Genomic DNA, 47722 nt, shown 5'->3' on the forward strand with positions numbered 1-47722 from the left:
GTGCAGGGGCGGGTGCCGGAGGACGCGGGAAGATCGAGGGCGCCGGTGCCGGTGCCGGTGCGGGCGTCGAGGTCACGGTCTCGCCGGGGGTTTGCGCCGATGCGGTACCACCACCGCCACCGCCACCACAACCCGAGATGGCCGCCATCATGAAAAGCACGGAGAGCCACTTGGCGTCGCGGATGGCGGGGGTCTTGGAAGGGTTCATGGCGATGCCGGTGAGAGGTGTGCTGGCGGGAACGAACGGTCGAAAATGTCGGTGGCTTGTGACCACGTTCACGAAAAAAGTGCGTCGGTTGACTTTACGGGCGGCATTTCAGCGGTTGGAGCGTTGACCGACAGGCACACCGTCCAGAACGACATGCGGGAGCATGGACCCACCTCGTGAAATGCCGATGGCACAAAAAACCCGACCTGACCGAGCGCCCAAGCGCTTTGGAGTCGTGGCCGGGAAACCAGGGAATGGCTGGCACGCCAAATGCCCCGCAGCCCTTATTGTCGTAGGACTCGCCCTACAACCCTGTTGCCACGTGTTACGAGTTGCACTTCTTGCCGTCAGAGTGACCGCTCGGGCGGCGTGGCGTCAATTCGCGGAGACCGGTGCGGGTTTCCCTGGGAAATCCTGCTCCAGCGCGCCCGGCAGCGTGGCGTCCCGCCTCGCGAGGCCCCGGAAATCATTGGTTACAAAGGTCCGCGAAGGTATTGTTTCCGGCGGCTCGAACCATTGGAGAAGTAAGGCATCCGGGTTCACGAAAACCTGCGCCATCGGCGCTTGGGTGTTCCATTCGAGGCCCAAAGCCGCGCCATCCCGCTCCGAAATGTTTCCTTCGAACAGGTTGCTGAGCAGGCGGGCCTGTGTCGGGGCCCGTCGGGCGGAGACGCCCGCCGTGTTGATCAGGGTGTTGTGGGCCAGCACGATGTCGCTGGCGCGGTTGATGTCGAGCCCGGCGTCGTTGCAGTGCGCCACGATGTTGTTGGCGGCCAGCCCGTGGCGGTGCTCGAAGGTCGCGCAGCCGTCCGAGCGGCACACCGCCGCCGGTTGGGTGCCACCCCCGCCGAACGAGATGCCCACCCGCTCGCCCGGGCGCGACACGTCCGTGGGCGAGCAGATCACGAGGTTGCGTTCGATGCGCCCACCTTCGCTGGCGCCCTTCATGAACAGCCCATACGCGACCCGGTTGCCCTGGCCTTTGGCGAAGTTCGTGACCAGGTTGTCCTGCACTTTCCAATGGCTGGCGCCGACGAGGTCGAGCATCACGACCGGCCTGTCGGTTTGCCGGGTGGCGCGGTTGGTCAGGGTGTTGAAGGCCACCAGGCCGTGGTCGGGCCACTCGCCGTCCAGGCCGTTGACCTTGATGTGCGCATTGAAGTCCTGCACGTGGTTGTTGCGCAGCGTGGCGAAGGCACCGCGACCCACCACATGGAAGGCGTGCTCGCAGTCGTGTTCGCGCGCGCAGGCGCCGCGGATGTTGAGGTTTTCGAAGGCCCAGTAGGGCCGGTCGATCTGGATGCCTGCCACCTGGGTGAAGTCCAGCTGGACGCTGCCAGGCACCAGGGCGCTCACCAGGATGGGGGCCTGTGCGCGGCCGTCCTGCCCGAGCCGCAGGGTCTTGTTGACGCTGTATCGGCCAGGGGCGATGACGATGTGGGTGCCGGGGCCGGCCTCCCGGAGAGCCTGTGCCAGGCCGGTGGCCGTGTCCACGCGGATCACCGTGCCGGCTTCGGGCACCGCGGGCGCCATGGAGACCATCTGCTGGCCTTTGCCGAGCGTGGGCAAAGGTCCCGGTGGCGGTGTCCTTTCCCAGCGCCGCTGCAGGGCATGCAGTCCTGGAAGCAGCAAGCCCTCCAGGACGCGGTGGCCTTCCAGCCGGTGCTGTGCATGGCGGATCAGCTCCTGCGGACTCCGGGAACTGGCCTCGGCGTACAGGCGCCGCCCCCGGTCGCTCACCAGAAAGGCTGTGGCGGCCATGAGGAAAACCAGCAGGCCTGACGCAGCGAACCACAACCATCTGCGCCTCGGTTTCAATGGAGTTCCCCGTTTCTGTGTCCGGGTCATGATAGCCGCGAGCGTGTCGAATGCAACGTTATGACTGCATTTCAATGCTGAAAACGACTTGTTCGGTCGCTATGATGAGCGCTTTGTGAATCTATCGGCCTGAGAAAAATCATCATGAAAATCACTGTGGTAGGGACGGGTTATGTGGGTCTGGTCAGCGGGGCCTGCCTGGCGGAGGTGGGCAACGATGTGCTTTGTCTGGATCTGAATCCCGACAAGATCCGCATCCTCGAGGAGGGCGGCATTCCCATCTACGAGCCCGGGCTGCAGGAGATGGTCAAACGCAACGTGGCGGCGGGGCGGCTGCACTTCACCACCGACGTCGACCGCGCCGTGCACCACGGCACCATCCAGTTCATCGCGGTGGGCACGCCACCCGATGAGGACGGTTCGGCCGACATGCGCTACGTGCTGGCCGCGGCGCGCAGCATCGGCCAGCGCATGACCGACTACAAGGTGGTGGTGGACAAGAGCACGGTGCCCGTGGGCACGGCCGACCGCGTGAAGGAAGCGATTGCCGAGGAGCTGCAGAAGCGCGGCGTCGACACGCCTTACGCCGTGGTGTCCAACCCCGAGTTCCTCAAGGAAGGCGCGGCGGTCGAGGACTTCATGCGGCCCGATCGCATCATCGTGGGCGCCGACGACGAGCAGGCGGTGCACCTCATGCGCGCGCTGTACGCGCCGTTCCAGCGCAACCGCGAGCGCCTGATCGTCACCGATGTGCGCAGCGCCGAACTCACCAAGTACGCGGCCAACGCCATGCTGGCCACGCGCATCAGCTTCATGAACGAGCTGGCCAACCTGGCGGAGAAGCTGGGCGCCGACATCGAGAGCGTTCGCCAGGGCATCGGCTCCGATCCGCGCATCGGCTACCACTTCCTGTACCCGGGCGCTGGTTACGGCGGTTCCTGCTTCCCGAAAGACGTCAAGGCCCTGATCAAGACGGCGGCGGACGAAGGCGGCCTGGACCTGAAGGTGCTGACCGCGGTGGAGGCGGCCAACGATGCGCAGAAGCATGTGCTGGGTGACAAGATCAAGCGCAAGCTGGGCGCGGACCTGAAGGGGCGCCACTTCGCCGTGTGGGGCCTGGCCTTCAAGCCCAACACCGACGACATGCGCGAAGCGCCGAGCCTGGAGGTGCTGGCCGATCTGCTGGCCGCCGGCGCCACCGCCACGGCCTACGACCCGGTTGCGATGCACGAAGCCCAGCGCGTGCTGGGCGACGAATCCCGCGTGCGCTACGCCCAGAACCCCAACGAGGCCCTGGAAGGGGCGGACGCGCTGATCATCGTGACCGAGTGGAAGGAGTTCCGCAGTCCCGATTTCGACCTGATCAAGGCCAAGCTCAAACAGCCCCTGATCGTGGACGGGCGCAACCTGTACGACCCGGCCTGGGTGCGCAGCCAGGGCTTCGACTACCTGCCCATCGGGCGCTGAGCCATGGCGCGCCCGCGATCAGGCGCGCTGATCCTGGGCGCCCTCGCGGCACTGACCTGCCTGGGTCTGGCCGTTCAACATCCCCTGGCCCCCGCGCTTCTGGTGGGCGCCTTGTGCCTGTGCATGGGTGCCGCCGCCTGGCGGCCCTGGACCATCGGGGGACTGCTGGCCATGCTCCTGCCCGTGGCCAGCCTGGCGCCCTCCACGGGCTGGTGGCTGATCGACGAATTCGACCTGCTGGTGCTCGCGGTGCTGGCCGGCGCGCATGCGCGGTCCGGGTTCGAGGCCTTCTCTGGCCGTGCGGCCTCCTCTTCATCCAGCGAGACCCAGGTCCAGGCCGACCGGGTGTGGGTCTGGCTGCTCGTCGCGCTGGGTGCCTCCACGCTGTTGAGCCTGTTCATCGGGCTGCGGGACGCCGGTGTCAGCGCGCGGGCGGTGGCGGCCGGCTGGGCCTCGGGCGACGGCTGGTTGCAGGCGCTGCACGCGGACTACGCCAGCGCCTTCAACCCGCTGCGCGTGTCCAAAAGCCTGCTCTGGGCACTGCTGCTGTATCCCGTGCTGCGGCGGGTGCCGGTCGAGCGGCAGCGGGAGATGGCGCGCTTCACCCTCGCGGGCCTGCTCTGCGGGCTGGCCTGGGTCTGCGTGCTCGTGCTGTGGGAGCGCGGGCGGTACGTCGGTGTGCTGAATTTCTCCGACTCCTACCGCACGGTGGCGAACTTCTGGGAAATGCACGTGGGCGGCGGCGCCATCGACGCCTACCTGGCGATGGCCGTGCCCCTGGCGTTCTGGGCGGTCTGGCTGGCGCCGGGCGGCTGGCGCTGGGCCTGCGCGGCGGTCCTGGCCGTCCTGGGCACCTACGCGGTGCTGACCACGTATTCCCGAGGGCTGTACCTCGCGGTCACCGTCTCGCTGATGGTGATGGCCATCGTGGCCAGGCGCTGCCAGATCCAGCCGGCGTCCGGCGGGCGGCGGCGCGGCTGGGCGCTGCGGGTGTTGGTGTTCGCGCTGCTGGCGGAGGCGGTGTGGGTGCTCGGTGGGCACTCGTTCATGACAGGCCGGCTTGCGCAGTCGGAAACCGATCTGGTGGACCGCGTGGCGCACTGGCAGAGCGGGCTGGGCCTGCTGCGCACGCCCGCCGACTGGGTGCTGGGCCTGGGCGCGGGGCGCCTGCCCGCGCACTACGGCGCGCGCGTGCCGGATGGCGAGTTTCCCGGGCAGGCGCGTTGGCGGCGCGACGCCGCAGGCGCCGGGCAGGTGGTGCTCTCGGGGCCGCCGACGCGCCAGGAGGCCGCCTACGACTTCGGTCTCACCCAGCGCATCCCGCTGGCCCCACAAGGGCACTACCGCGTGCGGGTCCGCTACGAGACCGACGCCCCGGTGGTGCTGCTGCTCAGCGTGTGCGAACGGCACCTGCTGTACGACTTCCGATGCCAGTGGAAGCACGTGAGGCCCGAAGCCGCCGTCACGGATGCGGCCCAGTGGCACGACATCCCGCTGTCGGGCCAGGTCTTTTCGGACGCGAGCCGTGCCGTGTCCTGGCGCGACGGCATGTTCGCGCTGACGGTGCTGAGCACCGGGCACGCGGCCCGCATTCATGCGGTGGAGTTGCTGGACCCGCAAGGCGTGCAGATCCTGAAAAACACGGACTTCTCGGCCGGGTTGCGCTACTGGTTCCCCGCCGCGCAGAGCAGCTTCAAGCCCTGGCACATGGACAACCTGTACCTGGAAATCCTCATCGAGCGCGGCCTGCTGGGCTGGCTGGTGCTGGGCCTGCTGGCCGCGTGGGCGTGGCGCTGCGTGGCTCAAGGCCTCCAGGCGGGGGATCCGCTGGCCCTGGCGCTGGCCGGCTCGCTCTCGGCCATGGGCGTGCTCGGCCTGGTCATCAGCGTCACCGAATTGCCGCGCATCGCTTTTATGCTGCTGCTGATCCTGTTGACAACATCACACTTCCGCCGAATTCCGCAATATTCACGTTATGTAACAGAACGTCAGAAGGGGGTGTCGGCGGTATTCTCGGACGGGCGCCCGAGCCGTGCACAGCCCCCGGGGCCATTACAGGAAAAAGAAGTTTGATCAAGCTATTCAACCACTACTTCGATCGCCGCACGCTGCTGCAGATGTTCATGGACCTGCTCCTGATCAGCGCGGCGTTCATGGCGACCCTGGTGTTTCTTTCCGACGCGGAAGACCTGACCGCCGTGCAGATCGGACAAGGCCTGTTCCGTGCCTTGCTCATGAGCATGGGTTTCCTGGCGGTCAACTCGGCCCTGGGTCTGTACGAACGGGGCAGCGTGTTCAACAACACGCAGTTGCGCGCCCGCGTGCTGGTCTCGTTCATGATGATGGGCCTGATCGTGGTGGGCGTGCTGCTGCTGCTGCCCATGAAGGCGTTCTACGGGCACACCTGGGCCGTGGTGATCGTGATGATGGCCACCGGCCTGCTGCTGGTCATCCAGGTGCTCACCGGCGAGTTCCTGCCCAAGTCGCTCACGCGCCGCAAGGTGCTGGTGTACGGCACCGGCGCGAAAGCGCAGGCGGTCGGGCAAAGCCTGCTCAAGGCCTCATCGAGCGCCGAGCTCTGCGGCTATTTCGCCAGCCCCAACGAGCGCGAGCACCTCGTGACGAACTGGGGCACGCTGCAGCCAGGCCAGTCGCTCACCGAAGTGGTGGCCGAGAAGGGCGTCCACGAGATCGTGATCGCGCTTTCCGAACGCCGCGGCGGCAGCATGCCCATGCGCGAACTGCTCGATTGCAAGCTCGCGGGCGTGCGCGTGACCGACATCGCCACCTATTTCGAGCAGAACCTCGGCCAGATCCGCCTCGATGCGGTGTCCGCCGGCTGGCTCATCTTCGGCGAAGGCTTCGACCAGGGCTTCCTGCGCACCACCATCAAGCGCCTGTTCGACATGGCGGGCGCGGTCGTGTTGATCCTGCTCGCCCTGCCCATCATGTTGGTGGCGGCGCTCGTCATCAAGCTGGAGAGCTCCGGCCCCATTCTGTACAAGCAGGAGCGCGTGGGCCTGAACAACAAGCCCTTCAACGTCGTGAAGTTCCGCAGCATGCGCACCGACGCGGAGAAGGACGGCATTCCCCGCTGGGCGACGGCGGGCGACAGCCGCGTCACGCGCGTGGGCAAGGTGATCCGCAAGCTGCGCATCGACGAACTGCCGCAACTCTTCAGCGTGCTCAACGGCGACATGAGCCTGGTCGGCCCGCGCCCCGAGCGCGCCTTCTTCGTCGAGAAGCTCACGCAGGAGATTCCGTTCTACGCGGTGCGCCACAGCGTCAAGCCCGGCGTGACCGGCTGGGCGCAGGTGCGCTACCAGTACGGCTCCACCGTGGAAGACACGGCGGAGAAGCTGCAGTACGACCTCTACTACGTGAAGAACCACTCGCTGTTTCTCGACCTCGTGGTCATCTTCGAAACCGTCGGCGTGGTGCTGACGGGCAAGGGCGCGCAGTAAGCGCCTGGGCGTTCCGCTCGCTGGCCGGGGTCAGGCCAGCGTGTGCAGCGGAATGTCCTTCTCCACCGCCAGCCGGTCCAGCTGCTTTCGCGTGCGGCCCTGAAGGAAGGCCGCGATCGCGGCGTGCGTCTCCGGCTTGAACAGCGAGCGCAGGTCCGACGCCGGCAGACCCGCCGCGGCGCACAGCGCGGCAGCGAAATGCGCCTCCAGGGCCGCCACGGCCACGCGGCCGTCCTTGCAGGGGTAGACGCGGTAGCCCGCATGGGCGCCGCCCACCGCGCCGGCGGGCTGGGTGAGGCCCCAGGTGCGGGGCAGGGCGAGCCACTCGGCCGCGTCCGACAGCGCGACCTCCTGGAAGCTGGATTTGCCCTGGGTCTTTTGCACCAGCGCGGCCTTGAGCACGGCTTCGCTGGCCATGAGCGCGCCCCCCATGTCGGCGAACAGGGTGGCCGGCAGGTCCAGGCCGGTGACGAGGCCCGCGTCCGCGAGGTAGGTGAGGTCGTGGCCGGGCTCTTCCGCCCGGGCACCGGGCGCCCCCACGATCGCCACCACCGAGAGCCCGGGGTGGCGCTTGTGCAGTCCCTTCCAGCCGAGCTGCAGCTTCTCCAGCGCCGAAGGGCGGAAGGAGGTGAGCAGCACGTCGGTGCGCGCCAGTTCCTTGTGCAGCGCCGCCTGGCCCTTCTCGGACTTCAGGTCGATCGAGATCACGCGGATGCCATCGTGCAGGGTCGCGTAGGCCCGGGCGTTGTACTGCCCCATGGGGTCGCCCGAGGTACCCGCAGGAGCCCCCTTGGGGGCCGGCGGCTCGGCCTTGACGCAGCGCGCGCCCATGGCCTTGAGGCGCATGAAGGCGGCCGGGCCGGGCAGGTTCAGCGCGAGGCTGAGCACGCGAACGCCGCGCAGCGGCTGGAGGGCGGGGGCAGGGCGGGGGGATGAACTCATGGCGGCGGGTCTGTGGAAAGGGTGTCGCCGCAATGTACCCGCAAGTGCGGCCGCAGAAGCGCCAACGGGCGACACCGTCGCCCGCCGTTTTCCTTGTGCGCGGTTCAGCGTTCGCCGAAGTTCAGCGGCAGGCCCACGTAGTTCTCGGCCAGCGAGCGCGACATCGACACCGAGTTCACGACGTAGTCGAGCTCGGCCTCCTGGATCTTCTGGCCGAAGCCTGCGGTGTCGGGGAAGCGGTGCATCAGCGAGGTCAGCCACCACGAGAAACGTTCGGCCTTCCAGACGCGGCGCAGGCAGCGCTCGGAGTAGGTGTCGATGCCGGCGGAGGTCTTGTCCTTGTAGTACTCGATGAACGCGCCCGAGAGGTACTTGACGTCGCTGGCGGCCAGGTTCAGACCCTTGGCGCCGGTGGGCGGCACGATGTGCGCCGCGTCGCCCGCGAGGAACATGCGGCCGAAGCGCATCGGCTCGGCGACGAAACTGCGCAGCGGCGCGATGCTCTTCTCGATGGTGGGGCCGGTGATCACGCGCGACGCCATCTCGGGGTCGAGCCGCAGGCGCAGCTCGTCCCAGAAGCGCTGGTCGCTCCAGTCCTCGACCTTGTCGTCCAGCGGGCACTGCACGTAGTAGCGGCTGCGCGTGAGGCTGCGCATGGAACACAGGGCGAAGCCGCGTTCGCTGTTGGCGTAGACGATGGCGTGGGGCGAGACCGGTGGCACATCGGCCAGCACGCCGAGCCAACCGAAAGGGTAGACCTTCTCGAACTCGGTGATGGCGCCCTTGGGCACGCTGGCGCGGCACACGCCGTGAAAGCCATCGCAGCCGGCGATGAAGTCGCACTCGATCTCGTGCGTCTGGCCATCCTTCTGGTAGCGCACCTTGGGGTGGTCGCTGTCGTAGTCCAGCACCTCCACGTTCGCGGCCTCGTACACGGTGGGCAGCGCGGCGGCGCTGCGCGCCTCCATGAGATCGCGCGTGAGTTCGGTCTGGCCGTAGGCGGTCACGACCTTGCCGTCGGTCAGGCCGTGCACGTCGATGGCATGGCGGGTGCCGGCAAACACCAATTCGATGCTGTGGTGCACCGTGCCTTCGGCGTCCAGGCGCTCGCCCACGCCCACCTCGCGCAGCAGGTCGGTGGTGATCTGCTCGAGGATGCCGGCGCGGATGCGGCCGAGCACGTATTCACCGCTCTGGCGTTCGACGATGATGTTGTCGATGCCGGCCTTGTGCAGCAGCTGTCCGAGCAGCAGGCCGGAGGGGCCGGCGCCGATGATGGCGACCTGGGTTCGCATGGGTGTCTCCTGGAATGGCGTGAAGTGCAACGGACGCAGCTTAAAAACGGGGCCCCGCCAGCGCAACGGTGCGCAGACGCCTTTGCGCGATGATCGAATGTCTTGCGCGATCACCGCGCAAATTCGGATGCCCCTGGGCATAATCGACCCATGAGCACAGCCCCCCCTCCCATGGCGAAAGCCGATTTCATCGAAGGCATGGCCAAGGGCATGGCGGTGCTGGAGAGCTTCGACACCGAGCGCCAGCGCCTCAACGCCACCCAGGCCGCCGAGCGCGCGGGTCTCACGCGCGCCGCGGCCCGCCGGCACCTGCTGACCCTGGCGCACCTCGGTTACCTGGAGTCCGACGGCAGCCACTACTGGCTCTCGCCCAAGGTGCTGCGCTTCTCGGGCAGCTACCTGGCTTCGGCGCGCCTGCCGCGCCTGCTGCAGCCCACCTTGAACCGGCTCGCGGCGCAGACGCGCGAGTCCTACTCGGCCGCCGTGCTCGACGGCGACCAGGTCGTGATCGTGGCGCGCAATGTTTCGCTGGGTGGCCAGCGGCTCATGGCCCATGGCTTGCACCTCGGTGCGCGCCTGCCCGCGCACGCCACCTCCACCGGCCGCGTGCTGCTCGCGGGCCTGCCGCGCGCCGAGTTCGCCACCTGGCTCAAGGGCCGCGAGCTGCCCCGGCTGACGCCGCACACCACCGTGGAACACAAGGCCTTCCGCGCCGTCATCGCGCAAGTGCGCAGCGATGACATGGCCATTGCGCGAGAGGAGCACGAGCTGGGTGTGTTCGCGCTGGCCGTGCCGCTGCGCAACATGCAGGGCCGCACGGTCGCGGCACTCAACGTGGTGGCCGCGCCCGATCGTTTCGAGGGACCGGTGTTCCAGAAGGACTTGCTGCCGCTGTTGCTGGACGCGGCGCGCGAACTGCGGCCCTTGCTCTGAGCGCGCCCCCCATGCCCCTGTCCGGGTGGGACTTCACGCGCGGCTCGAGCCGCTGAGGTCCAGGTCCCACAGCATGTCCTCGCCCAGCGGCAGTGTGCGCGTGGGCGGGCGGGGGCAGTCGGCCATCACGTCGTGCGCGGGCGCGCGCAGGCCGCGCCGGCCCTGGCCGATCAGCACGGGCGCGATGATGAGGTGCAGGCGGCTGAGTACACCGGCGGTGAAGAAGCGCGACACCGTCATGCCGCCGCCTTCGACGAACAGCACGCGCTGGCCGCGCGCGGCCAGCGCCCGCGCGACGAGCGCGGGGTGGTAGCCCTCACCGCTGTCGTCGAGCAGGCCGTCCACCGCCAGCACCTCGGCGGGGGCGCTGCCCAGGCGCTCGCGGGCCAGCGCGGCGTGCCGCGCATCGCAGACCCAGAGGGACGGGGCCTGCCCATCGCGGAACACGCGTGACTGGCCGTCCAGCCGCACGGCCGGGTCCACCACCACGCGCACCGGCTGCGGGCCGGGCACGCGCCGCGTGGTGAGCTGCGGGTTGTCGATGGCGACCGTGCCGGCACCGACCAGCACCGCGTCGCACAGCGCGCGCAGGCGGTGCAGGTGCAGCAGGCAGTGCGGGCCGTTCACGTAGTAGGAGTCGCCGGTGACGGTGGCCACGAAACCGTCCAGGCTCTGGCCGAGCTGGGCCACGGCCCAGGGCGCGCCGCCCCCGGCCTGGCGCGCATCGAGCAAGGGCTTGTAGAGCGTGAACAGCTCGGCGCTGCGCGCGTCGCCCACCGGCGCCAGTTGCCAGCCTTGCTGCGCGCACCAGCGCAGCGGCGGCGCGGCCTGGCCCGTGGTGCGGGCCTGCAGCATCTGTTGCCAGAGCGCGGGCCAGTCGGCGGGGATGTCCTGGGCGGTCGTGGCGTCCGTGGGTGATGGCATGGCGGCCATCATCGCATTGAGCGCGGGGTCCCGGGCCGTGGGGTCATTTCCACTGCGGGGTGTAGTAGAGGTCGTCGGTGGCGGTGTCGGCGGCCCCGGCGTTCCACGGCGCCATGGGCAGGGCGGCCGCGATCCACAGCGCGGCCAGCAACTGGGGCAGCAGGGCGGCCGGTGCCATCCACAGCCCGGACGAGGGCCGCCACCACGACCACAGGCCCGGCACGGCGGTGGCCACCGCCACCATCAGCGCCAGCTGGGCCAGCAGCAGCGATCCCCCGAGCCCCGCCGCCGCGGCCAGCCCCAGGCAGGCCACGGTGAGCACGGCGGCCAGGGCGATGCCGCGCCACCAGGGGCGCGGGGTGGGCAGACCCCGGGCCGCTCGCCACAGGAGCAGCGCCGCGATCACCGTGCCCGCGAGCGCGACCCAGGGCAGCTTCTGCGCGCGCGCGGTGGCCGGCCAGTCGAAACCGGGAAACCAGGCCAGCGCCACCAGCAGGCCCAGGGCGGCGCCGAGCGCGGCCCGGTTCGGGCCGGTGGTGCGCAGCAGGGCCGCCACGCCGCCGATGCACAGCAGCAGGGGCAGCACAAGACTTTGAAAGGCGGGGTGGTTCAGGAGGTCCATGGCGGTATGGCAGTGGTCAGGGCTGCCCCAGGTAGAAGTAGGCCGCGTGGCGGCGGTGGTCGCCGCGCCCCAGGGCCAGGTAAACCGGGCCCAGGGGCGTGTCCATGGCGAGGTAGACGGCGAAGCCGTAGCGGCTCTTCTCGCGTTGCGGGCCGAAGGCCGTGTCGCCGATGCGCGCGGCTTCCAGCGAGACGCCGGCATAGGCTCCTTCGAGGAAGCCCACGTTGGTGAGCCGGTGGCTGTAGTTCACGCGGCCGAGCACGAATTCGTTGCCGAAGACCTCGTTGGTCTTGTAGCCCGAGAGGCGCTGGAAGCCGCCCAGGAAGGAGGTCTCGTAGGCGGGCAGGGTGCCGCCGCTGGCTTTCACGCCCTGCGCGGAGAACTCCAGCGCGTGCCGGCCGAAGCCCACCGCCGTGCGGAACGCGGCGGAGAGTTTGCGGTAGTCGTCGCTCGCGCCCCAGCGCGGTTGCGACTGGTGCAGCTTCACGTCCAGCGCGTAGCCCGCGCGCGGAAAGCGCACGTTGTCCAGCGTGTCCAGTTGCAGGCGCAGCACCAGGGCGGCGGTGTCGGCGTCGGCCTCGAACAGGCCGGGCGGCAGCAGGCTGGTGTCGTTCTGCAGGCGCACGCGGCCGCGCTGCACACCGAGGCGCAGTTGCCCCTGCGTGCCGAGCTGCAGGCCCAGGTCGGCGCCGTAGCCGTAGTGCTCCAGCCGGAAGCGCGCCACGCGCACGCCCTCGTCGCTGAACAGCTCGAAGGGGCTGCGCTCGCCGCCCAGGTGGGCCGCCGCGAAAAACCGTTGCGTGGGATGCAGGGGTTGGAACCACTCGGTGCGCAGGCGGTCGGTCTGGCCGATCTGGATGTCGTTGCGCCATTCGGCGCCCAGGCGGTTGAGCCAGGTGGCGCGGTGGGTGGCCAGCAGGTTGAAGAAGGAGCCGCCGGCGAAGTCGGACGACAGGCCCAGGCCGAAGCGCAGGTAGTGCGGGCCCCAGGACTTTTCGGTGACGCGGGCGGTGAGCACGCGGCCCTGGCCGGGTTCTTCGCTGAAGGTGTAGCTCACCGCCTCGAAGTCGCCCCAGCCGTACAGGCGTTGCAGGTCCTGGTCCACGCGGCTCGCGTCGAACGCCTCGCCGGCCTGGGTCTGCATGCCGTCGAGCACGGCCTGCGGGTTCACGCGCTGCGTGCCGCTGACCTGGATGGCGTCGATGCGCTGCCCGCCGGGATCCTGCGCCGCCTCGCGCGCTGCCAGCAGCGCGCTGAATTCGGCCGGGCTCAGGCCGTGGGCGGCCAGGGTCGCGCTGGCCGCGCGCGCGGCGGCCTCGCCGGCCCGGGCGGCGTCGGAGAGGTGGTCGAAGTCGCTGCTGCTCACGCGGCTGAGGTCGGGCGTGATGAGCACGTCGCGCGGGCCCAACTCCTTGAGCGACTGCGCGACGTTGGTCGTGGTGAGGATGCGCAGCATCTGCTCGGAGGCCGAGAGCAGGGAGGTGATGTCCTCCCGGCGCAGCAGCGGCGTGCCGATGTTGACCGCGATCACGATGTCCGCGCCCATGCGGCGCGCCACGTCCACCGGCAGGTTGCGCGTGACGCCACCGTCCACCAGCAGGCGGCCGTCGAGCTCCACCGGGCTGATGACGGCCGGGATGGCCATGCTCGCGCGCACGGCCTGGGTGAGGCTGCCGTGGTCGAGCTCCACCATCTCGGAGGTGGCGAGGTCGGTGGCGATGGCCCGGAAGGGCACCGGGAAGTGGTTGAAGTTCACGCTGCGCTGGCGCGCCGTGAGGCGGCGCAGCACGGCCTCCAGCGCCACGCCGGCCACCGCGCCCTTGGGCAGCGAGAGGCCATGCGGGCCCAGGCCCATCTCGGGGCCGACGTAGTTGGCCGCGTCGTCGGCCTTGCGCCGCATCGGCAGGTTGTCGCGCACCACGTCGTGGAACAGCGTGGCCGTGCTCAGGCCCTTCATTTCTTCTTCGATGGTGGCCAGCGGCAGCCCGGTGGCGTAGGCCGCGCCCACGATGGCGCCGGCGCTGGTGCCCACGACCATGTCGACCGGCACCCGCAGTTCTTCCAGCACCTTGAGCACCCCGATGTGCGCGCCGCCCCGGGCGCCGCCGCCCGAGAGCACCAGGGCGATGCGGGGGCGCTGCGCGGCCGGGCCGCTGCCCGGGGCCACGGGGCTGCCGGTCTGGGCCGTGGCGTTCAGACAGGCGAGGGACCACACCAGTGCGAAGGCGATGCGCAGGGTCATGCACGGATGATAGGAGCGAGCGTGGCGAAAGCGAACCGGCGTTACAGTGATCTGTTCCCACAAGAGGCCGCCCCATGTACCTGCCCCCCCAGTTCGCTGCCAAGGACCCCGCCATCGCCCTGGAGCTGATGCGCGCGCACCCGTTCGCCAGCCTGATCTCCACCGACGACGAGGGCCTGCCCTTCGTCACCCACCTGCCGCTGCACCTGCTGGAGGAAGACGGTGGCCTCACGCTGCTGGGCCACTGCGCCAAGCCGAACCCGCACGGGCGCTACCTGGCGGCGCGCCCGCAGGCGGTGGTGACTTTTCTCGGGCCGCATGCCTACATGACGCCGCGCGTCTACCCGGATCTGGCCCGCGTGCCGACCTGGAACTACCTGGCGGTGCACGCCACGGTGCAGGCGCGTGTGCTGGACGGCTTCGACCACAAGGACCGCCTGCTCAAGCACCTGATCCACGACCACGACCCGGCCTACGCGGACCAGTGGCGCGGGCTGGAAGAGGACTTCCAGCACAAGCTGATGCAGGGCATCACCGCTTTCGAACTGCGGGTGACGAAGCTTCAGTGCAAGGTCAAGCTCAACCAGCACCGGCCCGAGTCGCACGCCGCCATGCTGGCGGCCTACCAGGCCGGCAATGCCGACGAGCAGGCGCTGGCCGGCTGGATGCGCCGGCTGGGCATGGCGGCCTGAGCCGTCAGCGCCGCGCGGCGGTCTGGCGCAGCGCGGTGCTGGCCGCCGCGAACTGCTGGGTCGCCTGGCGCAGCAGCGACTGGTCGGACGAGACCACGAAGCAGTCGATGCCGCGCGCGCGGAACGCGAGGGCCTCGGCCTCGTTGGGCACGAACATGGCCGCGCTCACGCCGGCCGCCTTCGCCGCCCCGATGATGCGATCGCAGGCCTCGGACACGGCTGGCGCGCGGTTGTCGTCCAGGCCCATCGACAGCGCGAGGTCGGCACGGCCGATGAAGAGGCCGTCCACGCCCGGGGTGGAGGCGATGTCGAAGGCCTCGGTGACGCCGTCGGGGCTTTCGATCTGGCACAGGATCAGCGTCTGGTCGCCCGCGTCCAGCGCATCGGCCATGCGCATCGTGCCGTAGCCGGCGCAACGCGGCGAGATGGAAAAGCCCCGGCTGCCCTGGCGGTAGCGGGCGCGCGAGACCACTTCGCGGGCCTGCGCCGCGCTGTCCACGCGCGGCACCAGCAGGCCGGCGGCGCCCAGGTCGAGCACGGACTGGATGGTGGCGGGCGCGGTGTCGGGAATGCGCACCAGCACCGGGATGCCGCCGGCGCGCCCGGCCATCATGTGGCGGTCCAGCGCGAGGCGGTCGAAGGGCGCGTGCTCGGCGTCCACCACGACGAAGTCGAGGTCGGTGGTGCCCAGGATCTCGGTGATCTGGGGGGAGTCGGTTTTCACGAACGTGCCCAGTGTGAGTTCGCGCTGGCGGATGTGGCCCCGTGTTTTCATCGAGCGGTGTTTCCTGTGGATGGCGGGCGTTGTTGCCCAAGCCGCCATGGTCATGGTGCCGGTCCGGCGCGGCAAGCGCCGCGGCGCGACTTTCCGCAGGTCAGAAAGGCGCGCCGGTGTCCGGGCTGGGCGGCAGCCGCGTGGCGTAGGCCTCGCTCACGGCGGCGGCGGCCGCCTGCAGTTGCGGCGCGTACTGCGTCACCGTGGCCGGTGTCATGAGGTTGCCGAAGGTGGTCATGCCCATGAGGCCCACGACTTCGGTGCGGTGCATCACCGGCGTGGCCAGGGTGGCGGTGCGCCGCTGCGGATTGGGCTGGCGCACGGCGTAGCCCTGTTGCCGGATGGCCGCGAGTTCCTGCAGCAGCAGTTCCTCGTGGCCGAGCTGGCTGCCGCCGGGCGCGGCGCGCAGCATGTCGAACAGGATCTCGCGCTCCACTTCCGGGCAGAACGCCAGGTAGGCGCGGCCCATGGCGGTGTCGGCCAGGCCCAGGCGCCGGCCGATGGTGGTGGAGTGCGCGGCGATCGGGCTGTAGGGCATGCCGCTGTAGCGCACCACGATGGCGTCGCCGTCGAGCACGCCCAGCGCCACCGGCCACTTGATGGCCTTGGTCAGGCGCAGCGCCAGCGGCGAGCCGACCTCGACCAGCAGCGACTTCTCGGTGAAGCCGCCGCTCATCTCCAGGATCTTCTCGGTGAGCCGGTAGACGCCCACGCCGCCCTCCAGCCGCACATAGCCTTCGAGCTGCAGCGTGTGCAGGATGCGGAAGATGGTGGACTTGGGCAGCGCGGTCTGCAGGTGCAGGCTGTGCAGGCTCCAGGTCGGCTGCGTGTTCATGATCCGCAGGATCTGCAGCGCGCGCGAGATGGCCCGGATCGATCCGCTGGGGTGGTCGTCGGAGGCGTCGGGGTCGTCGGCCATGGGCATCGTCGTCGTTCCGCTCCCGCAGGGGCGGGAGGGGGAGCGGATCATACCCTTGAGCTCCATGGCGCGGCCCCGGCTCAGTACCACAGCGCCTTGTCGACGCGGTTGACGAGCGCCTGCCCGGCGAGGAAGCGTTCGCAGTTGTCGCGCAGGATCTCGTAGCGGCGCTCGTTGTAATAGGGCCCCCACATGGCCACGTGCGGCGTGATGAACACGCCGGGCTGCGTCCACAGCGGGTGGCCGGCAGGCAGGGGTTCCTGCTCGAACACGTCCAGCCCGGCGCCGCCCACCTCGCCGGCCTGCAGCGCGGCGAGCAGGTCGTCCAGCCGCGTGGTCATGCCGCGCCCGATGTTGATGAAGAAGGCGCCGCGCTTCATGCGCTGCAAGCGCGCGCGGTCGAACAGGCCTTCGGTCTCGGGCGTGTGCGGCACGGTGACGATGACGAAATCGGCGCGCGGCAGCAACCCGTCCAGCGCCTGCGCCGGGTGCAGCTCGGCCATGCCCTCGGGCGGTGAGGTGCGCTGCGCGTCGGTGCCGATCACGCGCACGCCGAAGGCCGCGAGCAGGCGCGCGGTTTCCGCGCCGATCCCGCCCACGCCCACGATCAGCGCGGTGGCCTCGGGCAGGTAGACCGTGCCCTCGTAGCGCGGCGGCTGCAGCCATTCGCCGCGCTGCTGCTGCGGGATGAAGCGGTGCAGCGCGCGCGAGAAAGCCAGCACGAAGGACAGGATGTGCGCGCTGATGTGGTCGTTGAAGATGCCGCGCACGTTGGTCACGGTCAGGCTGTGGTCGACCAGCTCGGGGAAGAAATAGCCGGTGGGCGGTGCAGCCAGCGGCGAGTGCAGCCAGCGCAGGCGCGGCGCGGCCGCCAGCAGCGCGGGCGTGAGCGTGCCCACGGCCGCGTCGGCCTGGGCGATGGCCGCCAGGGCCTCGTCGTGGGTCTCGGCGACGACGATCTTCAGCTCGGGCAAAGCCGCGCCCAGCCGCTGGGCCCAGTCGCGGGTGGCGGGGATCTGGGGCGGAAGCATCAACAGGGTGGTCGGCATGGCGGCTTACTCCAGCTTGATGCCGGCCTGCTTGATCACCTTGCCCCACTTGTCGTTCTCCTGGCGCAGGAAGGCGGCGTAGCCGTCGGGCGTGCCGCCCACGGGCGAGACGCCGCTGGCGGCCATGCGGTCCAGCAGTTCCTTGCTCTTGAGCGCGGTGTTCATCGCGGCGTTGAGCTTGTCGATGCGCGCCTGCGGCGTGCCCTTGGCGACGTGCAGGCCGACCTGCGTGGTGGCTTCGTAGCCGGGGTAGCCGGACTCGGCGATGGTGGGCACGTCGGGGTAGGCGGAGACGCGCTTGGGGCCGGTGAGCGCGAGGATGCGCAGCTTGCCCGACTTGACCTGTGGGTCGGCGAAGGAGACCGAGGCCACCATGAAGTCGATCTGACCGGTGAGCAGGTCCAGCACGGCGGCGGACTCGCCCTTGTAGTGCACGGTCCCGATGTCCAGCCCGGCCGCGATCTTGAACAGCTCGCCGGCCAGGTGGTTGGAGGTGCCGTTGCCCGGCGTGCCGTAGAACATGCCGCCCGGCTTGCCCTTGGCCTTGCCGACCAGCGCGGCCAGGTTGGGCGCGCCTTTTTCGGCGTTGACGAGGATGGTCTGCTCGATGCGCAGCACGTGGCCCACGGGCGGCAGGTCGGTGGCGACCTTGTAGGGCAGCTTGGCGTCCATCAGCGGCAGGATCACGGTGCTGCCGGTGGCGCAGAAGCAGATCGAATAACCGTCGGGCGCGGAGCGCGCCACGTTGCCGGTGGCGATGGAGCCGCCGGCGCCGGGCATGTTTTCCACCACCACCGTCTGGCCCAGGGCCTTGGCCATTTCACCGCCCACGAGGCGGCCGAACAGGTCCATGGTGCCGCCCGCGGCGAAGGGCACCACGAGGCGCACGGGCTTGTTGGGGAAGTCGTCCGCCTGGGCGTGCGCGGTGGCGGTGCCCAGCGCGAGGGCGGCGCCGGCCAGCGCGCCGAGCAGGGAACGTTGAACTGATGTCATGAATGTCTCCGGGTCTCGATGGAAGAAAGGGGAATGGATCGATGATTCCCGAGTGGCTCCAGAGGTGTCAACGAAACTCGGCCCGCTTTCCGGCAGGCAGAAAACGGCCGCGTTCGCATTGCCTCGCGGGTGCGGACCGGGTGATGATCACCGCATTCCCGATCCATTCCACGCACCCTTCATGCCATCCACGCCCGCTCCTTCGTCCCCCGGTGTCCGTCCGCGCAGCTTCGCGGCCTTTCTCGACCATCCCGCGCTCACTGTCGCGGGCAACCGCCACCGGCGCATGCGCGCGCAGAACCTCATCGTGGAGTGGATCGAGGCAGGCACCGAGCCCTTCGACGTCGAGAGCACGGCCGAGATGCTGCTGGTCTTTCCCGATGCGGGCGCGGTCATCTCGCCAGCCGGGCAGGGGCCCAGCGTGGTGGTGCCCAACGCGGGCAGCGTGTGCGTGCTGGCCGCCGGCCGCTCCAGCGTGCGGCTCGCCGCGCCCGGCACCTGCGCGGTGATCGCCTCGAACCGTCCCGACATCGAGCCCGCCACGGTGCTCAACGAGGCTGCGTATGCCGAGCCGGACGCGCGCATCAAGCCCACCGGCCGCCCCTTCCGCCGCAAGCCCGGCGCGCCGCTGGTGCAGGTGTTCGACATGGCCCAGGTGCCAGCACCGGCCGACAACCCGCGCCTGAAGATGCTGCAGACCGACACGCTGAGCATCAACTGGGTGTCGTACCACGGCGTGCGCGACCGCAAGGCCTTGAGCCCGCACAGCCACGGCGACCTGGAGCAAGGCTCGCTCGCGCTGGCGGGGAATTTCGTCCACCACCTGCGGGTGAACTGGGGCAAGGACGCCAACCTCTGGCGCGACGACGAGCACCTGGCTGCGCCATCGCCCTCGCTGGTGGTGGTGCCGGTGGACCTGGTGCACACCACCGAGGGCGTGGGCGACGGCCACCACCTGCTGCTCGACCTGTTCAGCCCGCCGCGCGAGGACTTCATCGCGCGCGGCTGGGTGCACAACGCCGGCGACTACAGCGCCAGCGCGGCGTCCGCGTGAACGCGCACCACGGTTGGCGGCGCGACACGCGCGAGCCGGCGGTGGCGCTGCCGCCGCTGTCGTGCGACTGCGCGGTCCATGTCTTCGACCCCGCGCGCGTGGACCTGCTGCTGCCCGGCCGCCGCTACGAGCCACCGGTGGCCTGGCTCGACGAGCTGCGCACACTGCACGAGCGGCTGGGCGTGCAGCGCGCGGTGCTGGTGCAGCCCTCGGTGTACGGCAACGACCACGCGGTGCTGCTCACCGCCTTGCGCGCGGACCCGGCGCGCTACCGGGGCGTGGCCCTGCTCGACGACAGCGTGTCCGACGCCGCCTGCGAAGAGCTGCATGCGGCGGGTGTGCGCAGCGCGCGCTTCAACATCCTCTCGCGCTTCGGCGCGGCCTTCGACACCACGGCCTTCCGCCGCCAGGTGCGCCGGGCCGAGGCCCTGGGCTGGAGCATCTCGCTGCACGCCACCGCCGACGAACTGGCGGCGCACGCGCGCCTGCTGCTGGACATCCGCGCCGAGGTGGTGGTGGACCATCTTGCCTACCTGAACCCGGGCGACCTCGACGGCGAGGGCTTCCGCTTCCTGCGCGAGGCCGTCACGCGCGGCCACTGGTGGGTGAAGGTTTCGCGCGTGGACCACCGGTTCGCACCGCCTTACGACGACGCGGTCGAGTTGATCCGCCGGGTGGTCGCCCTCAACCCCTGGCGCATGCTGTGGGCCACCGACTGGCCGCACCCGCTGTACGACGTGGCCACGACCACCATGCCCAACGACGCCGACCTGGTCGAGCTGCTCGCGCGCGCCGTGCCCGACGCGGCCCTGCGCGAGCAGATCCTGGTCCACAACCCCGCCCGCGTGTTCGGTTTCTCCGACGCCTGATCCCCCTTCCCGAGAAGACCCCGCCTGATGAACGCCCAACGAAACGAACCCGTCCTGATCTGGGAACGCGTGATGCCCGACGACCCCAGCATTCCCTGGCTGCGCGAGCAAGGCTTCGACGTGCGCCTGGGCAAGCCCAACCACGACCCCGGCTACCGCCGCCACCTGGAGGCCGACTTCATCGCCGACGCCCAGGGGTGCCGGGGCGTGCTGATTTCCGGCGGCATCCGCGTCACGCGCGAGGTGATGGCCGCCTTGCCCGGCCTCAGGGTGATCAGCAAGATCGGCGTCGGTGTGGACACGGTGGACGTGGCGGCCGCGAGCGACCTGGGCATTGCCGTCTGCAACACGCCCGGCGGCAACGACTCCGTGGCGGTGGCCGAGCACGCCATGACCCTGCTGCTGGCGCTGCGCAAGCAGCTGCATGTGTGGACCCGCGGCTACCTGCAGGGCGGCGGCTGGCGCAGCCCCCAGGTGTTCGCCGGCGGGCTGGACGGCAGCACGCTGGGCATCGTGGGCTTTGGCCGCATCGGCCGCGCGCTGGCGCAGCGCGTGGTGGGCTGGAACGTGCGCGTGCTGGTGCACGACCCGCTGGCCCGCGACCTGCCCGCGGGCGTGCAAGCCGTGGGCATGGACGAGCTGCTGGCGCAGAGCGACGCGGTGTCGCTGCATTGCCCGGCCTTGCCCGGCGACCGCCCGCTGCTCGATGCGGCGGCGCTGGCGCGCCTGAAGCCCGGCGCCGTGCTGATCAACACGGCGCGCGCCACGCTGGTGGATGCGCTGGCGCTGATCGCCGCGCTGGACGCCGGCACGCTGGCCGGCGCGGCCTTCGACGTGTTCGACCCCGAACCCCCGGCGCGCGACGACCCCTTGCTCGCCCACCCGCGCGTGCTGAGCACGCCGCACGTGGCCTCGTGGACCTGGGAGGGCTTCTTCGGCCGCCGCCAGCAGGCTGCCGACAACCTCGCGAAGGTGGTGCGCGGTGAAGCGGGCGCCGCCATCGTCAACGCCACGCCCTGACTCTTTTCCCGGAATTCTTCTGACATGTACATCGACCTCGACACCGCGACCGACTTCAAGCGCTCCCTCTTCAACGCCATCGTCGCGCCCCGGCCCATCGGCTGGATCAGCACCGTGAGCGCGGACGGCCGCGTCAACCTCGCGCCGTTCTCGCACTTCAACCTGGTGTCCACCGCGCCACCGGTGGTCATGTTCTCGTGCAACGCGCCCGACGACCGCGAGGTGAAGGACACCATCGCCAACGTGCGCGCCACGGGCGAGTTCGTCACCAACCTCGTGACCTGGGACCTGCGCGAGCAGATGAACCTGTCCTCGTTCAACGCGCCTCACGGCACCGACGAGTTCGAGATAGCCGGCCTCGAGAAGGCCGCCAGCCACAAGGTGCGGCCACCGCGCGTGGCGGCCTCGCCCGCCTGCATGGAATGCCAGCTGCTGCAGATCGTGAACATCGAGCCCGTCGGCCCCGGCGACACCTTCAGCAACGTGGTGTTCGGCCGCGTGGTGGCGCTGCACCTGGACGACCAGTTCATCGAGCCCAGCGGGCGCTTCGACGTGGTGCGCACCCGCCCGCTCACGCGCCTGGGCGGCAACCAGTACGCCTCCACCGGGCCCATCGTCGAGCTGGGCCGGCCCAACCCGCCCCGGGCCTGAGGCCTCAGCGCACCGCCACGCGGTGCACCGCGACGCGGGTGGCCGGCAGGGGCCGCGTGGGCACGATGTCGGCCAGCGTGACGCCGTCGAGCCGCGCCAGGAAATCCTGCAGGGCGCTGTGCAACACGCCGGTCAGGGCGCAATCGCCCGTGCGCACGCAGGTGTTGCCGCTGGAGAAACACTCGACGAGGTGGAAGTCGGGCTCCATGTCGCGCACCACCTCGCCCAGACCGATCTCGTGCGGGGCGCGGGCCAGCCGCATGCCGCCGCCCTTGCCGCGCACGGTCTCGATCCAGCCCAGCAGACCGAGGTGGTGCGTGACCTTCATGAGGTGGGCTTCGGAGATGCCATGGGCCTGCGCGGCCTCGGCGATGGTGCACAGGCGATCCGGCTGCTGCGCGAGGTACATCAGCAGCCGCAGGGCGTAGTCGGTCATGGTGGTCAGGCGCACGGCGGGCCTCCGTCGAGCACGAGGTCGGCGGGCACCTCGTCCGGGCTGTTGCTCAGCTGGTAGCCGTACCAGAGGCTTTGCGCGATGCGCTGCGCCATGGCGAAGGCCTGCTCGCCCATGGCGCGGTTGGGCAGGGCGCCGGTGGTCTCGTGAAAGAGGGCCAGCCAGCGCTGGAACAGGGCCGGGGTGAGGCCGGGCAGGGCCGCGTGGCGCGGCATGGGCGCGCCGGTGAAGCGGCCGGTGCGGCGCAGGATGGAGGACCAGAAGTCCACCAGCTGCGCGAGGTGGTTGTCCCAGTCGTGGATGTGGGCGTTGAAGATGGGGCCGAGCACCTCGTCGCGCCGCACCCGCGCGTAGAACGCATGGACCATGCTCGAAACCTCTTCCTCGGTGCAGACCGCCATGACGCCCATGATGTTTCCCGTGCACGGACCCCGCACCCTCGGCGCGCAAAAAGATCCACCTAGAATCAATCTTATGGGAGATCGGGCACCCCCGCGTGCGCCAGGGCCGCCAAAGCGGCGCTTCCTTGATCCATCTCAAGACTTCCGGAGACCCGATTGAACCCCGATGGCCAGCCTCCCGTCGCGCGCTTCGAAGGCGCCATCCGTTTCCTCGCGGCGTTCTGGCCGGCGCCGGTGCGCGTCGATGCCCACGAGCGCTGGCGCAGCGTGGCAGGGGCGGGCCTGGGCATCCTGTTCACGGCCCTGGTGAGCCGCTGGTGGGCGGGGGCGAATGCCATGGGTCCCTGGCTGGTCGCGCCGCTGGGCGCGAGTGCCGTGCTGGTGTTCGCGCTGCCCGCGAGCCCGATGGCGCAGCCCTGGTCGGTGGTGGGCGGCAACACGCTCTCGGCACTGGTGGGCGCGGCCTGCGCCATGCTGGTGCCCGACCCGGCCTGGGCGGCGGCGCTGGCCGTGGCGGCGGCGATCGCGCTCATGTTCGCGCTGCGCTGCCTGCACCCGCCGGGCGGCGCGACCGCGCTGCTGACCTCCTTGGGCGCGGTGGGTTTCCATTTCGCGGCTTTCCCGATGTTCGTGAACTCGCTGCTGCTGGTGGTGGCGGGTGTGGTCTACAACAGCCTGAGCGGGCGGCGCTACCCGCACGCCCAGGTGCGGGCCACGCACGAGCCGACCGCCGCGCCGGCCCGCTTCAGCGCGGCCGACCTGGACGCGGCCCTGGCGCACTACAACCAGGTGCTGGACGTGAGCCGCGACGACCTGGAGGAGCTGCTGCACCACGCCGAGTCGGCGGCCTACCAGCGCAACTTCGGCAGCCTGCGCTGCGGCGACATCATGACGCCCGAGCCGATCGCGGTGTCCTTCGGCACCCCGTTGCGCGAGGCCTGGGGCCTGATGCGCCAGCACCGCATCAAGGCGCTGCCGGTGGTGGATCGGGCGCGGCGCATCGTGGGCATCGTGACGGTGTCGGACTTCATGCGGCACGCCGAGCTGGACCGGCACGAGGGCATCGGCGACCGCTTCCGCGCGCTGATGCGGCGCAGCGGCACGGTGCATTCGGACAAACCGGAGGTGGTGGGCCAGTTGATGACGCGCGAGGTGCGTGTGGCCAGCATCCACCGGCACGTGAGCGAGCTGGTGCCGCTGTTCTCGGAAGGCGGGCACCACCACATTCCCATCATCGACACCGAGCGCCGGCTGGCCGGCATCATCACCGAGTCGGACCTGGTCAGGGCGCTGCACCAGGTGGCGCGGCCGGCGGACTGAGCATCAGCGCGGCGGCGTGCCGCGCGGCGATCCATTCCTCGTTGGTCGGCTCGACGGCCACCGCCACCGCGCTGCCGGGTGCGGAGATGAGCGCGGCGTTGGCTTCGTTGGCCGCCTCGTCCAGGGCCAGACCCAGGAAGCCCAGGTCGCGGCAGATGCGGCGGCGCATCTCGGCGCTGTGCTCGCCCACGCCGGCCGTGAACACCAGCAGATCCAAGCCGCCGAGCACGGCCACCAGCGCGCCGATCTCGCGCACGATGCGCCGCACGTAGAGCGCCAGCGCGGCGCGCACGCGTTCGCCGGTGAGGTCGTCGCGGTCCTCCTCGGCGAACAGCCGGCGCGGTTCGGACGACACGCCCGACACACCCAGCAGGCCCGACTCGTGGTACAGCACGCGGCCCACGTCTTCCAGACTGAGCTTCTCGATCTCCATCAGGTAGATCACCGCGCCGGGATCGAGCGAGCCGGTGCGCGTGCCCATCATCAGGCCGTCCAGCGCCGAGAAGCCCATGGTGGTGGCCAGGCTGCGCAGGCCTTGCAGCCCGCACAGGCTCGCGCCGCTGCCCAGGTGCGCGGCGATCACCCGGCCCTTCGCCAGCTCGCCATACCGCTCGGGCAGCGCCACCGAGAGGTACTCGTAGGACAGGCCGTGAAAGCCATAGCGCCGCAGACCCCGTTCCCAGGCCGCGTAGGGCAGGGGCAGCATCTGCTCGACCTGGGGCAGGGTGTGGTGGAAGGCGGTGTCGAAGCAGGCCACCTGCGGCAGCCGCGGGTCGCTGGCCAGCAGCACCTGGATCGCGTCGAGCGCGAAGGGCTGGTGCAGCGGCGCCAGCGGGATGTAGCTTTGAAGATCGGCCAGCACGGCCGCGTCCACGCGCACCGGGTCGAAGTACTGGCGGCCGCCGTGCACCACGCGGTGCGCCACCGCGCGCAGTGGCGTGGCGCCCAGGTGGGCGCGCACGCGGCGCAGGATGTGCGCCAGGGCCTCGTGGTAGGGCTGTGCGGGGTCCAGTGCCAGCGCGGTCTCGGGGGTGTCGGTGTCGGCGGTGGTGGGCTGCGGCGCGCCGATGCCGCGCACCTGGCCTTTCCAGGCCGGCTCGCGCGGCACGGTGGGGCCGCTGGCGTCGAAGAGGGCGAACTTGATGCTGGACGAACCCGCGTTGAGCACGAGCACCATGCCGCTCATGGTCGGCTGACCCGGTAGCGGTGCGCCAGCAGCACGGCGATGGCGCACGAGGCCAGGCGCGTGGCGCGCGAATCCGCGCGGCTGGTGAGCACGATGGGCACGCGCGCGCCGATGGCGATGCCCGCACTGGCCGCATGGCCCATGAACTCGAGCTGCTTGGCGAGCATGTTGCCGCTTTCCAGGTCGGGCACGACCAGCACGTCGGCACGGCCGGCCACGGGCGAATCGATGCCTTTGACGCGCGCGGCCTCGGGCGAGATGGCGTTGTCGAAGGCCAGCGGGCCATCGAGCAGGGCGCCGGTGATCTGGCGGCGGTCGGCCATCTTGCACAGGGCGGCGGCGTCCAGCGTGGCGGGCATGCGCGGGTTGATGGTCTCCACCGCGGCGAGGATGGCCACGCGTGGCAGGTCGATGCCGATGGTGTGGGCGAGTTCGATCGCGTTGCGCACTATGTCGGCCTTTTCCTCCAGGGTGGGCGCGATGTGGATGGCCGCGTCGGTGATGATGAAGGGCCGGGGGTAGGCGGGCGTCTGCATCAGGTAGCAGTGGCTCAGGCGGCGCTTGGTGCGCAGGCCGGCCGAGGCGGGCAGCACGGCACCGAGCAGTTCGTCGGTGTGCAGACTGCCCTTCATGAGCGCCTCGACCTCGCCGCGCCCGGCCAGTTCGGCGGCGCGCGCGGCCGCCGCGTGGCTGTGCGGCACGTCCTCGATGCCCAGGCCCGAGAGGTCCAGGCCGGCTTGCGCGGCCAGTTCTTCCAGCCGCGCTCGCGGCGCGACCAGCACCGGCTCGATCAGGCCGGCGTCTCGCGCATCGAGCGCGCCTCGCAGGCTGAGTTCGTCGCAGGGGTGCACCACCGCGACGCGGATGGCACCGAGCGCGCCGGCCTGTGCCAGCAGGCGGGGCAGGCCTTCGGGGGTGAGTTGCACGCCGTGGGCTGGCGGGGTGTCGGGGAGCTTCATGTCAGGCGGGTCCTGGTGCGGGAAGGCGGGGCCATGGAGATGATGGCATGCGCTCCCGCCATGGAGGCACCTCCCTAATGCCACCCGAGGGCATCGAGGCCGCCAGCGGGGTGGCTGTGGTATGTTCGTTTCGCCGCCTGGGTGGGGTGTTCTCGCAGGGAACAACGGGCGGCACCGGTACTTTCTACAGCCAGTCCAACATGCCTTCATCGCTGCGAAATGTCCCGATGACCAAGCCTTTTTCACGCCACTGGCGAAGCCTTGTTTCCGTGGCCGCTCTGCTCGCGCTGAGCGCACCGGCCTTGGCGCAGGGGCTGGACTATGCGCAGGCCCTGCAACAGGCGCAAGAGGCGTCCGGCCAGGTGCGCAACGCGCGCATGGACGTGCAGGCCAAAGACCTCAAGGCCGAGGCCCTGGCCCACCTGGGGGGCCCGGCCCTGTCGCTCTCGGGCTTTTCGGGCCGGGTCGCCACCACCTTCAACCTCGACACCTCGCCGCTGGCCAATGCCGCGGGCTCGCTGGGGTCGGTCGTGCCCGGCGGCCTGTCCATTCCGCCCATTCCCAACGCGGTGTCGGTGAACCGCACCTTCAACCTGCATTCCCTGGGCCTGAGCGCCAACTGGCCGATCTACACCGGCGGCCGGCTCGAAGCCATCCATGGGCTGGAAGCGGGCAAGGCCGACGAGGCCCGGGCCGAGGCCCGGGACGTCGAAGACAAGATGTCGACCACCGTCGCCCAGCGGTATTTCTCGCTGCAGCTCGCCACGCACGCGGTGCAGTTGCGCAGCGCGGCGGCCAAGGGCATCGCCGACCACCAGCGCGCCGCGCAGCGCCTGGAGGCGACCGGCCTGATCGCGACCGCCGAGCGGCTCAAAGCCGACGTGGCGCTCGACGGCGCGCGGCGCGACCTGGCCAGGTCGCAGAGCGACCTCGAGATCGCGCAGGTGGCGTTGACGCGCCTGCTGGGCGCGGCCTCGCCCGCGCCGCTGACCACGCCGCTGTTCGTCAACTCGGCATCGGTGGGCACGCTGCAGTCCTTCATCGACGCGGGGCTCGCCCACAACCCCGCCTGGGACAAGATCGCGAGCAAGCGGACTCAGGCCGACCAGGCCCTGAAGCTGCAGACCGGCGGCCAGCTGCCGACGGTGCTGGCGATCGGCAACTACAACTTCAACCGCAGCAGCGACAAGCTGGTGCAGCCCAACTGGGCGGTGGGCATCCTGGTGTCGGTGCCACTGATCGACCGCATCGACCGGGGCAAGATGAAAGAGGCCGCCATCCTTGATCAACAGCGCGTGAGCGCCCTGGAGGAGCAGGCGCAGCGCGACGTACCGACCCTGATCGAGAGCCAGTGGCGGGCCTTGCAGAATGCCCGCGCGCAGTTCTTGTCGATGGATTCGACCATCCGCCTGGCCCGCGAGAACCTGCGCCTGCAGACGGTGTCGTTCCAGCAGAGCCAGAGCACCTCGCTGGACCTGACCGATGCGCGCCTGAACCTGCTCAAGGTGGACACCGAGCGCGTGCAGGCCGCCTACGACTACGTCATGGCCCTGGCCCGCCTGCTGGAGGCCAGCGGCCAACCCCAGCGCCTGGCCGAATTCGCGCAGAACGCCGACATCAAGATCGCTCCCCCAGCCGAGTAAGCCCATGCCCATGCCCTCCCAAGTCCAGCGCGTCCTTCTCGCCATCCTCGGTGTGGCCGTCGTCGCCTTCCTCGCGTGGGGGCTGTGGAAGGCCTTCACGCCGCAGCCGCTGCCGCTGCAGGGCCAGATCGAGGCGCAGGAGATCAATGTGTCGTCCAAGGTGCCTGGCCGCGTCGGCACGGTGCATGTGCACCTGGGGCAGACCGTGAAGGCCGGCGATCTGCTGTTCGAACTCGACAGCCCGGAAGTGGCCGCCAAGATCGCCCAGGCGCGCGCCGCCGAGGCGGCGGCCTCGGCCGTGGCCGCCAAGGCCAATGCCGGTGCGCGGCCGGAGGAGGTCGAGGCCGCGCGCCTGAACTGGGAGCGCGCCAAGACCGGCGCGCAACTGGCCAAGACCACCCACGACCGGGTGCAGACCATGTTCGCCGAGGGCATCCTGTCCGGGCAGAAGCGCGACGAAGCCCTGGCCCAGTGGCGGGCGGCCCAGCAGCAGGCCGATGCGGCGCGGGCGCAGTACGAGATGGCGCGCAAGGGCGCGCGCCCGGAAGACAAGGCGGCCGCCCAGTACCAGGCCCAGCAGGTCGGCGGCGTGCTGTCGGAAGCGGAGGTGGCGCTGGCCGAGACGCGCATCACGGCGCCCGCCGCCGGTGACGTGAGCAAGATCCAGATCCAGCCCGGCGAGATCGCACCGCAGGGCTTCCCGGTGATCACCCTGGTCAACCTGCAGGACGTGTGGGCGGTGCTGCAGGTGCGCGAGGACGCGATGGCGGACTATGCGGTGGGCAGCCGGCACACCGCCGAGGTGCCGGCGCTGCGGCGCAGCATCGAACTGGTGGTGTCGTCGGTGGGCGTGCTGCCCGACTTCGCCACCTGGCGCGCCGCGCGACCGGGTGGGACCGATCTGCGCACCTTCGAGATCCGGCTGCGCCCAGCCAGTCCGGTGGCGCAGCTGCGACCGGGCATGAGCGTGGTCTTCCCCGCACCCTGAGCCCGCCCGTGGAGACCACCGCCAACGCGACCGGCTTCGGCCCCGTGGTCCGGCGCGAGTGGCAACGCTTGCGGCGCGATGCCTGGGACCTGGGCATGCTCACCTGGATACCGCTGGGCGTGTGCCTGCTCATCTGGTGGATGTTCGCCGCCGGCATCGCGCGCGACCTGCCGATCGTCGTGATCGACCGGGACCAGTCGAGCCTGTCGCGCTCGCTGCTGCGCCTGGTGGACGGGTCGCCGGGGGTGCGTGTGGCGGCGGCGGTCGGGAGCGAAGCCGAGGCCACGGCCTGGCTGCGCGAGCGCCACGCCTATGGGCTGCTGGTCGTTCCGGCCTCGTTCCAGCACGACATCGGGGCCGGGCGCTCGGCCACCGTGTCCTGGTTCTACAACGGGCAGTTCTCGGTGCACGCGGGCGGCCTGACCCGCGACGTGCGCACCGCCGTCTCCACGCTGAGCGCCGGCATCGAGATCACGGCGCGCGGCAAGCGCGGCGCCTCGGCGGCGCAGGCCGCGGAGCAGTTCGAGCCGATCCGCCTGCGGCTGGGCACGCTGTACAACGAGAACGCGAACTACGAGTCCTTCCTGGTGCTCGCGCTGATCCCGTCCATGCTGCAGATCTTCGTGGCGCTCGCGGCCATCACCGCGGTCGGCCGCGAGCTGCGCGCGGGCAGCGTGCCGCAGTGGCTGGAGAGCGCGGGAGGCCGCTGGGGCACGGCGGTGGCCGGCAAGCTGGTGATCCCCGCGCTGGCTTTTGCCGTGCAGGCGGTGTTGTTCGTGGTGTTCTTCGGCTTCGTGCGCGGGTGGGCGATCGAAGGCAGCGGCGCGATGATCGTCGTCGGCCTGTGGCTGTTGATCGCCGCCTACCTCGGTCTCGGCCTGCTCATGATCGCGGTCACCCTCACGCTGCGCAACGCCTTGTCGGCGGCGGCCTTCGTCACCGCGCCGGCCTTTGCCTTTTCGGGCCAGGGCTATCCCCTGAGCGCCATGCCGCCGCTGGCGCGCGCCTGGGCCGAAGCGCTGCCCTTGACCCACTACCTGCAGCTGCAGGGCAAACACTGGCTGGCCGGCGCGCCCTGGACCTATGGCGTGGGCGATGCCCTGGTCCTGCTCGGCTTTGCGGTGGTGGCCGGCGGCGCCGGGCTGCTGATCCTGAAGCAGCGGGCGGGCCAACCCTCGGCCTGGGGGCGCACATGAGCGGCCGTCCATCGCCGGGGCCCGCCAGCCTGATCGGCAGTTTCGTGGCGACCTGGCGCGCCATGCTCGGCGATGTCGGCGCCATCATGCTGCTGTTCGTGGGCGGCATCGTCTACTCGTTTTTCTATCCGCTGCCTTATTCGCGCGAGAGCGTGCAGCAGGTGCCGGTCGCGGTGGTCGACCAGGACCTCAGCGCGATCTCCCGCCAGATCACCCGTTACGTCGCGGCGCACCCCGCCGTGGACATTCGACGGGTCACGCCCGACCTTCGCGAGGCGCAGGACCTGCTCTGGAAGAACGAGATCGCCGGTGTGCTGATGATCCCGCCCGGGCTGGAGAGCAAGGTGCTGAGCGGTCGCCGGGCGGAGGTCGACATCAGCGGCAACGGCGTGTACATGATGATGAACAAGGTGGCGCTCAACGGCCTGGCCGAGGCCGTGGGCACGGTCTCGGCCGGCATCGAACTCAAGCGGCTGGCGGCCAGCACGCCCTCGGCCGCCCAGGCCATGGCCCAGCGGCAACCGGTCAACGTCAATGCGGTGGCTCTTTTCAACGTGCGCGAAGGCTATGGCGCCTACATCGTGCCTGGCGTGGCGGTGCTGATCATCCAGCAGACGCTGCTGCTGGCGATCACGCTGCTGTTCGGCACCTGGCGCGAGCGCGGCGCCTTTCCGGTGCGGCGCAGCAGCGCCGCCTATTTCGGCATGCTGCTGGCCTTCGCCACCGTGGCCTTTGCCAACAGCCTGTACTTTTTCGGCTTCGTGCTGTGGTGGCAGGACTACCCCCGGGCGGGCAATTTCGGCGGCCTGCTGCTGTTCGCGGCCCTGTTCGCGCTCTGTGTCGCGGCGCTGGGCATGCTGCTGGGCAGCCTCTTTCGCACGCGCGAGCGCAGCGTGCAACTGCTGCTGTGCACGGCCTTGCCGTTCATGTTCCTCACCGGCCTGTCGTGGCCGGTGGAAGCCCTGCCACCGGCGTTGCAGGCCTTGCGCTGGCTCGTGCCCTCGACCGCCGGCGTGCAGGGCTTCATCGCGCTGAACCAGCTGGGCGCGGGCCTGGCCCAGGTGGCGGCGGAGGCCGCCGCGCTGGCCGCCGTGTGCCTGGTGTCGACGGCGGCGGGCCTGTGGCGCTGGCGCGCCGAGGACCGTTTGGTATCTTCCAAGGTCTGAACCCGACGGCCCGCTCCGCGTGCCGGTCACCTTGAAAGGAGCTTTCGCGTGAGCACACCCGCCACCCCGCGCCACATCCTGCTGGCCACCGACCTGAGCAGCCGCAGCGACCGCGCCCTGGACCGCGCCGTGCGCCTGGCGCGCGAGTGGGACGCGCGCCTGGTCGCGCTGACGGTGGTCGAGCCCGAGCCGGCCGAGGCGCCCACCTCGGTGCTGTCGCGCGCATCGGGCCTGAGCGGCGGCACCGCGCGCCGGGCGATGGTGGAGCAGCGGCTGCGCGCCGATCTCGCGGGCGAGGACGGTGACCTGCCGCTGGTGCCCCGGGTGGAGCAGGGCGCCGTGACCGACACCGTGCTCACCGTGGCCACGGCCGAGGGCAGTGGCCTGATCGTGACCGGTGTGGCGCGCAACGAGGCGCTCAGCCGCGTGGTGCTGGGCTCGACGGTGGATGCCCTGGCGCGCCGCTCGCCCGTGCCTTTGCTCGTGGTGCGCAACCGGCCGCGCGCGACCTACAGCCACGTGATCGTGGCCAGCGATTTTTCGCCCGCGTCGCGCCACACCCTGCGCACCGCCGCCGCGCTCTTTCCCCAGGCGGAGCTCACGCTGTTCCACGCGTTCGACAACCCGTACCCCGCGATCGGCGGCGTGGACACCACCAAGGTGCGCGCCGACGGCCTGGCCCAGGCCGAACGCGAGGCCGAGGCCTTCATCCAGTCGTGCGAACTGCCCGGCGATGTGGGCCTGCGCCTGCGCACCTGGCTGGAGCATGGCGACACGGGCCTGCTGCTGCACGCCCATGGGCTGGCGCACCCGGCGGACCTGGTGGTGCTGGGCACGCAGCAGCGCCGTGGAGTGCTCGGCCTGCTGCTGGGCAGCGTGGCGCAGCGCGTGCTGGAAATGGCCGAAAACGACGTGCTGGTGGTGCCACCAGAGGCCGCCTGAGTCCAGCGGCTCCGACGAACGGGCCCGTCTGGGGCGTCAGGACAACAGTTCGGGGCGTCCGGGTGGACCGGCCCGATACCGATATTTACACTGGTGGTGTCTGAACTTTCCGCGAGCGGTGCTGTCCATTCTGCGCCCCCACCACTCCCTGACCGCCTTGCACCCATTGCCCCACCGTTCATTGCGCTTCTCGCTGCCGCTGCAACTGGCCCTGGCCGGTGCGCTGGGCATCGGCTCCCTGGCCATCGCGCAGGCCGAAACACCCCCGCCTTCCCTGGCCCCGGCGACCCAGCAGCTGGCGGTGGCCGCGCCCGCGAGCCCGACCGTGGTGGTTCCCCCGGTCGCCCAGAAGTTGGCGGCGATCGACCCGCGCTGGAGTTCGAGTTTCGAGGCCTTCGCCGCCGCCGACCTGAAGCAGGCGCCGCAACCGGGCGGCGTGGTCTTCGTGGGCAGTTCGTCGATCCGCCTTTGGAACGACCTGGAGACCAGCTTTGCCGACCAGCCCGTGGTCATCAAGCGCGGTTTCGGTGGCTCGCAGCTGCTCGACTGTGTGAAGCTGGTGAACCGGCTGGTGCTGCCCTACAAGCCCCGCATGGTGGTGGTGTACGCGGGCGAGAACGACCTGTCCGAAGGCGCCACGCCGCGCGACGTGCTGGAGCGTTTCACGGCCTTCGTGCGCGCGGTCAAGGCCGAGCTGCCCGAGAGCCGCATCGCCTTCGTCTCCATCAAGCCCAGCCCGTCGCGCGCGGGCCTGATGGCGTCGGTGCGCGAGACCAACGAGCTCATCAAGGCCTACAGCGTGACCGAGCCGCAGCTGGACTTCATCGACGTGTTCTCTTCCATGCTCGGCGCCGACGGCCAGCCCCGCCCGGAGCTGTTCCTGGGCGACCGGCTGCACCTCAACGCCGAAGGTTATGCGCTGTGGCAGCGCATCATCGCCCTGCACCTGAAGGGCTGACGAGGCGGGCCGCGTTTTTCGCGGCGCGGCGATCCCGGCCGAGCGACACGCGGGCCACCACCCACAGGGCGTAGAAGCCCACGAACAGGATCAGCAGGTCCACCGACCAGGGCCTGGCGGGGTTCGTGGCGCCGAACACGGCCAGCGCCAGCAGGGCCACCACCAGGTGGGCGCAGAACACCGGCAAGGCCGCCTTGCCCAGGGTTTCCAGGGGCCGCCAGCGCGGCAGGTGCTGCTTGAGCCAGGGGCCGAAATGCATCACCAGCACCAGCAGGGCCAGCAGGTTGATCAGGCGCAATGGGCCGAGGTGCCATTTGTCGAACATCAGGTTGACCACCGAGCCATCGGGCATCGGCGTCTGTCCCACGGCGTGGCGCCAGAGGAAGGCGCAGGCCGCCAGGGCCAGGGCGGTGCGCACCATCCAGCGCGGAAAGCGCGTGGGGGTGTGGTCCGGGCGGCTGTGCTCGGTGCCCATCCACAGGCCCATGGTCCACAGGAACTGCCAGGCGAAGATTTCGAAGGCACCCATGTCGCGGTAGCGCACCGGCATGTCGAACCAGCCGAAGACCATCTGGTAGAGCGCCGGGCCCAGGCCGAACTGGGCGCCGAACCACAGCGCGAGGCTCAGCGCCATCACCGCGCGCCAGCCGTGCTCCCGGCCGTGCAGCAGCACCAGCGGGCTGAGCAGCATGAAGACGATGTAGATCGGCAGGATGTCCAGCAGCGCCGGGCTGTACAGCAGCAGGCCGGCGCTCAGGGTGGCGACCACCGGCCGTTCGAGGAAGAAGGCGAGCAGGTCGGTCACGGCGCCTTCGCGCAGCGCCAGGCCCAGGCCGGCGATGGCGGTGAAGGCGAACAGCACCAGGGCCAGCTGGCAGGCGTAGAGCTTGAGCGCGCGGTTGAAGAAGGCGTTTTTCATCGCCTCCGCGCCCTGCGTGTCGGCCTTGGTGGAATACACACGGCCGGCCATGTAGGCCGACAGCAGCACGAAGCCTTCGGCGGCCGACACATAGCCCAGCGGCTGACCCAGCGGGTCCGCGAGCTTCGTGGGCAGGTGGGTGAGGGTCATCAGCACGAGCATCAAGCCGCGCATGGCGTCCAGTTCCCACTGGCGATCGTCCTGGCTCATGGCGGTGGTGCGGGGGCAGGTGGCGTGCCTGCCAGATGACTCGATCCCTGATCGGGGCCGCAAAGCCTCGCAAAGTTCCCCGGTATGGGGAGGCGCGTCACTGCGCCTGGGAACGCGCGCGCCAGAAGACGCCGGGGCGCCGGCCGGCGCGCTCGCGCGCCTCCACCAGCATGGCCACCGCGAACAGGCCCGCGAACGCGGCCAGCAGCAGAGCGACGTCCGTGGTCCAGGGGCGCACCACCTGGGTCGAACCGAAGAAGGCGAGGGTGAACAGCGCGATCACGATGTGGGCGCAGAAGACCGACAGGGAGTGCCGCCCCAGCAGCTCCAGCGCGTGCGGGCGCGGCAGCACGCGCACCAGCCAGGGGCCGGCGGCCATGAGCAGCACGAAGACGCTGGCGAAGTTCAGCACGCGCATGGGCCCGAGCGACCATTTGTCGAGCAGCAGGCCCACGGCGGGCAGCCAGGGCAGCGGGTCCTGGCCCGCGATGTGGCGCCACGCCAGCATGGCCCCGGCGTACACGGCCGCCGGCGCCAGCACCCAGCCCGGCAGGCGCGGCCAGGGCTGTTCGCGCGCGCCCAGCCACAGGCCCGCGACCCACAGGGCCTGCCAGGCCAGCCAGTGGAAGGCGCCCATGTCCTTGTACGGGATGGGCAGGCCGGTCAGCGCCACGACCAGGTCGTGCACGCCCCGGCCCAGGCCCCACTGTTCGCCCAGCCAGAGCAGGCCGCTGACGGCCAGCACGCCGAGCCAGCCGTGTCGCAGGCCGTGGCGCAGCAGCCAGGGGCTGGCCAGCATCATGAAGATGTAGAGCGGCAGGATGTCCAGCAGCGGCGGGTTGTGCAGCAGCAAGGCGGCACCGACCACGGCGGCCTGCGGGTCGATGAAGAAGAATTCGAGCAGGCCGGTGACGCCGCCCTGCCGGTTGAACACCCCGAGCCAGGCGATGACGGTGAAGGCCAGCAGCAGCAGGCCCAGCTGGCAGAGGTAGAGCTTGAGCGCCCGTTCATGGAAGGCGGCCTGCATGGCGGGCAGGCCATCGCGCCGGGCGCGGCGGCCGTAGACGCGGCCGGCCATGAAGGCCGAGAGGAACACGAAGCCCTCGGCCGCCGAGACAAAGCCGAACGGCTGGCCCGATGGCAACGAGTACATCGTCGGCATGTGGGTCAGCGTCATCAGGACGAGCATCAGGCCCCGCAGGGCGTCGAGCTCCCAGCGGCGTTGCGGGGCGTGTGGCATCAGGGAAAACCAGTAGAACCCGCGATCATGCCAGAGGGGCGCTGCGGCGGGCCCGCCAGGCCTGCAGAAAACCCCAGGACAGGCCGAGCACGGCCGCCAGCAGCGAGGCCAGCAGCACGCCCAGCTTGGCGGCGCCGAGCAACTGGGCATCGTCGAAGGCCAGCGTGGCGATGAAGATGGACATGGTGAAGCCGATGCCCGCCAGCAGGCCGACCAGGCCAACGCCGGACCAGGTCACGCCGTCGGGCAGGCGGCACAGGCCCAGGCGCACGGCCAGCCAGCTGGCGCCGAGCACGCCGAGCGGCTTGCCGAGCACCAGGGCCAGCACCACGCCCAGGGTGACGGCTTGCGCGCTGCCGGAGGCGAGGTCCACGCCGTCGAGCGTCACGCCCGCATTGGCCAGGGCGAACAGGGGCATCACAGCGTAGGCCACCCAAGGGTGCAGCGCCCTTTGCACGCGGGTCACCGGGGCCTCGCCGCGCAGGCGCACCGGCAGCACGGGTGTCATGAGGCCCAGCACCACGCCCGCCAGCGTGGGGTGCGCGCCGGTCTGCAGCAGGCCCAGCCAGAGCACGGCGCCGGGCACGACGTAGGCCCAGGCCGAGCCGATGCCGATGCGCTGCAGGCCCAGCACCATGAAGATGCCCAGGCCGGCCACCAACAGGCCGCTGAAGTCCAGCCCGCCCGAATAGAAGACCGCGATGATGAGCACCGCCACGATGTCGTCGATGATGGCCAGGGCCAGCAGCAGCACGCGCACGTTGCCTGGAATGGCGCGGCCGAGCAGGGCCAGAACGCCGACGGCGAACGCGATGTCGGTGGCGGTGGGCACGGCCCAGCCGCGCAGCGTGGTGGGGTCGGTGTTCAACGCGACATAGATCAGCGCTGGCACCAGCACCCCGCCCAGCGCGGCGGCCAGGGGCAGGGCGGCGAGCGGGAGGCTGGCGAGCGCGCCTTCGTGGATCTCGCGCCGGATCTCCATGCCCACGACCAGGAAGAACACCGCCATCAGGGCATCGTTGATCCAGAAGTGCAGCGATTGCACCGACACGTAGGGGCCGATGCCGAAGGTCAGGGGCGCATGCCAGAGCGCGTGGTAGCTGGCGGCGGCGGGCGAGTTGGCCCAGATCAGGGCGATGGCCGCCGCGAGCAGCAACACGACACCACTGACGGCTTCGATGTGGAGAAAACGGGAGAGGGCGGCGAATGCGCGGTCGGCAACAAGTTGGGCGCGCGGCAGGGTCTGCCGGGAAGGGGCTCGATTCATGGACGTATCAACTCCGCGCGGCGGCCCGACCAGCGCTTGAACCTGTTTCGCTGCGACAGGCAGCGCGAACACCCAGCCCTGTATTTTACCCGATGGGGTATGGGCCCTGGCCTACACTCGCCGCATGCCCGACACGCCCGTTTTCGACGACGCCCGCTTCATGCGCCTGGCGCTGGCCGAAGCCCAAGCCGCGGCCCAGGCCGGTGAGGTGCCGGTGGGGGCGGTGGTGGTGAAGGACGGCCGCGTGATCGCCACCGGCCGCAACGCCCCCATCGACGGCCACGACCCTACCGCGCACGCCGAAATCGTCGCCTTGCGCGCCGCCGCGCAGGCGCTGGGCAACTACCGGCTCGATGGCTGTTCGCTCTACGTGACGCTGGAGCCGTGCGCCATGTGCAGCGGGGCCATGCTGCATGCGCGCCTGGCCCGCGTGGTGTTCGGCGCGGCCGACCCCAAGACCGGCGCGGCGGGCTCGGTGCTCGATCTGTTCGGGCATGCCCGGATCAACCACCAGACCACCGTGCAAGGCGGTGTGCTGGCCGAGGAGGGGGCGCAACTGCTGCGCGGTTTTTTCAAGGAGCGCCGAGTGAACCTGCATCCCTTGCGCGACGATGCCCTGCGCACGCCCGACGAGCGTTTCCAGAACCTTCCGGGCTACCCCTGGGCGCCGCGGTATGTGAGCGATCTGCCCGCGCTCGGCGGCCTGCGCCTGCACTACCTCGACGAAGGGCCGAAGGACGCGCCTACAACCTGGCTCTGCCTGCACGGCAACCCGGCCTGGAGCTACCTCTACCGCCACATGATCCCGGTGTTCCTGGCCAGCGGTGCGCGCGTGGTCGCGCCCGACCTGATCGGCTTCGGCCGCAGCGACAAGCCCAAGAAGGACGGCGCGCACTCGTTCACCTGGCACCGCCAGGTGCTGCTGGAATTCGTCGAGCGCCTCGACTTGCACAACGTGGTGCTGGTGGTGCAGGACTGGGGCGGGCTGCTGGGCCTGACCCTTCCCATGGCCGCGCCGCAGCGCTACCGGGGGCTGCTGGTGATGAACACCACGCTGGCCACCGGCGAGGCCCCGCTGTCGCCCGGCTTCGTGGCCTGGCGCAACATGTGCGCGCAGAACCCCGAGTTCGACGTGGCGCGCCTGTTCGCGCGCGGCAACCCGCAGATGTCACCGGCCGAATGCGCGGCCTACAACGCGCCGTTTCCGGATCGGGGTCACCGCGCCGCGCTGCGCGCCTTCCCGCCCATGGTGCCCGAGCACGCCGACGACGAGGGTGCGGCCATCAGCCGGCAGGCGCGGAACTTCTGGTCCCACGAATGGCGGGGGCAGAGCCTCATGGCCATCGGCCAGCAGGACCCGGTGCTCGGTGATGCCGTCATGCAGGCCCTGCACGCGCAGATCCGCCATTGCCCCGAGCCTCTTCGACTGCCGCAAGCCGGCCACTTCGTGCAGGAGCATGGCCAGTCCATCGCCGAAGCCGCCGTGGGCCATTTCGCGGCGCCCGCACCCGGATAATCGAGCCCTTTTTCGCCCAACACCATGAGCCACGGTCACACGCACACGCCCGCCTGCAGCCCCGATTGCAACCACAGCCACCACCACGGCACCAAGCACATCTACATCTACTCGCCCTCCAGCGCGGTGCGCGACAAGGCCGCGTTCCGCCGCGGCGTGGCGCGGCTCAAGGCGCTGGGCCACGAGGTCGAGATCGACGAGGCGGCGCTGAGCAGCCACATGCGCTTCGCGGGCGACGACGCCACGCGCCTGGCCGCCATCGAGCGCGCCACCGCCAGCGGCGCGAACGTGGCGCTGATTTCGCGCGGGGGGTATGGGCTCACGCGCATCGTGGGCGACCTGCCTTTCAAGAAGATCGCCAAGGCGATCGAGCGCGGCACCCAGTTCGTGGGCCTGAGCGACTTCACGGCGCTGCAGATGGCGGTGCTGGCCAAGACTGGTGCCGTCACCTGGGGCGGCCCGGCACTGGGCGAGGACTTCGGCGCCGAAGTGCCGGACGACATCATGGAAGCCTGCTTCGACGACCTGCTCGTGGGCCACGGTGAAGGCTCGGGCTGGCGGCTGCCGGTGTCGGACGCGAAGGCGGCCCCGCGCAAGGACGGCGAGGCAGCGCCGGTGTTCCGGCTGCGCGGCGCCACGCTGTGGGGCGGCAACCTCAACGTGATCTGCGCGCTCGTGGGCACGCCTTACCTGCCTCAGGTCAAAGGCGGCATCCTGTTCCTGGAGGACGCGAACGAACACCCGTACCGCATCGAGCGCCAACTCACGCAGTTGCTCAACGCGGGGATCATCGGCCAGCAGAAGGCGGTGCTGATGGGCTCGTTCAACCGCTTCAAGCTGGTGCCGGGTTACGACCGGGGCTTCAAGCTGCAGACGGTGATCGACTGGATGCGCACGCGCACGAAGACGCCGGTGTTCACGGGCCTGCCCTTCGGGCACGTGCCGACCAAGGTGTTGCTGCCCGTGGGGCGCAAGGTGGATCTGATGGTGGAAGGGCGCGATGCCCTGATCTACTGGGGCTGAAGGCCTTGCGGGGAGATCAGGACCTGCGCGAGCGGCCAGCGTCGATCAGGCTCTTGGGCACTAGGCCCTGGAACACCGGCGAGAGGCTTTGCACGCGGTGCACCGCGAGCGCCTCGCCGTGCAACTGGCTCAGCACGGCCACCATCTCGGCGCGTGCGAACCACAGGGCGTGAGCATCGTGCAGGTACTTCAGCTTGCGCGTGAGCTGTGGGTTGGCCTTGGCGCCTTCTTCGCCCAGCACCGCGAGCATGGCTTCGCGCACCGGCTCCAGGGACTCGGGCGAGTCCTTGCGCGTCTCGGGGCTGAGAAGGGCGGAAATGCTGTTGCGGATACCGGGTTTGAACCAGCGCATGGAAGTGGCCTCAACGACTTTGTACTAATTGGATACAGGATACGTCGCGAGCGCGGGGATGTGCAATCGGGAATGTTTGACAACACTCAAAAAACAACAAATAAATCATATGTTTATCGTCGGTTTTTGATTGACTCCATGAGGTGTGTAATACCTTCTTACGCATTCGTTAACAATTTGCATCGACGTAGCGCCATCGAGCAGGCCGGGTCGGGTGCACTTTTTTTCAACCGCCAGGGCCCGCTTTCGAGGGCTCGAAACGGCGGTTTTCCGACACGCCTTCATACATTGGGTGGTGTGTTGTAATCCAGCCGATATGTCTTCTCTCCTATGGCCGAACTGACAATTGCTTTCGTGGATCTGACGGGTAGCGTCTCGGTGTTTGAAACACTGGGCAACGACCGCGCCACCAAGGCCGTCACCAAGCTGACCCAGTGGATTGGCTCCATGGGCGTGGAGAACGGGGGCACGGTGGTCAAGATGCTGGGCGACGGCGTGCTGATGTCGTTCGCCAACAACCGCAACGCGGTCGATGCGATGGTGCTGATCCAGCAGGAGCACGCCAAGCGCGTCATGCAGTGGCCTGACCGCCTCAAGCTCATGATGCAGATCGGCATGGCGCGCGGCCAGGTCGTGGTGGTCGATGGCGATTGCTTCGGCGACGCGGTCAATGTGGCCTCGCGCCTGAGCGACCTGGCCGGCCCCGAACAGATCATGGCCACCGACACCGTGATCCGCAAACTCGGCCCCCGCCATGGCGTGCGCAGCCGCAGCCTGGGGCCGATGCGCATCAAGGGCCGGGTGGAGCCCTGCGAGGTGTTCCGCGTCGAGTGGCAGCCCGAGATGCTGTCCGAGTTCCTCACGCTGCCGGCCGACCTGCACGCCCTGAGCCCGATGAAGGAGTCCGTGTTCGGAGGCTTCGAGCTGGCCTGGCTCGACACCACGCAGGCCTTCAGCCTGACCGACCTGCCGATGAAGATCGGCCGCGTGCCGGAGGCCGATTTCGTGGTGAGCGACCCGCGCGTCTCGCGCATGCACGCCAGCATCGACATCCGCTCGGGCAACTACGTGCTCGAAGACATCAGCAGCTACGGCACCTGGGTGCGTTTCGGCGCGGGCGACAACGTGATCGCCCTGCGGCGCCAGGAGTGCCTGCTGCACAGCGACGGCGAGATCGCCATGGGCGCGCCCTTCAGCGATTTCAGCGCGCCCACGGTGCGCTTCCGGCTGGTCGACGGCCAGATGTCGATCGGGCCGATCGGCATCGAGAAATAAGCAGGCGCGGCAGGGAAGGCCGCAAGGCGGCGCACGGGACACCCGCGTGCCGTCGGGATCACAACAATGAGTGGGGACATTTCGTGCGCTGGATCAAACGACTCTTTGCCTTGCTGTCGCTGCTGGTGGTGCTCGCCGCCGCGCTGGCCGCCTTCTATGCCTGGCGCAGCCTGCCGAAAACCGAGGGCAGCCTCAACCTGGGTGGGCTGTCCGCGCCGGTGAAGGTGCACCGCGACGCGAGCGACGTCACGCACATCCTGGCCGGCAAGCCGCGCGACGCCTGGATGGCCATGGGCTACGTGCATGCGCAGGAGCGCGGCTGGCAACTGGAGTTCAACCGCCGCATCATGCGCGGCACCTTGTCCGAGGTGCTGGGCCCGACCACGCTGGAGACCGACAAGCTCATGCGCACGCTGGGCATCCGGCAGGCCGCGCGCCAGCAGCTGGAAACCCTGCCAGCCGAGGCCCGCGAAGCCCTGCAGGCCTACAGCGACGGCGTGAACGCCTTCTTCGCCCACAGCGAACAACTGCCTTCGCCCGAGTTCCTGCTGCTGGGCATCAGCCCGCGCGAAGAAGCGGCCGCGGGGCGCTACTGGGACCCGGTCGACTGCGTGGCCTGGTCGCTCATGATGGCGCTGGACCTGGGCGGCAACTGGGGCAACGAGTTCGCCCGGTTCACCGCGCTGGAGGCGATCGACACCCAGGCCCTGTGGGAGCTGTTCCCGCCGTACCCGGGCGAGCAGCCAGCGGCCACGGCCGACCTCGCCAAGCTCTACCGCGAACTGGGCGTCTACCGGGGCAAGCCGGTCACGACCTCGAAGGCCGAGGTGCCGGCCGCGTCCGGCATCGTCGCCTCGGCGCGCGGGCAGATCGGCGCGGACCTGCAGCGCTGGGCCGACGAGCTGGGCAACATCGAGGGCAAGGGCTCGAACAACTGGGTGGTCAACGGCTCGCGCACCGCCTCGGGCATGCCCTTGCTGGCCAACGACCCGCACCTGGGCCTGAGCGCGCCCGCCATCTGGTACTTCGCGCGGCTGCAGGCGCCCGATGCCGACGGCATCAAGGGCATGGACGTGATGGGCGCCACGCTGCCCGGCACGCCCTTCGTGGTGCTCGGCCGCACGCAGCAGGTGGCCTGGGGTTTCACCAACACCGGCCCGGATGTGCAGGACCTCTACCTCGAGCAGATCAACCCCGCCAACCCCGCGCAGTACCGCGTGCCGTCCCCCTCCGGTGAACCGGCCTGGGCCAACTTCGGCCTGCGCATGGAGACCATCCGGGTCAAGGGACAGCCCGACGTGAGCCACATGGTGCGCAGCACCCGCCACGGCCCGGTGCTGAGCGATGCGCAGGCGCGCCATGGCGAGGTGATGGACACCAGCCGCTTCGTGCTCGCGCTGCGCTGGACCGCGCTGGACGCCGACAACCGCAACGTGGTCGCCACCCTGGAGTCGAACCGCGCGCAATCGGTCGACGAACTCCAGAAGGCGTTCCGCGATTTCCATTCACCGATGCAGAGCGTGGTGATGGCCGACCGCACGGGGCGCATCGCCTACAAGGCCGCGGGCCGCGTGCCCCTGCGCGCGCCGGAGAACGACATCCGCGGCGTCGCACCGGCGCCGGGCTGGGACTTGCGCTACGACTGGGCCGGCTGGCTGCCCTACGAAGAGACGCCGCAGGACGATGGCGCGCGCGGCTGGATCGCCACCGCCAACCAGCGCATCCACGCCGCGGACTACCCGCATTTCCTGACCCAGGACTGGGCCGCGCCCTACCGCCAGGAGCGCATCGAAGCGATGCTGGCGCAGACCCCGAAGCACACGCTGGACTCGTTCCGCGCCATGCACGCCGACCAGCAATCGGCCGCCACGGTGCGCCTGCTGCCGTTCCTGCAGAAAGCCGCGTCGGACCACCCGCTGGCGGCGGCCGCGCAGGCCGCGCTGCGCGATTTCAAGGGCGAGATGCGCGCCGATGCCGCCGCGCCGCTGATCTACAGCGCCTGGGTTGATGCCTTCACGCGCCGCGTGGTGGGCGAGCGCGTGGGCCAGGCGCGCTTCGAAGGCATGTACGGCAAGCGCCTGTTCCGCAACGCGGTGGAAGGCATTCTGGAGCGCGACGACGCGAGCTGGTGCGGCGCGGCGGGTTGCGCGGCGGCCAGCGGCCTGGCCCTGACGGACGCCTTGAACAAGCTGCAGGCCGTGCACGGCAGCGACGTGGCCGCCTGGCGATGGGGCGATGCCCACCCGGCGATCTCGGCCCACCGCCCGTTCGGCAACGTGAAGCCGCTGGCGGCGCTCTTCGACGTGCGCACGCCCACAGGGGGCGATCCCTTCACCGTCAACGTGGGGCAGTACCACCTGGACAAGGCCGATGCACCCTATGCCAACCGCCATGCGGCCAGCCTGCGCGCGGTCTACGACCTCGCGGACCTGGACAACTCGCGCTTCATCTACCAGACAGGGCAGAGCGGCAACGTGTTCTCGGGCCGCTACCGCGACATGAGCGACACCTGGGTGGCGGTGCAGTACCGCGTGCTGACGATGAAGCCGGCGCAGTGGCGCAGCACGCTGGAACTGCGGCCGCCGGCCGCGCCCTGAGCCTCTTACTTCAGGTTGCCCGAGAGGAACTGCGCGAGCCGTTCGCTCTTGGGCCGGGCCAGCACCTCCTTGGGCACGCCCTGTTCCTCGATGCAGCCCTTGTGCAGAAAGATGAGGTGCGAGGACACCTCGCGCGCGAAGCCCATTTCGTGCGTCACCACCACCATGGTGCGGCCTTCCTCGGCCAGCAGCTTCATCACGCGCAGCACCTCGCCCACGAGTTCGGGGTCGAGCGCGCTGGTGGGTTCGTCGAACAGCATCACGTCCGGCTCCACCGCCAGCGCGCGGGCGATCGCCACGCGCTGCTGCTGGCCACCGCTCATGTGCGAGGGGTAGCGGTCTTCCACGCCTTTGAGGCCCACGCGCTCCAGGTAGCGGCGCGCGGTCTCCACCGCCTTGTCTTTCGGGATGCCCAGCACGTTGACCGGCGCCTCGATGATGTTCTGCAACACCGTCATGTGGGCCCAGAGGTTGAAGTGCTGGAACACCATGGCCAGCTTGGTGCGCAGGCGCTGCAGCTGCGCGGCGTTGACCGCGCGCAGTTCGCCGTGGCGGTCGGCCTTGAGCTGCAGCTCTTCACCACCGAGCACGATGCGCCCGCTGTTGGGGTGCTCCAGCAGGTTGATGCAGCGCAGCAGCGTGCTCTTGCCCGAGCCCGAGCTGCCGATCAGGCTGATCACGTCGCCCGCATTGGCTTGCAGGGAGACGCCCTTGAGCACTTCGTTGGCGCCGAAGCGCTTGTGGATGTCCTGCACCTCCAGAAGAGGGCGGCCGGGCGTTCGGTTGGCGGTGGGTTCTGCAGTCATGTTCGATGCCCGATGAAAAGAAAAACTCAGGCGCCCAGCAGGTCGCCCGAGCGGAACGGCGTCTCGCCAGCGATCTTGCCGACCTCGCCGCCCGAAACCACATAACGTTCGCGCACGGCGGCGTACAGCACACCGGCCACCTCGGCGCGCACTTCGTGCACGCGCGCGGCCGCCGGGGCGGTGGGGTCGATGACCTCGGCCACCACGTCGCCCACCGCCAGGGTGGCGCCGGGCTGCACGAGAAAGACCAGCACACCGGGCACGGGCGAGCGCAGCGTCTGCGAACCCGCCAGCGGCGTGGGCTGGCAGGCCAGGGGCGGCAGCGTCGCCGGCGCGCCGGCATGCAGGACACCGGCGTGCGCCAGGAAGGCGAGGATGGCTTGCGCATCCTGGCGCGCGTGGTCGTGCGAGACATCGGCTTCGCCGCGCAGCTCCACCGTCGTGCTCGCGCAGGCCTGGGGCAGGGGGGCCTTGACGCCCGCGGCTTGCAAGGCGGCGGCCAGTTGCCACCAGAGACCGGAGAGGCGTTCGTCGAACGGCCCGCCGCCCGATTCTTTCGCCAGCAGCACGGCCTGGCAGCCCAGCAGGCGCGCCAGCGGTTCGAAGGGTGGCCAGCAGGCCTCTTCGCTGTACAGGTGCATGACGGCTTCGGTGTCGCAATGCAGGTCGAGCACCAGGTCGGCGTCGTGCGAGAGCAGCAGCAGCTGCCGGCGCTGGCTGTCGAGTTCGCTGGTCGCTTGCCACTGGTTCAGCCACTGGCCGACCAGCTGGCGCACGGTGGCCACATTGGCCTTCGCGTCCGCGCCCATGCGGGGGATGGCGTCGGTCAGCACGGCGGCGGCCATGTCGGGGTAGTGCCGGTTGAAGTTCTGCGCGGTGTCGAACTCGAAGCGGCCCAGGGGCCGATGGTTCAGCCGCTGGCTCAGGCCGATCGGGTTGGCCGCCGGCACCAGAATCACCTCGCCCCGCAGCGGCCCGGCCTTCTCGGCGGCTTCCAGCTGCTGGCGCAGGTGGTGAGCGACCAGCATGCCGGGCAGTTCCTCGGCGTGCAGGCTGGCCTGGATGTAGACCTTGGGCCGGGCACCGGGCGTGCCGAAGTGGAACCCCACAAGGGTCTTCTGGCTGCCCAGGCTGGGGCTCAGCAGGGGGTACTCGATGCGTTGCATGGGGCGGCCTGGTTCTCGGCGCTCAATGCCCGCGCGGGGCCAGATGGGCCAGGAAACGCCTTTCGGCCAGCTTGAACATGCCCACCAGGCTGAACGTGATGGTGAGGTAGATCGCGGCCGCGAAGATGTAGGCCTCGAACGGCAGGTAGTAGTCGGAATAGATGCGGCTGGCGGCGGCGGTCACGTCCAGCATGGCCGGCACCGTGCTGGCCAGGCTGGTGGCGTGCAGCATCATCACCACCTCGTTGCTGTAGGCGGGCAGCGTGCGGCGCATGGCGCTGGGCAGGACGATGCGGCGCATGGCCATGGCCGGGCTCATGCCCATGGCCTGGGCGGCCTCGATCTCGCCCGCGGCGGTTTCGCGGATGGCGCCGGCCAGCATCTCGGCGGTGTAGCCCGCCGTGTTCAGGCTGAAGGCCAGCAGGGCGCAGAAGAACGGTTCCTTGAAATGCGTCCAGGGCCAGACGTCGTTCCAGCGCGCCTGGATCCAGTCCAGCTGCGCCAGGCCGTAGTAGATGAGGTAGAGCTGGATCAGCAGCGGCGTCCCGCGGATCACATAGGTGTAGGCGCCGACGACCCAGCGCAGCGGCGCGATGGAACTGGTGAGGGCCAGCGCGAACAGCAGGGCGAGCACCGCGCCCACGCCCAGCGAGGACAGCAGCAGCCACAAGGTGGTGATCAGGCCCTCGCCGTACATGGCGAGGTTGGCGGGCTGGAAGATGACTTCCCACTTCATGTGCGGGTGTCCATCAGGTGTGGGCGCGTTTCACGCCGAGGCTGAAGCGCCGTTCCAGCCGGCGCAGCGCCCAGAGCGACACCGAGGTGTAGATCAGGAACAGCGCGGCGGCGAACAGGAAGAAGGTGAAGGGCTCGCGGGTGGCCGCGCTGGCCTGCTTGGCCAGGTAGGTCATTTCCTTCAGGCCGATCAGGCTGATCAGCGCGGTGGCCTTGATCAGCACCAGCCAGTTGTTGGTGAAGCCGGGCAGGGCGTAGCGCACCATCTGCGGCGCGGTGATGCGCAGGAAGGTGCGCACCGGCCCCATGCCGAAGGCCCAGGCGGCTTCCATCTGGCCCTTCGGAATCGAAAGGATGGCGCCCCGGAAGGTCTCGGTCATGTAGGCGCCGTAGATGAACCCGATGGTGAGCACACCGGCGAGGAAGGGATTGATGTCCACCGACCCCTTGCTGCCCGACGCAGCCAGCAGGTGGTTGAGACCGATGGTGCCGCCGTAGAAGATCAGCAGCATCAGCACCAGCTCGGGGATGCCCCGAACCAGCGTGGTGTAGACGGTGGCCAGCCCCACCAGGAGGGGGCGGCCGGAGAGCTTGGCCACCGCGCCCAGCAGGCCCAGCAGGATGGCCACCAGCAAGGCGGCCAGGGAAACGCCCACCGTGAGGAGGGCGCCCTGCAGGATCGAGGCGAAGTAGCCGGACAAAACGGGGACGGCTTAGTTGCCGTACACGTCGAAGTCGAAGTACTTCTTGGCGACCGTGTCGTAGACGCCGTTGGAGCGGATGGCCTTGATGGCCGCGTTGAGTTCGTCCTTGAGCGCGGTCTCGCCCTTGCGCAGCGCCACGCCCACGCCGGTGCCGTAGTACTTGGCCTCGTTCAGCACGGGGCCGACGAAGCCGTAACCCGCGCCTTCGGGCTTGCGCAGGAAACCGCCATTGACTTCCACCTGGTCGGCCACGGTGCCATCCAGACGGCCGGACTTGATGTCGAGGTAGACCTGGTCCTGGGCTTCGTAGGGGACGATGCTCACGCCCGCGGGCTTGAGTTCACCCATGGCGTACTTCTCTTGCGTGCTGCCCTTGAGCACGCCGATCTTCTTGCCCTTGAGCGAAGCCGGGTCGGTGTAGGCCGTGCCGGTCTTGACCACGATGCGGCTGGGGGTGAAGTAGTACTTGTCCGTGAAGTCCACGACCTGCAGGCGCTCTTCGGTGATGGACATGGAGCTGATGATCGCGTCGTACTTCTTGGCTTGCAGGCCGGGGATCATGCTGTCCCACACCTGTTCGACGTACACGCACTTGCGCTTGATCTGGTTGCACAGTGCTTCGGCGATGTCGACGTCGAAGCCCGTGGGCTTGCCGTCGGCGGTCTTGAAGGTGAAGGGTTCGTAGGTCGGGTCGATCGCCACCTTGAGTTCCGGCATCTCGGCCGGGGCGGGAGCGGCGGCGGGTGCCGCAGCGGGGGCGGC

At 69.9% G+C, this 47722-nt stretch carries 42 protein-coding genes and 2 pseudogenes; 20 read left to right on the forward strand and 24 right to left on the reverse strand.

Annotated elements, in window-relative coordinates:
* Together AC3WPZ_RS14950 and AC3WPZ_RS14955 are read right to left on the reverse strand one after the other, a co-directional pair.
* A pseudogene (locus AC3WPZ_RS14950) lies at nucleotides 1-208 on the reverse strand (hypothetical protein); the annotation flags it as partial.
* 375 nt (nucleotides 209-583) lie between these two features.
* Nucleotides 584-1969 (reverse strand): right-handed parallel beta-helix repeat-containing protein, encoded by a 1386-nt coding sequence (locus AC3WPZ_RS14955; RefSeq protein ID WP_492440312.1) that lies wholly within the window; start codon nucleotides 1967-1969, stop codon nucleotides 584-586.
* Between the two features lie 201 nt (nucleotides 1970-2170).
* Between AC3WPZ_RS14955 and AC3WPZ_RS14960 the strand changes: the two genes are divergently transcribed.
* Genes AC3WPZ_RS14960 through AC3WPZ_RS14970 form a run of 3 tightly spaced genes read left to right on the forward strand, consistent with a single transcriptional unit; the run spans nucleotide 2171 to nucleotide 6957 of the window.
* A complete protein-coding gene (locus AC3WPZ_RS14960) occupies nucleotides 2171-3493 on the forward strand; it encodes a UDP-glucose dehydrogenase family protein (protein ID WP_492440314.1) in 1323 nt (440 codons plus the stop codon).
* Between the two features lie 3 nt (nucleotides 3494-3496).
* Nucleotides 3497-5566, forward strand: a complete 2070-nt coding sequence (locus AC3WPZ_RS14965) for an O-antigen ligase family protein (protein ID WP_492440316.1) — start codon at nucleotides 3497-3499, stop codon at nucleotides 5564-5566.
* Complete coding sequence (locus AC3WPZ_RS14970) at nucleotides 5563-6957, forward strand: TIGR03013 family XrtA/PEP-CTERM system glycosyltransferase (RefSeq protein WP_492440318.1); 1395 nt, start codon at nucleotides 5563-5565, stop codon at nucleotides 6955-6957. Before AC3WPZ_RS14965 ends, AC3WPZ_RS14970 begins: the two co-directional genes overlap by 4 nt.
* 30 nt (nucleotides 6958-6987) lie before the next feature.
* Here AC3WPZ_RS14970 and AC3WPZ_RS14975 read toward each other — a convergent pair whose 3' ends face one another.
* On the reverse strand, nucleotides 6988-7899 hold the full coding sequence (locus AC3WPZ_RS14975) for a CoA transferase (protein ID WP_492440320.1): 912 nt from the start codon (nucleotides 7897-7899) through the stop codon (nucleotides 6988-6990).
* Between the two features lie 104 nt (nucleotides 7900-8003).
* The gene (gene pobA, locus AC3WPZ_RS14980; protein WP_382158181.1) at nucleotides 8004-9194 is read right to left on the reverse strand and encodes a 4-hydroxybenzoate 3-monooxygenase; all 1191 of its coding nucleotides are present in this window, start codon (nucleotides 9192-9194) and stop codon (nucleotides 8004-8006) included.
* 150 nt (nucleotides 9195-9344) lie between these two features.
* On the opposite strand from pobA, the gene AC3WPZ_RS14985 reads away from it, so the two are divergent.
* Nucleotides 9345-10127, forward strand: a complete 783-nt coding sequence (locus tag AC3WPZ_RS14985) for an IclR family transcriptional regulator domain-containing protein (RefSeq protein ID WP_492440322.1) — start codon at nucleotides 9345-9347, stop codon at nucleotides 10125-10127.
* Between the two features lie 33 nt (nucleotides 10128-10160).
* Here AC3WPZ_RS14985 and AC3WPZ_RS14990 read toward each other — a convergent pair whose 3' ends face one another.
* From AC3WPZ_RS14990 to AC3WPZ_RS15000, 3 genes are read right to left on the reverse strand one after another with little or no spacing between them, the layout of a single operon-like run.
* Entirely contained in the window at nucleotides 10161-11051 is an 891-nt protein-coding gene (locus AC3WPZ_RS14990) for a RibD family protein (RefSeq protein WP_492440324.1), read from the reverse strand.
* Between the two features lie 43 nt (nucleotides 11052-11094).
* Nucleotides 11095-11673: a hypothetical protein gene (locus tag AC3WPZ_RS14995; protein WP_444686498.1), complete on the reverse strand. Its 579-nt coding sequence runs from the start codon at nucleotides 11671-11673 to the stop codon at nucleotides 11095-11097.
* A gap of 16 nt (nucleotides 11674-11689) precedes the next feature.
* A complete protein-coding gene (locus AC3WPZ_RS15000) occupies nucleotides 11690-13915 on the reverse strand; it encodes a patatin-like phospholipase family protein (RefSeq protein WP_492440326.1) in 2226 nt (741 codons plus the stop codon).
* A 74-nt stretch (nucleotides 13916-13989) separates the two neighbouring features.
* Here AC3WPZ_RS15000 and AC3WPZ_RS15005 point away from each other — a divergent pair, with 74 nt between their 5' ends.
* Complete coding sequence (locus tag AC3WPZ_RS15005; protein WP_382324652.1) at nucleotides 13990-14607, forward strand: FMN-binding negative transcriptional regulator; 618 nt, start codon at nucleotides 13990-13992, stop codon at nucleotides 14605-14607.
* Nucleotides 14608-14611: 4 nt separating this feature from the next.
* On the opposite strand, the gene AC3WPZ_RS15010 is transcribed toward AC3WPZ_RS15005, so the two are convergent.
* From AC3WPZ_RS15010 to AC3WPZ_RS15025, 4 genes are all read right to left on the reverse strand, one after another.
* A complete protein-coding gene (locus AC3WPZ_RS15010) occupies nucleotides 14612-15382 on the reverse strand; it encodes an HpcH/HpaI aldolase family protein (RefSeq protein ID WP_382324654.1) in 771 nt (256 codons plus the stop codon).
* Nucleotides 15383-15482: 100 nt separating this feature from the next.
* The gene (locus AC3WPZ_RS15015) at nucleotides 15483-16301 is read right to left on the reverse strand and encodes an IclR family transcriptional regulator domain-containing protein (RefSeq protein ID WP_492440328.1); all 819 of its coding nucleotides are present in this window, start codon (nucleotides 16299-16301) and stop codon (nucleotides 15483-15485) included.
* A gap of 80 nt (nucleotides 16302-16381) precedes the next feature.
* Nucleotides 16382-17350 (reverse strand): D-2-hydroxyacid dehydrogenase, encoded by a 969-nt coding sequence (locus AC3WPZ_RS15020; RefSeq protein ID WP_382324658.1) that lies wholly within the window; start codon nucleotides 17348-17350, stop codon nucleotides 16382-16384.
* Between the two features lie 6 nt (nucleotides 17351-17356).
* Nucleotides 17357-18343 (reverse strand): Bug family tripartite tricarboxylate transporter substrate binding protein, encoded by a 987-nt coding sequence (locus AC3WPZ_RS15025; RefSeq protein WP_382324660.1) that lies wholly within the window; start codon nucleotides 18341-18343, stop codon nucleotides 17357-17359.
* Between the two features lie 181 nt (nucleotides 18344-18524).
* Between AC3WPZ_RS15025 and AC3WPZ_RS15030 the strand changes: the two genes are divergently transcribed.
* From AC3WPZ_RS15030 to AC3WPZ_RS15045, 4 genes are read left to right on the forward strand one after another with little or no spacing between them, the layout of a single operon-like run.
* Nucleotides 18525-19397, forward strand: a complete 873-nt coding sequence (locus AC3WPZ_RS15030) for a cupin domain-containing protein (protein ID WP_382158161.1) — start codon at nucleotides 18525-18527, stop codon at nucleotides 19395-19397.
* Nucleotides 19394-20266: an amidohydrolase family protein gene (locus AC3WPZ_RS15035; RefSeq protein ID WP_492440331.1), complete on the forward strand. Its 873-nt coding sequence runs from the start codon at nucleotides 19394-19396 to the stop codon at nucleotides 20264-20266. Before AC3WPZ_RS15030 ends, AC3WPZ_RS15035 begins: the two co-directional genes overlap by 4 nt.
* A gap of 27 nt (nucleotides 20267-20293) precedes the next feature.
* The gene (locus tag AC3WPZ_RS15040) at nucleotides 20294-21286 is read left to right on the forward strand and encodes an NAD(P)-dependent oxidoreductase (RefSeq protein ID WP_492440333.1); all 993 of its coding nucleotides are present in this window, start codon (nucleotides 20294-20296) and stop codon (nucleotides 21284-21286) included.
* 24 nt (nucleotides 21287-21310) lie between these two features.
* Nucleotides 21311-21937, forward strand: coding sequence for a flavin reductase family protein (locus AC3WPZ_RS15045; RefSeq protein WP_382158155.1), 627 nt, complete (start codon nucleotides 21311-21313; stop codon nucleotides 21935-21937).
* 4 nt (nucleotides 21938-21941) lie between these two features.
* On the opposite strand, the gene AC3WPZ_RS15050 is transcribed toward AC3WPZ_RS15045, so the two are convergent.
* Both AC3WPZ_RS15050 and AC3WPZ_RS15055 read right to left on the reverse strand, forming a co-directional pair.
* Nucleotides 21942-22388: an RrF2 family transcriptional regulator gene (locus AC3WPZ_RS15050; protein ID WP_492431945.1), complete on the reverse strand. Its 447-nt coding sequence runs from the start codon at nucleotides 22386-22388 to the stop codon at nucleotides 21942-21944.
* Nucleotides 22379-22801, reverse strand: a complete 423-nt coding sequence (locus tag AC3WPZ_RS15055; protein WP_382324672.1) for a group III truncated hemoglobin — start codon at nucleotides 22799-22801, stop codon at nucleotides 22379-22381. The genes AC3WPZ_RS15050 and AC3WPZ_RS15055 overlap by 10 nt, the downstream gene beginning before the upstream one ends.
* Before the next feature lie 147 nt (nucleotides 22802-22948).
* On the opposite strand from AC3WPZ_RS15055, the gene AC3WPZ_RS15060 reads away from it, so the two are divergent.
* A complete protein-coding gene (locus tag AC3WPZ_RS15060; protein ID WP_492440336.1) occupies nucleotides 22949-24112 on the forward strand; it encodes an HPP family protein in 1164 nt (387 codons plus the stop codon).
* Here AC3WPZ_RS15060 and AC3WPZ_RS15065 read toward each other — a convergent pair.
* Entirely contained in the window at nucleotides 24075-25298 is a 1224-nt protein-coding gene (locus AC3WPZ_RS15065; RefSeq protein ID WP_492440338.1) for an acetate/propionate family kinase, read from the reverse strand. The genes AC3WPZ_RS15060 and AC3WPZ_RS15065 overlap by 38 nt on opposite strands.
* A pseudogene (locus AC3WPZ_RS15070) lies at nucleotides 25295-26209 on the reverse strand (bifunctional enoyl-CoA hydratase/phosphate acetyltransferase); the annotation flags it as partial. The gene AC3WPZ_RS15065 and the pseudogene AC3WPZ_RS15070, both read right to left, overlap by 4 nt.
* A gap of 317 nt (nucleotides 26210-26526) precedes the next feature.
* Here AC3WPZ_RS15070 and AC3WPZ_RS15075 point away from each other — a divergent pair.
* The 6 genes from AC3WPZ_RS15075 (at nucleotide 26527) to AC3WPZ_RS15100 (ending at nucleotide 33150) form a co-directional block, all read left to right on the forward strand.
* On the forward strand, nucleotides 26527-27900 hold the full coding sequence (locus tag AC3WPZ_RS15075; protein ID WP_444686507.1) for a TolC family protein: 1374 nt from the start codon (nucleotides 26527-26529) through the stop codon (nucleotides 27898-27900).
* A gap of 4 nt (nucleotides 27901-27904) precedes the next feature.
* On the forward strand, nucleotides 27905-28888 hold the full coding sequence (locus AC3WPZ_RS15080; protein ID WP_382158144.1) for an HlyD family secretion protein: 984 nt from the start codon (nucleotides 27905-27907) through the stop codon (nucleotides 28886-28888).
* An 8-nt stretch (nucleotides 28889-28896) separates the two neighbouring features.
* On the forward strand, nucleotides 28897-30084 hold the full coding sequence (locus AC3WPZ_RS15085; RefSeq protein ID WP_444686509.1) for an ABC transporter permease: 1188 nt from the start codon (nucleotides 28897-28899) through the stop codon (nucleotides 30082-30084).
* Complete coding sequence (locus AC3WPZ_RS15090) at nucleotides 30081-31250, forward strand: ABC transporter permease (RefSeq protein WP_492440340.1); 1170 nt, start codon at nucleotides 30081-30083, stop codon at nucleotides 31248-31250. Before AC3WPZ_RS15085 ends, AC3WPZ_RS15090 begins: the two co-directional genes overlap by 4 nt.
* Nucleotides 31251-31298: 48 nt before the next feature.
* Nucleotides 31299-32192: a universal stress protein gene (locus tag AC3WPZ_RS15095; protein WP_444686511.1), complete on the forward strand. Its 894-nt coding sequence runs from the start codon at nucleotides 31299-31301 to the stop codon at nucleotides 32190-32192.
* Between the two features lie 157 nt (nucleotides 32193-32349).
* Entirely contained in the window at nucleotides 32350-33150 is an 801-nt protein-coding gene (locus tag AC3WPZ_RS15100; RefSeq protein WP_492440342.1) for an SGNH/GDSL hydrolase family protein, read from the forward strand.
* Here the strand turns inward: AC3WPZ_RS15100 and opgC (AC3WPZ_RS15105) are convergent.
* The 3 genes from opgC (AC3WPZ_RS15105) to nhaA all read right to left on the reverse strand — a co-directional run bounded on the left by opgC (AC3WPZ_RS15105) (nucleotide 33125) and on the right by nhaA (nucleotide 36786).
* Entirely contained in the window at nucleotides 33125-34279 is a 1155-nt protein-coding gene (gene opgC / locus AC3WPZ_RS15105; protein WP_492440344.1) for an OpgC domain-containing protein, read from the reverse strand. The two genes, AC3WPZ_RS15100 and opgC (AC3WPZ_RS15105), sit on opposite strands and share 26 nt — an antisense overlap.
* A 97-nt stretch (nucleotides 34280-34376) precedes the next feature.
* Nucleotides 34377-35519 (reverse strand): OpgC domain-containing protein, encoded by a 1143-nt coding sequence (opgC, locus tag AC3WPZ_RS15110; RefSeq protein WP_492440346.1) that lies wholly within the window; start codon nucleotides 35517-35519, stop codon nucleotides 34377-34379.
* Between the two features lie 25 nt (nucleotides 35520-35544).
* Nucleotides 35545-36786: a Na+/H+ antiporter NhaA gene (nhaA, locus tag AC3WPZ_RS15115; RefSeq protein WP_492440348.1), complete on the reverse strand. Its 1242-nt coding sequence runs from the start codon at nucleotides 36784-36786 to the stop codon at nucleotides 35545-35547.
* A gap of 124 nt (nucleotides 36787-36910) precedes the next feature.
* On the opposite strand from nhaA, the gene tadA reads away from it, so the two are divergent.
* Both tadA and AC3WPZ_RS15125 read left to right on the forward strand, forming a co-directional pair.
* Nucleotides 36911-38302, forward strand: coding sequence for a tRNA adenosine(34) deaminase TadA (gene tadA, locus AC3WPZ_RS15120; protein ID WP_444686516.1), 1392 nt, complete (start codon nucleotides 36911-36913; stop codon nucleotides 38300-38302).
* 24 nt (nucleotides 38303-38326) lie between these two features.
* Nucleotides 38327-39325: an LD-carboxypeptidase gene (locus tag AC3WPZ_RS15125; protein ID WP_382324698.1), complete on the forward strand. Its 999-nt coding sequence runs from the start codon at nucleotides 38327-38329 to the stop codon at nucleotides 39323-39325.
* 16 nt (nucleotides 39326-39341) lie between these two features.
* Here the strand turns inward: AC3WPZ_RS15125 and AC3WPZ_RS15130 are convergent, their stop codons facing one another.
* Nucleotides 39342-39677 (reverse strand): hypothetical protein, encoded by a 336-nt coding sequence (locus tag AC3WPZ_RS15130; RefSeq protein ID WP_382158123.1) that lies wholly within the window; start codon nucleotides 39675-39677, stop codon nucleotides 39342-39344.
* Nucleotides 39678-40007: 330 nt separating this feature from the next.
* Here AC3WPZ_RS15130 and AC3WPZ_RS15135 point away from each other — a divergent pair, with 330 nt between their 5' ends.
* Both AC3WPZ_RS15135 and AC3WPZ_RS15140 read left to right on the forward strand, forming a co-directional pair.
* Nucleotides 40008-40952: an FHA domain-containing protein gene (locus tag AC3WPZ_RS15135; protein WP_444686517.1), complete on the forward strand. Its 945-nt coding sequence runs from the start codon at nucleotides 40008-40010 to the stop codon at nucleotides 40950-40952.
* 83 nt (nucleotides 40953-41035) lie between these two features.
* On the forward strand, nucleotides 41036-43549 hold the full coding sequence (locus AC3WPZ_RS15140) for a penicillin acylase family protein (RefSeq protein ID WP_492440350.1): 2514 nt from the start codon (nucleotides 41036-41038) through the stop codon (nucleotides 43547-43549).
* A 5-nt stretch (nucleotides 43550-43554) separates the two neighbouring features.
* On the opposite strand, the gene AC3WPZ_RS15145 is transcribed toward AC3WPZ_RS15140, so the two are convergent.
* The 5 genes from AC3WPZ_RS15145 to AC3WPZ_RS15165 all read right to left on the reverse strand — a co-directional run.
* The gene (locus AC3WPZ_RS15145; protein ID WP_444686519.1) at nucleotides 43555-44355 is read right to left on the reverse strand and encodes an ABC transporter ATP-binding protein; all 801 of its coding nucleotides are present in this window, start codon (nucleotides 44353-44355) and stop codon (nucleotides 43555-43557) included.
* Nucleotides 44356-44381: 26 nt separating this feature from the next.
* Complete coding sequence (locus AC3WPZ_RS15150; protein WP_382158117.1) at nucleotides 44382-45521, reverse strand: succinylglutamate desuccinylase/aspartoacylase family protein; 1140 nt, start codon at nucleotides 45519-45521, stop codon at nucleotides 44382-44384.
* 22 nt (nucleotides 45522-45543) lie between these two features.
* The gene (locus AC3WPZ_RS15155) at nucleotides 45544-46257 is read right to left on the reverse strand and encodes an ABC transporter permease (protein WP_291118681.1); all 714 of its coding nucleotides are present in this window, start codon (nucleotides 46255-46257) and stop codon (nucleotides 45544-45546) included.
* Between the two features lie 13 nt (nucleotides 46258-46270).
* A complete protein-coding gene (locus AC3WPZ_RS15160) occupies nucleotides 46271-46957 on the reverse strand; it encodes an ABC transporter permease (protein ID WP_291118723.1) in 687 nt (228 codons plus the stop codon).
* 12 nt (nucleotides 46958-46969) lie between these two features.
* A partial coding sequence (locus tag AC3WPZ_RS15165; protein WP_492440352.1) for an ABC transporter substrate-binding protein occupies nucleotides 46970-47722 on the reverse strand: 753 nt, incomplete at its 5' end.

Source organism: Hydrogenophaga sp. FW305-3-2-15-A-LB1 (assembly GCF_058787875.1).

What these genes read in the sequence shown, in the direction of transcription:
- AC3WPZ_RS14955 (WP_492440312.1), bottom strand. Translation starts at nt 1,969, where the DNA reads ATGGCCGCCACAGCCTTTCTGGTGAGCGACCGGGGGCGGCGCCTGTAC.
- AC3WPZ_RS14960 (WP_492440314.1), top strand. Translation starts at nt 2,171, where the DNA reads ATGAAAATCACTGTGGTAGGGACGGGTTATGTGGGTCTGGTCAGCGGG.
- AC3WPZ_RS14965 (WP_492440316.1), top strand. Translation starts at nt 3,497, where the DNA reads ATGGCGCGCCCGCGATCAGGCGCGCTGATCCTGGGCGCCCTCGCGGCA.
- AC3WPZ_RS14975 (WP_492440320.1), bottom strand. Translation starts at nt 7,899, where the DNA reads ATGAGTTCATCCCCCCGCCCTGCCCCCGCCCTCCAGCCGCTGCGCGGC.
- pobA (WP_382158181.1), bottom strand. Translation starts at nt 9,194, where the DNA reads ATGCGAACCCAGGTCGCCATCATCGGCGCCGGCCCCTCCGGCCTGCTG.
- AC3WPZ_RS14985 (WP_492440322.1), top strand. Translation starts at nt 9,345, where the DNA reads ATGAGCACAGCCCCCCCTCCCATGGCGAAAGCCGATTTCATCGAAGGC.
- AC3WPZ_RS14990 (WP_492440324.1), bottom strand. Translation starts at nt 11,051, where the DNA reads ATGCCATCACCCACGGACGCCACGACCGCCCAGGACATCCCCGCCGAC.
- AC3WPZ_RS14995 (WP_444686498.1), bottom strand. Translation starts at nt 11,673, where the DNA reads ATGGACCTCCTGAACCACCCCGCCTTTCAAAGTCTTGTGCTGCCCCTG.
- AC3WPZ_RS15000 (WP_492440326.1), bottom strand. Translation starts at nt 13,915, where the DNA reads ATGACCCTGCGCATCGCCTTCGCACTGGTGTGGTCCCTCGCCTGTCTG.
- AC3WPZ_RS15005 (WP_382324652.1), top strand. Translation starts at nt 13,990, where the DNA reads ATGTACCTGCCCCCCCAGTTCGCTGCCAAGGACCCCGCCATCGCCCTG.
- AC3WPZ_RS15010 (WP_382324654.1), bottom strand. Translation starts at nt 15,382, where the DNA reads ATGAAAACACGGGGCCACATCCGCCAGCGCGAACTCACACTGGGCACG.
- AC3WPZ_RS15015 (WP_492440328.1), bottom strand. Translation starts at nt 16,301, where the DNA reads ATGGCCGACGACCCCGACGCCTCCGACGACCACCCCAGCGGATCGATC.
- AC3WPZ_RS15020 (WP_382324658.1), bottom strand. Translation starts at nt 17,350, where the DNA reads ATGCCGACCACCCTGTTGATGCTTCCGCCCCAGATCCCCGCCACCCGC.
- AC3WPZ_RS15025 (WP_382324660.1), bottom strand. Translation starts at nt 18,343, where the DNA reads ATGACATCAGTTCAACGTTCCCTGCTCGGCGCGCTGGCCGGCGCCGCC.
- AC3WPZ_RS15030 (WP_382158161.1), top strand. Translation starts at nt 18,525, where the DNA reads ATGCCATCCACGCCCGCTCCTTCGTCCCCCGGTGTCCGTCCGCGCAGC.
- AC3WPZ_RS15040 (WP_492440333.1), top strand. Translation starts at nt 20,294, where the DNA reads ATGAACGCCCAACGAAACGAACCCGTCCTGATCTGGGAACGCGTGATG.
- AC3WPZ_RS15045 (WP_382158155.1), top strand. Translation starts at nt 21,311, where the DNA reads ATGTACATCGACCTCGACACCGCGACCGACTTCAAGCGCTCCCTCTTC.
- AC3WPZ_RS15055 (WP_382324672.1), bottom strand. Translation starts at nt 22,801, where the DNA reads ATGGGCGTCATGGCGGTCTGCACCGAGGAAGAGGTTTCGAGCATGGTC.
- AC3WPZ_RS15065 (WP_492440338.1), bottom strand. Translation starts at nt 25,298, where the DNA reads ATGAGCGGCATGGTGCTCGTGCTCAACGCGGGTTCGTCCAGCATCAAG.
- AC3WPZ_RS15080 (WP_382158144.1), top strand. Translation starts at nt 27,905, where the DNA reads ATGCCCATGCCCTCCCAAGTCCAGCGCGTCCTTCTCGCCATCCTCGGT.
- AC3WPZ_RS15090 (WP_492440340.1), top strand. Translation starts at nt 30,081, where the DNA reads ATGAGCGGCCGTCCATCGCCGGGGCCCGCCAGCCTGATCGGCAGTTTC.
- opgC (WP_492440344.1), bottom strand. Translation starts at nt 34,279, where the DNA reads ATGAGCCAGGACGATCGCCAGTGGGAACTGGACGCCATGCGCGGCTTG.
- opgC (WP_492440346.1), bottom strand. Translation starts at nt 35,519, where the DNA reads ATGCCACACGCCCCGCAACGCCGCTGGGAGCTCGACGCCCTGCGGGGC.
- nhaA (WP_492440348.1), bottom strand. Translation starts at nt 36,786, where the DNA reads ATGAATCGAGCCCCTTCCCGGCAGACCCTGCCGCGCGCCCAACTTGTT.
- tadA (WP_444686516.1), top strand. Translation starts at nt 36,911, where the DNA reads ATGCCCGACACGCCCGTTTTCGACGACGCCCGCTTCATGCGCCTGGCG.
- AC3WPZ_RS15125 (WP_382324698.1), top strand. Translation starts at nt 38,327, where the DNA reads ATGAGCCACGGTCACACGCACACGCCCGCCTGCAGCCCCGATTGCAAC.
- AC3WPZ_RS15130 (WP_382158123.1), bottom strand. Translation starts at nt 39,677, where the DNA reads ATGCGCTGGTTCAAACCCGGTATCCGCAACAGCATTTCCGCCCTTCTC.
- AC3WPZ_RS15135 (WP_444686517.1), top strand. Translation starts at nt 40,008, where the DNA reads ATGGCCGAACTGACAATTGCTTTCGTGGATCTGACGGGTAGCGTCTCG.
- AC3WPZ_RS15145 (WP_444686519.1), bottom strand. Translation starts at nt 44,355, where the DNA reads ATGACTGCAGAACCCACCGCCAACCGAACGCCCGGCCGCCCTCTTCTG.
- AC3WPZ_RS15150 (WP_382158117.1), bottom strand. Translation starts at nt 45,521, where the DNA reads ATGCAACGCATCGAGTACCCCCTGCTGAGCCCCAGCCTGGGCAGCCAG.
- AC3WPZ_RS15155 (WP_291118681.1), bottom strand. Translation starts at nt 46,257, where the DNA reads ATGAAGTGGGAAGTCATCTTCCAGCCCGCCAACCTCGCCATGTACGGC.